At 67.9% G+C, this 41,956-nt stretch carries 41 protein-coding genes and 2 tRNA genes; 10 read left to right on the top strand and 33 right to left on the bottom strand.

Annotated features, from left to right (window positions below; all coding sequences use genetic code 11):
* Nucleotides 1–281: 281 nt before the first annotated feature.
* The 5 genes from murA to ACFXHE_RS41820 all read right to left on the bottom strand — a co-directional run bounded on the left by murA (nucleotide 282) and on the right by ACFXHE_RS41820 (nucleotide 3,090).
* Nucleotides 282–1,544 (bottom strand): UDP-N-acetylglucosamine 1-carboxyvinyltransferase, encoded by a 1,263-nt coding sequence (murA, locus tag ACFXHE_RS41840; protein ID WP_364623179.1) that lies wholly within the window; start codon nucleotides 1,542–1,544, stop codon nucleotides 282–284.
* 10 nt (nucleotides 1,545–1,554) lie between these two features.
* On the bottom strand, nucleotides 1,555–2,148 hold the full coding sequence (locus ACFXHE_RS41835) for a cob(I)yrinic acid a,c-diamide adenosyltransferase (RefSeq protein WP_354849562.1): 594 nt from the start codon (nucleotides 2,146–2,148) through the stop codon (nucleotides 1,555–1,557).
* Between the two features lie 9 nt (nucleotides 2,149–2,157).
* Nucleotides 2,158–2,580, bottom strand: coding sequence for a DUF2550 domain-containing protein (locus tag ACFXHE_RS41830; protein WP_354849582.1), 423 nt, complete (start codon nucleotides 2,578–2,580; stop codon nucleotides 2,158–2,160).
* A gap of 187 nt (nucleotides 2,581–2,767) precedes the next feature.
* Nucleotides 2,768–2,932, bottom strand: a complete 165-nt coding sequence (locus ACFXHE_RS41825; RefSeq protein ID WP_379390921.1) for an MspA family porin — start codon at nucleotides 2,930–2,932, stop codon at nucleotides 2,768–2,770.
* Complete coding sequence (locus tag ACFXHE_RS41820; protein ID WP_379390919.1) at nucleotides 2,860–3,090, bottom strand: MspA family porin; 231 nt, start codon at nucleotides 3,088–3,090, stop codon at nucleotides 2,860–2,862. Before ACFXHE_RS41820 ends, ACFXHE_RS41825 begins: the two co-directional genes overlap by 73 nt.
* A gap of 263 nt (nucleotides 3,091–3,353) precedes the next feature.
* On the opposite strand from ACFXHE_RS41820, the gene ACFXHE_RS41815 reads away from it, so the two are divergent.
* Entirely contained in the window at nucleotides 3,354–4,445 is a 1,092-nt protein-coding gene (locus ACFXHE_RS41815; protein ID WP_379390914.1) for an NAD(P)-dependent alcohol dehydrogenase, read from the top strand.
* A 120-nt stretch (nucleotides 4,446–4,565) separates the two neighbouring features.
* Here ACFXHE_RS41815 and ACFXHE_RS41810 read toward each other — a convergent pair whose 3' ends face one another.
* The 11 genes from ACFXHE_RS41810 to ACFXHE_RS41760 all read right to left on the bottom strand — a co-directional run bounded on the left by ACFXHE_RS41810 (nucleotide 4,566) and on the right by ACFXHE_RS41760 (nucleotide 14,338).
* Nucleotides 4,566–4,943: a F0F1 ATP synthase subunit epsilon gene (locus ACFXHE_RS41810; protein WP_379390912.1), complete on the bottom strand. Its 378-nt coding sequence runs from the start codon at nucleotides 4,941–4,943 to the stop codon at nucleotides 4,566–4,568.
* 6 nt (nucleotides 4,944–4,949) lie between these two features.
* A complete protein-coding gene (gene atpD / locus ACFXHE_RS41805) occupies nucleotides 4,950–6,380 on the bottom strand; it encodes a F0F1 ATP synthase subunit beta (protein WP_157388301.1) in 1,431 nt (476 codons plus the stop codon).
* Nucleotides 6,381–6,398: 18 nt separating this feature from the next.
* Nucleotides 6,399–7,367 (bottom strand): F0F1 ATP synthase subunit gamma, encoded by a 969-nt coding sequence (locus ACFXHE_RS41800; protein WP_379390910.1) that lies wholly within the window; start codon nucleotides 7,365–7,367, stop codon nucleotides 6,399–6,401.
* Between the two features lie 57 nt (nucleotides 7,368–7,424).
* The gene (atpA, locus tag ACFXHE_RS41795; protein ID WP_379390908.1) at nucleotides 7,425–9,062 is read right to left on the bottom strand and encodes a F0F1 ATP synthase subunit alpha; all 1,638 of its coding nucleotides are present in this window, start codon (nucleotides 9,060–9,062) and stop codon (nucleotides 7,425–7,427) included.
* Between the two features lie 89 nt (nucleotides 9,063–9,151).
* Nucleotides 9,152–9,961: a F0F1 ATP synthase subunit delta gene (locus ACFXHE_RS41790; RefSeq protein ID WP_379390906.1), complete on the bottom strand. Its 810-nt coding sequence runs from the start codon at nucleotides 9,959–9,961 to the stop codon at nucleotides 9,152–9,154.
* Nucleotides 9,962–9,980: 19 nt separating this feature from the next.
* Nucleotides 9,981–10,535, bottom strand: coding sequence for a F0F1 ATP synthase subunit B (locus ACFXHE_RS41785; protein WP_379390904.1), 555 nt, complete (start codon nucleotides 10,533–10,535; stop codon nucleotides 9,981–9,983).
* Nucleotides 10,536–10,561: 26 nt separating this feature from the next.
* Nucleotides 10,562–10,807, bottom strand: coding sequence for an ATP synthase F0 subunit C (locus ACFXHE_RS41780; RefSeq protein ID WP_357289659.1), 246 nt, complete (start codon nucleotides 10,805–10,807; stop codon nucleotides 10,562–10,564).
* A gap of 75 nt (nucleotides 10,808–10,882) precedes the next feature.
* Nucleotides 10,883–11,608 (bottom strand): F0F1 ATP synthase subunit A, encoded by a 726-nt coding sequence (atpB, locus tag ACFXHE_RS41775; protein WP_379390917.1) that lies wholly within the window; start codon nucleotides 11,606–11,608, stop codon nucleotides 10,883–10,885.
* 416 nt (nucleotides 11,609–12,024) lie between these two features.
* Nucleotides 12,025–12,453 carry a hypothetical protein gene (locus tag ACFXHE_RS41770; protein WP_379390902.1) on the bottom strand — a complete coding sequence of 143 codons (429 nt, stop codon included), beginning with the start codon at nucleotides 12,451–12,453 and terminating at the stop codon, nucleotides 12,025–12,027.
* 11 nt (nucleotides 12,454–12,464) lie between these two features.
* A complete protein-coding gene (locus ACFXHE_RS41765) occupies nucleotides 12,465–13,661 on the bottom strand; it encodes an MraY family glycosyltransferase (RefSeq protein ID WP_354849539.1) in 1,197 nt (398 codons plus the stop codon).
* 11 nt (nucleotides 13,662–13,672) lie between these two features.
* Entirely contained in the window at nucleotides 13,673–14,338 is a 666-nt protein-coding gene (locus ACFXHE_RS41760; RefSeq protein ID WP_379390899.1) for an L-threonylcarbamoyladenylate synthase, read from the bottom strand.
* Nucleotides 14,339–14,624: 286 nt separating this feature from the next.
* On the opposite strand from ACFXHE_RS41760, the gene ACFXHE_RS41755 reads away from it, so the two are divergent.
* The gene (locus ACFXHE_RS41755; RefSeq protein WP_379390897.1) at nucleotides 14,625–14,918 is read left to right on the top strand and encodes a DUF427 domain-containing protein; all 294 of its coding nucleotides are present in this window, start codon (nucleotides 14,625–14,627) and stop codon (nucleotides 14,916–14,918) included.
* 3 nt (nucleotides 14,919–14,921) lie between these two features.
* Here ACFXHE_RS41755 and prmC read toward each other — a convergent pair whose 3' ends face one another.
* From prmC to argS, 9 genes are all read right to left on the bottom strand, one after another.
* Nucleotides 14,922–15,800 (bottom strand): peptide chain release factor N(5)-glutamine methyltransferase, encoded by an 879-nt coding sequence (gene prmC, locus ACFXHE_RS41750; RefSeq protein ID WP_379390895.1) that lies wholly within the window; start codon nucleotides 15,798–15,800, stop codon nucleotides 14,922–14,924.
* Between the two features lie 210 nt (nucleotides 15,801–16,010).
* Entirely contained in the window at nucleotides 16,011–17,090 is a 1,080-nt protein-coding gene (gene prfA, locus ACFXHE_RS41745; RefSeq protein ID WP_379390893.1) for a peptide chain release factor 1, read from the bottom strand.
* A 134-nt stretch (nucleotides 17,091–17,224) separates the two neighbouring features.
* Complete coding sequence (rpmE, locus tag ACFXHE_RS41740) at nucleotides 17,225–17,446, bottom strand: 50S ribosomal protein L31 (protein ID WP_040856062.1); 222 nt, start codon at nucleotides 17,444–17,446, stop codon at nucleotides 17,225–17,227.
* 818 nt (nucleotides 17,447–18,264) lie between these two features.
* Complete coding sequence (gene rho / locus ACFXHE_RS41735; RefSeq protein WP_379390890.1) at nucleotides 18,265–20,346, bottom strand: transcription termination factor Rho; 2,082 nt, start codon at nucleotides 20,344–20,346, stop codon at nucleotides 18,265–18,267.
* Between the two features lie 343 nt (nucleotides 20,347–20,689).
* Nucleotides 20,690–21,646: a homoserine kinase gene (thrB, locus tag ACFXHE_RS41730; RefSeq protein WP_379390888.1), complete on the bottom strand. Its 957-nt coding sequence runs from the start codon at nucleotides 21,644–21,646 to the stop codon at nucleotides 20,690–20,692.
* A 25-nt stretch (nucleotides 21,647–21,671) separates the two neighbouring features.
* The gene (gene thrC / locus ACFXHE_RS41725) at nucleotides 21,672–22,760 is read right to left on the bottom strand and encodes a threonine synthase (RefSeq protein WP_379390886.1); all 1,089 of its coding nucleotides are present in this window, start codon (nucleotides 22,758–22,760) and stop codon (nucleotides 21,672–21,674) included.
* Nucleotides 22,757–24,088, bottom strand: coding sequence for a homoserine dehydrogenase (locus ACFXHE_RS41720; protein ID WP_379390884.1), 1,332 nt, complete (start codon nucleotides 24,086–24,088; stop codon nucleotides 22,757–22,759). Before ACFXHE_RS41720 ends, thrC begins: the two co-directional genes overlap by 4 nt.
* A complete protein-coding gene (gene lysA, locus ACFXHE_RS41715; protein WP_379390882.1) occupies nucleotides 24,085–25,506 on the bottom strand; it encodes a diaminopimelate decarboxylase in 1,422 nt (473 codons plus the stop codon). Before lysA ends, ACFXHE_RS41720 begins: the two co-directional genes overlap by 4 nt.
* Nucleotides 25,507–27,165, bottom strand: a complete 1,659-nt coding sequence (gene argS, locus ACFXHE_RS41710; protein WP_379390880.1) for an arginine--tRNA ligase — start codon at nucleotides 27,163–27,165, stop codon at nucleotides 25,507–25,509.
* A gap of 122 nt (nucleotides 27,166–27,287) precedes the next feature.
* On the opposite strand from argS, the gene ACFXHE_RS41705 reads away from it, so the two are divergent.
* The 3 genes from ACFXHE_RS41705 (at nucleotide 27,288) to ACFXHE_RS41695 (ending at nucleotide 29,172) form a co-directional block, all read left to right on the top strand.
* On the top strand, nucleotides 27,288–28,247 hold the full coding sequence (locus ACFXHE_RS41705; protein ID WP_379390878.1) for a DUF3105 domain-containing protein: 960 nt from the start codon (nucleotides 27,288–27,290) through the stop codon (nucleotides 28,245–28,247).
* Between the two features lie 11 nt (nucleotides 28,248–28,258).
* Entirely contained in the window at nucleotides 28,259–28,972 is a 714-nt protein-coding gene (locus ACFXHE_RS41700; RefSeq protein WP_379390876.1) for a DUF305 domain-containing protein, read from the top strand.
* A gap of 124 nt (nucleotides 28,973–29,096) precedes the next feature.
* Nucleotides 29,097–29,172: transfer RNA gene (locus ACFXHE_RS41695), tRNA-Arg, on the top strand.
* A gap of 403 nt (nucleotides 29,173–29,575) precedes the next feature.
* Here ACFXHE_RS41695 and ACFXHE_RS41690 read toward each other — a convergent pair.
* The gene (locus ACFXHE_RS41690; protein ID WP_379390874.1) at nucleotides 29,576–29,923 is read right to left on the bottom strand and encodes a DoxX family protein; all 348 of its coding nucleotides are present in this window, start codon (nucleotides 29,921–29,923) and stop codon (nucleotides 29,576–29,578) included.
* Nucleotides 29,924–30,134: 211 nt separating this feature from the next.
* Here ACFXHE_RS41690 and ACFXHE_RS41685 point away from each other — a divergent pair, with 211 nt between their 5' ends.
* Nucleotides 30,135–31,412: an alpha/beta hydrolase family protein gene (locus tag ACFXHE_RS41685; RefSeq protein WP_379390872.1), complete on the top strand. Its 1,278-nt coding sequence runs from the start codon at nucleotides 30,135–30,137 to the stop codon at nucleotides 31,410–31,412.
* A 4-nt stretch (nucleotides 31,413–31,416) separates the two neighbouring features.
* Here ACFXHE_RS41685 and ACFXHE_RS41680 read toward each other — a convergent pair whose 3' ends face one another.
* The 6 genes from ACFXHE_RS41680 to ACFXHE_RS41655 all read right to left on the bottom strand — a co-directional run bounded on the left by ACFXHE_RS41680 (nucleotide 31,417) and on the right by ACFXHE_RS41655 (nucleotide 37,816).
* Nucleotides 31,417–32,016 carry a TIGR03086 family metal-binding protein gene (locus ACFXHE_RS41680; RefSeq protein WP_379390870.1) on the bottom strand — a complete coding sequence of 200 codons (600 nt, stop codon included), beginning with the start codon at nucleotides 32,014–32,016 and terminating at the stop codon, nucleotides 31,417–31,419.
* Nucleotides 32,017–32,025: 9 nt separating this feature from the next.
* A complete protein-coding gene (locus tag ACFXHE_RS41675) occupies nucleotides 32,026–33,429 on the bottom strand; it encodes a hypothetical protein (RefSeq protein WP_379390868.1) in 1,404 nt (467 codons plus the stop codon).
* Nucleotides 33,430–33,585: 156 nt separating this feature from the next.
* Complete coding sequence (locus tag ACFXHE_RS41670) at nucleotides 33,586–33,939, bottom strand: hypothetical protein (RefSeq protein ID WP_379390866.1); 354 nt, start codon at nucleotides 33,937–33,939, stop codon at nucleotides 33,586–33,588.
* Between the two features lie 123 nt (nucleotides 33,940–34,062).
* Complete coding sequence (locus ACFXHE_RS41665) at nucleotides 34,063–35,181, bottom strand: ABC transporter ATP-binding protein (protein ID WP_379390864.1); 1,119 nt, start codon at nucleotides 35,179–35,181, stop codon at nucleotides 34,063–34,065.
* A complete protein-coding gene (locus tag ACFXHE_RS41660; protein ID WP_379390862.1) occupies nucleotides 35,178–36,716 on the bottom strand; it encodes an ABC transporter permease in 1,539 nt (512 codons plus the stop codon). The genes ACFXHE_RS41665 and ACFXHE_RS41660 overlap by 4 nt, the downstream gene beginning before the upstream one ends.
* Before the next feature lie 77 nt (nucleotides 36,717–36,793).
* Nucleotides 36,794–37,816 carry an iron ABC transporter substrate-binding protein gene (locus ACFXHE_RS41655; protein ID WP_379390860.1) on the bottom strand — a complete coding sequence of 341 codons (1,023 nt, stop codon included), beginning with the start codon at nucleotides 37,814–37,816 and terminating at the stop codon, nucleotides 36,794–36,796.
* A gap of 179 nt (nucleotides 37,817–37,995) precedes the next feature.
* On the opposite strand from ACFXHE_RS41655, the gene ACFXHE_RS41650 reads away from it, so the two are divergent.
* Together ACFXHE_RS41650 and ACFXHE_RS41645 are read left to right on the top strand one after the other, a co-directional pair.
* The gene (locus tag ACFXHE_RS41650; RefSeq protein ID WP_379390858.1) at nucleotides 37,996–38,439 is read left to right on the top strand and encodes a hypothetical protein; all 444 of its coding nucleotides are present in this window, start codon (nucleotides 37,996–37,998) and stop codon (nucleotides 38,437–38,439) included.
* A gap of 7 nt (nucleotides 38,440–38,446) precedes the next feature.
* Nucleotides 38,447–39,853 (top strand): metallophosphoesterase, encoded by a 1,407-nt coding sequence (locus ACFXHE_RS41645; RefSeq protein WP_379390856.1) that lies wholly within the window; start codon nucleotides 38,447–38,449, stop codon nucleotides 39,851–39,853.
* A gap of 43 nt (nucleotides 39,854–39,896) precedes the next feature.
* Here the strand turns inward: ACFXHE_RS41645 and ACFXHE_RS41640 are convergent.
* A tRNA-Cys gene (locus ACFXHE_RS41640) sits at nucleotides 39,897–39,971 on the bottom strand.
* A gap of 127 nt (nucleotides 39,972–40,098) precedes the next feature.
* Between ACFXHE_RS41640 and ACFXHE_RS41635 the strand changes: the two genes are divergently transcribed.
* The gene (locus ACFXHE_RS41635; protein WP_354849479.1) at nucleotides 40,099–40,641 is read left to right on the top strand and encodes a MarR family transcriptional regulator; all 543 of its coding nucleotides are present in this window, start codon (nucleotides 40,099–40,101) and stop codon (nucleotides 40,639–40,641) included.
* 76 nt (nucleotides 40,642–40,717) lie between these two features.
* On the top strand, nucleotides 40,718–41,773 hold the full coding sequence (locus tag ACFXHE_RS41630) for a hypothetical protein (RefSeq protein WP_379390854.1): 1,056 nt from the start codon (nucleotides 40,718–40,720) through the stop codon (nucleotides 41,771–41,773).
* Nucleotides 41,774–41,956: the final 183 nt, after the last annotated feature.

The following is a 41,956-nucleotide window of genomic DNA, read 5'->3' as shown; positions in this document are numbered from 1 at the left end:
ATCGACACACTATTGAGTTCTCAAAGAACACACGCACAAACGATCTCCCGGGCTCTTAGTCCCGCTCGATCGTGAGGCAACTTTTACAGCTTAGCCCCGTCCGCACAGCAGAACCAAATCCGCTGGTTGGCTGGGAGCTAGTGTGATCATCAGGCGAAGCTCGTCTCACCGGAGTCGGTGTCCGTGTCGCTCTGACCTGGAATAAGTTACGTGTTGGTTGTTCGCATGTCAAATCGCCTGTTCAGGACGGGTTTTCGCGAACCCGTCCCGACACCGGCTGTTCAGTCCGCGGTTCCGACCCGTTCGATCCGGGCTCCGAGCGAGCGCAGGTTCTCCACGAAATCCGGGTAGCCACGGTCGATGTGGAAGACATCGTGGACCTCGGTGACACCGTCGGCGACCAGACCCGCGAGCACCAGACCCGCGCCGGCGCGAATGTCCGACGACCACACCGGCGCCGAGGACAGTCGCGGAATCCCCCGCACCACAGCGTGATGCCCGTCGGTGCGGGCATCCGCGCCCAGGCGAATCATCTCTTCGACGAAGCGGAAGCGCGCCTCGAAAATGTTCTCGGTGATCATCGAGGTGCCGTCGGCGATCGCGGCCAGGCCGATTGCCATCGGCTGCAGATCGGTGGGGAACCCGGGGAACGGCAGGGTCGAGAAGTTCACGGCGCGAGGGCGATCCGCCTGCACCACGCGAAAACCATCCGGTTCGAACGAGATTCGCGCGCCCGCGGAGCGCAGCTTGTCCAGCACCAGGGACAGGTGCTTGGGGTTGATGCCGGTCACCCGCACGTCGCCGGTGGTCATGGCGGCGGCGATACCCCAGGTCGCTGCGACGATGCGATCACCGATCACCCGGTGGGTGGTCGGCGAGAGCTTGTCCACGCCCTCGATGGTCAGCACCGAGGTGCCCGCGCCGGAGATCTTCGCGCCCATCCGCGCCAGCATGTTGCAGAGATCCACGATCTCCGGTTCACGCGCGGCATTGTCGATGACCGTCTCCCCCTCGGCCAGCACCGCGGCCATCAGGATGTTCTCGGTCGCGCCGACCGACGGGAAGTCCAGACGGATCCGAGCGCCCTGCAGCTCCTCCGCGCGCGCCACCAGGCAGCCGTGCTCGATCTCGGAGGTCGCGCCCAGCAGTCGCAGACCGGCCTGATGCATATCCAGCGGGCGCGAACCGATGGCGTCACCGCCCGGGAGCGCCACCACGGCCCGCTTGCAGCGCGCCATCAGCGGACCCAGCACACACACCGAGGCACGGAACTGAGTGACGGCCGGGAAGTCCGCGTGGTATTTCGGTTCCGGCGGCGTCGCGATGGTCACGGTCTCGTGGTCGACGGTGACGTCACATCCGAGACCACGCAGCACCTCGGCCATGAGCGGCACGTCGAGGATGTCCGGGCAGTTCGTGATGGTGGTCGTCCCCTCGGCCAGCAACGCGGCGGCCATCAGCTTGAGGACGCTGTTCTTCGCGCCGCCTACCGCGACCTCACCGACGAGCCTGCTGCCCCCGGTCACCAGAAACCGTTCACTCACGGGGGTCAGCCTAGTGGTCCTCTCTCGCGCTCGCGGCGTCTCCGCCCGGCCGCCAGAGTATGTCGCCGTCGGGATTGGCGACCCGGCCGAGGATGAACAGCAGGTCGGACAGCCGGTTGAGATATTTGGCGGGCAGCGCGTTCGTGTCGTCCGGGTGCGCCGCGACTGCGGCCCACGCCGAACGCTCGGCGCGTCGCGCCACGGTGCGGGCGGTGTGCAGCAGTGCCGCCAGCGGTGTGCCGCCGGGCAGGATGAACGAATTCAACGGCGCCAGAGGCTCATTGAACTCGTCGCACCACTTCTCGAGGCGGTCGATGTAGACCTGGGTGATGCGCAGCGGCGGGTACTTGGGCTCCGCGACAACGGGCGTGGACAGGTCCGCGCCGGCGTCGAACAAATCGTTCTGTATCGAACGCAGCACACCGAGCATCCGCTCGTCCGGCTGCCCGAGCGCGATGGCGACACCCAGTGCGGCATTGGTTTCGTCACAGTCGGCGTAGGCGATCAGCCGCGGGTCGGTCTTGGCCACCCGCGAGAAATCGCTCAGCCCCGTGGTGCCGTCGTCGCCGGTCCGCGTGTAGATCCGCGTCAAGTGAACGCTCACAGGGTCACACTATCCGGCGCGGCGGCGGCGAATTCGCTCGGAGGGCCGGGATTCCACCCAGGAGAGGAAGGCGGCCATGGCGCCGCGGTCGAGTGCCAGCTCGTAGCTGCCGTCACCGTCGGAGACCTGGACGATGACCTCGTCGGTCATGATGTCGTACTCGTCGTCCTGCGGGGACCGCCGCGGGCCCACCTCGATGGCGAGCCGGCGCATGGTGGAATCGGGGCCGAGCTTGAGGCTGGAGAGTTTGTAGAAGAGGAGCGTGTCCTCGTCGTAACGGATCAGGCCGTGCCGCCAGCCCCCGCCGTGGCCGCGCGCGGGCAGCACGCGCAGCAGGGCGGCGGTTCCGCCGCGGCGCAGCATCACCAGGCGATACGTCGAGGCCAGGGCCAGGCCGACAAGCAGCAACACCAGAATGATCAGAAGCCACATCCCGGTTTGCAATGCCGCTCCGTCCCTTCACATCCGCGTTGCTGTCGATCTCTGACCGGCCGACGGCCGGGCCCCGCTTTCGGTCGATAGTAGCGACCGCGGAAACGCGAAGTCCGGCCATCCACCGAATGTGACGTATGCGCTGATCAGCAGGGTGCAGAAGATATATCAACCCATGGTGAACGGCTCACGGTAAAAGCACCAGGTTGCCGATGTAGATCAAGCTGTCGACCTCGACCGCCACGAACGAGCGCACCTGGGCGTAACCGCCGCACCCGTTCACCGCGAAGGTCTCGTCCGTCCAGCTGACCCCGGCGTGTGGGCCGGGACCCTGTTGTAGCCCCTCGGGCAGCCCCGAGGTCGGGGCAATGTCGCCGGGCAGATTGTGGCAGTGGTGCCGAGCAGATTGTTCTGAGTCGCCTGCGTCATGTCGGCCGTCTCCCCGCCGCTGACGCCGCTGTTCATTCCACCGATATCCACCTGACAGCCGACCGCATAGCCGGTACGCATCGTGGCGGGAGAGCCGAAGGCTTTTGAATAGCCGGTACTTTGCCGAACGCTTCAGATCACATCCGGGGACCGGCGAATGCATTTAGCCACGTTGGGTAACCAAGGTCTCAATTACGGCACAAAGCATCCGAAAACCTCGGCCGCTTACCAGCTCCCGGCGGCAAGAGCCGAACGCGCGACCCGCTGAGCGGGATCGGCGATGGCCGTAAACTGGAACACGTTCTTATGCTCCGGACAATTGGGATGTCTTGGAAGGAGATTCCGTGGAAATTACCGCTGCGGTGGCCCGGGGAGCGGACGTGCCGTTCTCGATGGAGACCCTCACCCTGGAGGAACCGCGACCGGGCGAGGTGCTGGTGCGCCTCGTCGCGTCCGGGGTCTGCCACACCGACCTGGTCACCAAGGGCGTGTTTCCCGCCGATTTGCCGATCGTGCTCGGACACGAGGGCGCCGGGATCGTCGAGCAGATTGGCTCGGAGGTAACCGGAATCGAAGTCGGTGACCATGTGCTGCTCACCTATGCCAGTTGTGGAACCTGTTCGCGATGCGCCAACGGGCTTCCGCCCTATTGCGAGAATTTCGTCATTCTGAACACCTCGGGCGGACGCGCGGATTTCACCTCGCCGCTGAGCAGCAATGGCGAACGCGTGATGGGCGCGTTCTTCGGGCAATCGAGTTTCGCCACCCACGCACTGGTGCCGGCGCGCAGTGTCGTGGTGGTCGACAAGGACGTGGACCTGGTGGCCACCTCCCCGTTCGGGTGCGGTGTGCAGACCGGTGCGGGCGCGGTCGCCAATGTCATGAAGCCGGGGCCGAACGACTCGCTGGCCATCTTCGGCGTCGGCGGCGTCGGGATGGCGGCCCTCATGGCGGCCCGTGCCATCGGCGTGGGAACCATTGTCGCCATTGACCTTTCCACCGATCGGCTGGCCGTGGCCAAGGAGCTCGGCGCGGACGTCACCATCGACGGCACGGCCGAGGACGTGGTGGCGCAAATCGTCGCGGCGACCAATGGTGGCGCGAACTTCGCGCTCGACACGACCGCCCTCAATGCCGTCATCGCCAAGGGCCTGGAGGCGTTGGCCCCCATGGGCACGCTCGTGCTCGTCGGGCTGGGAGAGGCCAGCATGGACCTCGAAATCGGCCACCTCACCGGCAACGGCAAGGCCGTCCGGGGCTGCATCGAGGGCAGTGGCGATCCACAGCAATTCATTCCGCAACTGCTGCAATGGCATGCCGAAGGCAAGTTCCCGATCGAGAAGATCAGTAAGACCTACGCCTTCACCGATATCGACGCCGCGGTAGCGGACGCCCACCACGGCACCACGATCAAGCCCATTCTCACCTTCCAGTGAGAACGACACACTCGCGCGCGGCTGGTGCCGGGCGCGAGTGCGGGTCGGTCTGAACGCGAAAAAGCGGCGGCCCCAGGGTTTTTCCCTGGGACCGCCGCTCTCGGTTTCAGCGCCGGAAGGCTAGGCAGACGCCGCCTTCTCGACCGCCCGCAGCTGGCCCTGTGCCTTGGTCAGCGCGGCCGGGCTCGCATCCGGGTCGGCGACAACGGCCTTGGCGGCCGCCTCGTCGATATCGAAGGCGAAATCGGCGGATTCGGCCAGCACGCGCACCGAAGTGGCGGTGACCGAGAAGAACCCGCCGTGCACGGCCACGACCACACGCTCGTCGTCGTCGGACACGATGGTCACGGTGCCGGCCTCGACCAGCTGCCCGAGCAGCGGTTCGTGGCCGGCCAGGATGCCGATCTCACCCTCCGTGGTCTGAGCCGAGACGAACTTCGCCCGGCCCGACCAGAGCAGCCGCTCGACGGCGACCAGATCAACTGACATATCCGCCATGGTGGACTACTTCCCGGCGATCTTCTTCGCAGCAGCCTCGACGTCGTCCAGGCCACCGCAGGAGTTGAACGCCTGCTCCGGCAGGTGGTCGAACTCGCCCTTGCAGACCCGATCGAAGTCGTCGATGGTCTGCTCCAGCGGCACGACGGAACCCTCCTGGCCGGTGAACTTCTCGGCCACGATGAAGTTCTGGCCCAGGAACTTCTCCAGGCGACGGGCGCGACCGACGAGGACCTTGTCCTCTTCGGAGAGCTCGTCCATGCCCAGAATCGCGATGATGTCCTGGAGTTCCTTGTACTTCTGCAGGATTCGCTTGACCTCGTTGGCCACCCGGAAGTGACGCTCGCCGACGATCGAGGCCTCGAGGATTCGCGAGGTCGACGACAGCGGGTCGACGGCCGGGTAGATGCCCTTCTGCGAAATCGGACGCGACAGCTCGGTGGTGGCGTCCAGGTGCGCGAAGGTGGTGGCCGGCGCGGGGTCGGTGTAGTCGTCCGCGGGCACGTAGATCGCCTGCATCGAGGTGATCGAGCGGCCACGGGTCGAGGTGATGCGCTCCTGCAGCTGACCCATCTCGTCCGCCAGGGTCGGCTGGTAACCGACGGCCGAAGGCATACGACCCAGCAGGGTCGAGACCTCGGAACCGGCCTGGGTGAAACGGAAGATGTTGTCGATGAACAGCAGAACGTCCTGGTTCTGCACGTCGCGGAAGTACTCGGCCATGGTCAGGGCCGAGAGGGCGACGCGCATACGCGTCCCCGGCGGCTCGTCCATCTGGCCGAAGACGAGGGCGGTGTCCTGGAGGACGCCCATCTCTTCCATTTCCAGGTGCAGGTCGGTGCCCTCACGGGTGCGCTCACCGACGCCCGCGAACACGGACGTACCGGAGAACTCACGCGCGATACGGGTGATCATCTCCTGGATCAGCACGGTCTTGCCGACACCGGCACCACCGAACAGACCGATCTTGCCACCCTTCACGTACGGGGTGAGCAGGTCGATGACCTTGATACCCGTCTCCAGGATCTCGGTCTTGCCCTCGAGCTGGTCGAAGGCGGGCGGCTGGCGGTGGATGCCCCACTGCTCGCCGTCGCGGCCCAGGCCGGGGGTGTCGAGGCAGTCGCCGAGCGCGTTGAACACGTGACCCTTGACGACGTCACCGACGGGCACCGAGATCGGCTTGCCGGTGTCGCGCACCTCGGCGCCACGGATCAGACCGTCGGTCGGCTGCATCGAGATGGTGCGAACGATGTTGTCGCCCAGGTGCTGCGCGACCTCGAGGGTCAGGGTCTTGGCCACGGACGCGAGCGCGATGTCCACGTTCAGGGCGTTGTACAGGTCGGGAATGGAACCGCGCGGGAACTCGACGTCCACGACGGGTCCGATGACGCGGGCGACACGGCCTGTGCCGACCCGGGTTTCAGTAGCTGCGGTCATTGGTTCTCTTCCTGGGCCTTAGTCGCGGTCCGAGCTCGACGCCAGCGCGTTGGCGCCACCGACGATTTCCGTGATTTCCTGCGTAATCTGTGCCTGGCGCAACGAGTTCGCGGTCCGGGTCAGCGAGTTGACCAGATCCGTGGCGTTGTCCGTCGCGGCCTTCATGGCGGTGCGGCGCGCAGCCGACTCCGATGCCGCCGCCTCGAGCAGCGACGAGTAGATCCGAGTGTTGACATACTTCGGCAGCAGCGCGCCCAGCAGGCGATCCGCGTCCGGCTCGAACTCGTACTGGGCGACCGGCTCCGAGATTCCGTCGGTGAAGCTGTCCGGACCCATCTCGAAGTTCTCGTCCACGAACGTCACCTGGATCGGCGCCAGGCGACGCACCTCCGGCTGCTGCGACAGCATCGACACGAAACGCGTGTAGACGATGTGCAGTTCGTCGACGCCGGCCATGGTGCCGGCCCCGTTCGAGGACGCCACCTCACCGTCGGATCCGGCCATGAACGCCTCGACCAGGTGGTTGCACGCGGCGGACGCGTCCACGTAGTTCGGCTGCTGGGAGAAGCCCAGCCAGGAACCGTTCACGGTGCGACGGCGGAAGGTGTAGTACGTCAGGCCCTTCGCGCCCATCACGTACAGCACCGGCTCCTTGCCCTCGGTGCGCAGCGTGGTCATGAGCTCCTCGGCGCGCTTGAGCACGTTGGAGTTGTAACCACCGCACATACCGCGGTCGGAGGTGATGACCAGAACCGCTGCGCGGCGCGGGTTCTCACGCTCGGTGAGCAGCGGGTGGTTGAGATTCCCACTGGCGCTCGCCAGTTCGGCGAGCACCTTGGTGATCTCCTCCGCGTACGGCTTGGCGGCGGCAACGCGGGCCTGCGCCTTGCTGATTCGCGAGGTCGCGATCAGTTCCTGCGCCTTGGTGATCTTCTTGATCGAGCTCACGGAACGAATACGGGAGCGAAGTTCACGCACGCTTGGCATTAGCGGTTCACACTCCCTTCATTCGTCGATTCGGTCATTCGCATGTGCTCGTCTCGATTACTTCTCGACGTGCTTGCGGGTGACGGAAAGAGACTCGACCTCTTCGTGGTCCAGCTGGCCGGCCTCGGCCTCGACGACGCGAGTGCCGTCGGACGCCAGGAAGCCCTGCTTGAACTTGTCGGTCGCGGCCTTGATGGCGTCGGCGGCCTCGCCCTCGAGCACCTTGGCGCCGCCCTGCAGGGCGTCGAAGGAGGACTGCACGGTGGCGTGCAGGCTCTCCAGCAGCTCGGCGTTGAAGCGGCGGATGTCGCCGACCGGGACGGAGTCGTAGTAGCCGCCGTCCACCAGGAACAGCGAAACGACCTGGTCCTCAACCGAAACCGGGGCGTACTGGTCCTGCTTGAGCAGCTCGACCCAGCGCGCGCCACGCTCCAGCTGGGCCAGCGAGGCGGCATCCAGGTCGGAGGCGAAGGCGGAGAACGCCTCGAGCTCACGGTAGGAGGCCAGCTCCAGACGCAGCGAACCGGAGACCTTCTTCATGGCCTTGGTCTGCGCGGCACCACCGACTCGGGACACCGAGATACCGACGTTGATGGCCGGGCGGACACCCTTGTTGAAGAGGTCCGACTCCAGGAACACCTGGCCGTCGGTGATGGAGATGACGTTGGTCGGGATGAACGCCGAGACGTCGTTGGCCTTGGTCTCGATGATCGGCAGACCGGTCATCGAGCCCGCGCCCAGCGCGTCGGACAGCTTCGCGCAACGCTCCAGCAGACGCGAGTGCAGGTAGAAGACGTCACCCGGGTACGCCTCGCGGCCCGGCGGGCGACGCAGCAGCAGCGAGATGGCGCGGTAGGCCTCGGCCTGCTTGGACAGGTCGTCGAACACGATCAGGACGTGCTTGCCCTGGTACATCCAGTGCTGGCCGAGGGCCGAACCGGTGTAGGGGGCCAGCCACTTGAAGCCGGCGGAGTCCGACGCGGGCGCCGCGACGATGGTGGTGTACTCCATCGCGCCGTGCGCCTCGAGCGCGGACTTCACACCCGCGATGGTGGAGCCCTTCTGGCCGATCGCGACGTAGATGCAGCGCACCTGCTTCGACGGATCGCCGGTGGCCCAGTTGGCCTTCTGGTTGATGATGGCGTCGATGCAGACCGCGGTCTTACCGGTCTTGCGGTCGCCGATGACCAGCTGACGCTGGCCGCGGCCGATGGCGGTCAGGGCGTCGATGGCGGTGATGCCGGTGGCCATGGGCTCACCGACCGGCTGACGCTCCAGCACGGTCGCGGCCTGCAGCTCGAGCACGCGGCGCTCGTCGGCCTCGATCTCGCCCAGGCCGTCGATCGGCGCGCCCAGCGGGTCGATGACGCGGCCGAGGAACTTGTCGCCCACGGGAACCGAGAGCACGTCGCCGGTGCGGCGGACCTGCTGGCCCTCTTCGATGGTGTCGAACTCACCCAGGATGACGGCACCGATCGCGGTGTCCTCCAGGTTCAGCGCCACGCCGAGGACGCCGCCCGGGAACTCCAGCAGCTCGTTGGCCATCGCGGACGGCAGGCCGCTGATGTGGGCGATACCGTCGCCGGTGTCGGTGACGACACCGACCTCTTCGATGGAGGTCTCGGGGGTGTAGCTCTGGGTGTAGCTCTCGATCGCGCTACGGATCTCATCGGGGGAGATCGTCAGCTCCGCCATGTTCTTCCTGCTCTCGCTGTGGTCTCGAATGTCGGTGTGTTGGTGCCTCGCCGGCGAGCCGGCAATGCTGCGCAGTTCGGCGTTCGTCTCTAAGCGAGAGACTGACGCAAGCGCTGGAGGCGGCCGACGGCGCTGCCGTCGATCAGGTCGTCGCCCACGCGCACGACGACGCCGGCCAGCAGGCTCGGGTCCTCCTGCACGTGCACCGTGACGGGCTTGTCGTAGATGCGCTGCAGCGAAGCCGCCAGGTGCTCACGCTGCTGCGGCGTCAGGGCCACCGCGGCACGGACGTGCGCCACGATCTGCTCCCGGAGCGAGGCCGCCAGGTCGGACAGCTCGTCGATGGCCGCGCCGGCATCGCCCGTGTGGCGCAGCACGGCCTGCTCGGCCAGCTGCAGGGTGATGCCCTCGACCTTGCCCGCGAGCAGACGCTGCACCAGGGCGAGCTTGGCTTCCGCCGGCTTGCCGTGGTCCTGCAGCGCCTGCTCCAGGTCCGGGTTGTCGTCGATGATCCGGGCCAGCCGGAACAGCTCGTCCTCGACGGCGTCCAGGCGGCCACGCTCGTCCGCGGCGCGCAGCAGCGCTTCGCGGCCGAGCAGGACCAGCGTGTCGACCAGATCGCGGGCCCGCGACCAGTCCTGGGCCACCGCCGTGGTCAGCACGGCCAGGGTGGTGCCGCTGATCTTGCCGCCGAAGACGCGTTCGGCCAGCTCGGCGCGCGCCGAACTCGACACCGACTTATCCGCGAGCGCCACACGCAGCGAACGCTGGTCGTCGAGGACGGCGACAACGGCGAACAGTTCCGACCCCGTAGTAGCCGCGACGGTGTCGCTACCGGTCAGAGCGGCCCGAAGAGCTTCCCGCGCACGGGAACTCGCCTCGCGGCTCGCTGCGTACATGCTTCCCACTTTCGCGTCGTTACCTTCCGACCCCGATGCCGGCGTTCGCGTCCAGTTCCGCCAGGAACCGGTCGATCGACGCCGCCTGCTTGGCCTCGTCGGCCACCGACTGACCGATGATCTTCTCGGCCAGGTCGACCGCGGTACGGCCCAGCTCGGACCGCAGCTCGGTCACGATCTGCTGGCGCTGTGCCTCCAGCTGCGAGTGACCGGCGGCCACGATGCGGTCGGCCTCGGCCTGCGCATCGGTACGCATCTGCGACAGGATGGCCGCACCCTGGGTGCGAGCTTCCTCACGGATACGGGCAGCCTCGAGGCGAGCCTCGGCCAGCTGCTCCTGGTACTGCTGCAGGGTGGCCTGCGCCTCGGCCTGCACGGCCTCGGCCTTGGCGATACCGCCCTCGATCTTCTCGGAACGCTCGTCGAGCACCTTGGTCAGGCGCGGGACGACGTACTTGGCGAAGACAAAGGCGATAACGATGAAGACGATCGCAGACCAGACAATGTCATAGGTCTTGGGGACGAGGGGATTGATATCCTCCCCGGCCGCCGCGGCCAAATACATGCTGTTCATCGTTGATTCCTAGTCTTTGGCCGGAATCAGAAAATGAAGCCGGCGACGAGACCGATCAGCGCCAGGGCCTCGGTGAACGCGATACCCAGGAACATGTTGGTCCGGATGGTGCCCATCAGCTCGGGCTGGCGGGCGATGCCCTCGATGGCCTTACCAACGACGATGCCAACACCGATGCCGGGGCCGATCGCAGCGAGGCCGTAACCGATGGCGCCGAAGCCCTTGGACTTGGACTCGGCAACTTCAGCAGCCAGGTACGAGAGGGTGCTCATGTGTGTTTCATTCCCTTTCTGTCGCCCACCCGCCGGGCGGCGTGGAAGGCAGGTTTGTGATGTTGGTGCGGTCGGTCAGTGAGAGTCGGCGTGCTGCGCCAGACCGATGTAGACAGCGGTCAGCAGCGCGAACACGTACGCCTGCAGGAAAACCACCAGCAGCTCGAAGAGGGTGAAGCCGAAGCCCGCGAGCAGCGAGAACGGCGAGAACACCTTCATCCAGGAGACGGCATCGAACAGGAAGAACTGGGTGGCACTGAAGAACAGCACCAACATGATGTGGCCTGCCAGCATGTTCGCCATGAGACGGACTGTCAGCGTGAACGGGCGCAGCACGAAGGTCGAGATGAACTCGATCGGGATCAGCAGCACGTGCAGCGCGGGCGGCACATTCGGCACCACGATGGACGAGCGCATGTATTTCACGAAGCCGTACTTCTTGATGCCCACGTAGTTGAAGGTGATGTAGGCGACGACCGCCAGCACCAGGGGCATGCCGATTCGCGCGTTCGACGAGATGTTCAGGCCCGGGATAACACCCGAGATGTTCAGGAACAGCACCGTGAAGAAGATCGACGCGATCAGCGGGAAGAACTTCTTGCCGGATTCCTTGCCGAGCACCTCGTCGCAGATCTGCTCCTTGACGAACACCAGACCGGATTCGGCGACATTCTGGAGTCCGCGCGGAACCAGCTGCGGCCGACGGAAAGCGGCGAACATCACAGCCAGGAGAACGACCGACATGAGGATGCGAATCAGCATCAAACGGTCGAGCTCGAAAGGCGTCCCCTCGAACAGCACTGCTGGAGGGAAGAAGTCGTTGAGTGACGGCGCGTGGAACTCGCCCGCCAAAATGGTGACGCTCAGCGTTCTCTCCCGTGGTCGGCCGCAGGAGATAGTTTTCTCCTGCGGTTCGATCGGACATTGACGATCTGGTGGGTCGACTCAGGTCGGCTCGAAGTTCGTCAGCAGCTGTGGCATCACGCCCTGGCGTCTGTACGCGCGTCGGCGACATCGTCGACGGTGCAGAACCGTGACCCTATGGGTCCGGTACGGCTGTAAGCATAACCTGCTCTCAGGCGGGTCTAAGGTGACCCCCCCTGTTGATTCGGTTGGCTACAGGTAAAGAGTTTATCAAGTTATCTACGACAATGCGTAGGGGGTCGCGGAAACGCGTGATGAACGCTGTTCCGCCAGGTCGCCGCGGGGGTACCGGACTACAGGTCGCGGTCCACCTGCACGGTCGGAACCCGTTGGCGCAGAAGACCGTACGTCTCCGCGCCCAGCACGATGAGCAGGGCACCGACCACCGTGCAGAACAGGGCGCCGCGGCTGTAGAAGTCGTACTGCTGGAGCACTGCGACGACAATCACTGTCAGCAGCAGCTTTCCGACCCAGCTGCCGAGCAGCACGATGCCCTGCAGGCCGGATTCGATCTTGGCGCTGAACAACACCGACGCCGCGGTGGTGAGGATGAAGGCGCCACCCAGGGCGGCGCCGATCAACGCGCCCCACAGGCCGGGCAGGCCCGCGAAGACGGTCGAGAGGATGGCCGAAACCACAACCAGCACAGCCAAACCGGCGATGCCATAGCGCAGTGCCGCGCGCAGCGGGGCGTCGGGACCGGGATCGGAAGGCGTGCTCACGTTCAGCAACTCTACCCGGCGGCGTGATCGCGATCGCGGGGCGGTTTGCGGACGGAGTTGATCTTCAGTTCCCGCCAGGACGGCACCGCGGTGACGATCAGCGCGAAAACCAGTCCGGCCGCGAACAGCAGCACCACCATGCGCCGATCCGAGATCAGCGAGGTCCCGACCGCGCCGAATGCGAGCACACTCACCCACAGATAGATCACCAGCACCACGCGGCGCTGCGAATGCCCGATCTGCAGCAAACGGTGATGCAGATGCATTTTGTCCGGAGTGGAAAAACTCACACCTGCGCGAACACGACGGACCACCGCCAAAACAAGATCGAGTACCGGAATGAACATCACCGCACCCACCAGCAACAACGGCGACAGCAGACCCACGATGTCGCGCGGGCCGTAACCCTGCAGCGGAATTCGACCGGAAGCGCCGGTGGAGACCGCGGCCAGCATCAATCCGATGAGCATGGATCCGGTATCACCCATGAAAATGCGGGCCGGAGAGAAATTGTGCGGCAGGAATCCCAGGCACGCACCGGCCAGCGCCGCGGCCAGCAGTGCGGGCGGATAGGTGTCGGTGGAACCGCCCACCTCGTAGAGCAAACCCACGGTGAACACGAAAACCGCGACCGCCGCGATGAAACCGAGGCCCGCGGCCAAACCGTCCAGGCCGTCCACGAAATTCATGGCATTCACGACCGTCACCGTGATGCCCACCGTCACCAGACCACCCTGGAGCGGATCGAGCACCACGGTCTCGTTCGTGAAGGGGTTGTAGATGGCCACCCAGCTCAGGCCCATCACCGCCATCACGCCCGCCGCGGTGATCTGGCCGACCAGCTTGGTCAGCCAGTCCAGGCCCCAGCGGTCGTCGATGATGCCGACCAGCACGATGAGCGTGGCCGCGGCCAGCACCGCCGGAATGTCCTTGGGATAGTCGAATCCGCGGCGCAGGGCGGGCAGCTGGTGGGCGAACAGCACGGCCGCCAGCAGGCCCAGATAGATGCCCAGCCCGCCCATTCGCGGAATCGGCTTCACGTGCACATCGCGCTCACGCGGAATGGCGACCGCGCCGAAGGCGATGGCCAGCACCCGGATTCCACCGGTGGTCAGGTAGGCGATGACCGTGGCGACGAGCAGCACCAGCAGCAGCTCCCGCAGCGGGACGACCGCGCCCTGGCTGAATACGCCCTGACTCAGCAGCATTTAACGGGCCGTCACCGCGCGCCCGCCTGACGGAGCTCCTCGGGCGACATGCCGAGCACCTCCGCGACCTTGTCGACCGGCACCGCGCCCTCGCGCAGAATGCGCGGGGTGTCGGCGGTGAGATCGACGATGGTGGACGCCACCGCGTGATCGGCCGGTCCGCCGTCGAGGTACACCCCGACCAGATCGCCCAGCTGCGCCTGCGCCTGCGCCACCGTGGTGGCGGGCGGCTGCCCGGAGACGTTCGCGCTCGACACCGCCAGCGGACCCACCTCGCGCAGCAGCTCCAGCGCGACCGGGTGCAGCGGCATGCGCAGCATCACCGTGCCGCGCGCGTCACCCAGATCCCAGGCCAGCGAAGGAGCCTGCTGCACAACGAGACTCAGCCCGCCCGGCCAGAAGGCGCGGATCAGCTCGCGGGCCTGCGGGCGCACCGAGAAGACCAGTCCGTCGATGGTGTTCCACGACCCGACCAGCACCGGCACCGGCATGTCCCGCCCGCGCCGCTTGGCGGCCAGCAGCGCGCTCACCGCCTGACTGTCGAACGCGTCGGCAGCGAGTCCGTAGAGCGTGTCGGTCGGAATGACGGCCAATCGCCCGGACTTCAGCGTGCTGCGCGCGGCACTCAGGCCGACGGCGCGGGAGTCGGGATCGGCACAGTCGTAGACGGTACTCACGGCTGACATCTTGGCACGGATCAACTCTCGACAGCTCTCAGGGGCAAGCCCCTGAAACCCCGGGAATCCCGGGGGCTCCGCCCCCGAACCCCCGACGAGCCGTTGGAGCCCGAGCCTTGAACCCCCGGCCGAGCGGTGGAGCCCCGACCCCGAACCCTCGACGAAGCGTCGGAGCCCCGGCTGCCCCGAACGCCGACCGGGTAAGTGCGACGGCCGGCAAGCGCTGGAAAGGGCCCTTGCGGCTCCGGGCGAACGTAGGCTCGGGGCAACGAAGGAGGCACGACTCATGATGCGTGCGATCTGGAACGGGACGGTTATCGCCGAGGCTCCGCGGACCGTGGAGGTCGAGGGGAATCAGTACTTTCCGGTGGAGTCGTTGAAGCGGGAGTTCTTCAGCGAGAGCTCTCACCACACCGTGTGCCCATGGAAGGGCATTGCGAGCTACTACTCGGTCACGGTGGATGGGAAGGAGAATCCCGACGCGGCCTGGTACTACCCGAAGCCGAGCCCGCTGGCGCGCAAGATCAAGGATCATGTCGCGTTCTGGCACGGCGTGGAGATCGAGGGCAGCCCCGAGTAACCGTCAGTCAGCGGTGCGGCGGGCCACGACGAAGCGGGGCTTTCCGGCGAGGTCGGGGTGTTCGACGATGTCGGTGAAGTCGCCGTGGGCGGCGAAGAGGGCGGCGACGCCGGAGCCGTTGGTGTCGTCGTGTTCGACTGCCACCGTGCCGTCTTCGCGCAGCAGGCGGGCGATGGTGGCGGTCATGGGGCGGATGACGGACAGGCCGTCGGGGCCGCCGAAGAGGGCGCGGTGCGGGTCGTGGTCGATCACCTCGGGATCGAGTTCGGCGTCCTCGGGGATGTAGGGCGGGTTGCAGACGACCACGTCCACTCGGCCGTTGAGCTGCTCGAGGATGGCGGGGTCGGTGACGTCGCCGGCGTGCAGGTCGATCGGGGTGTCGCCCTCGTCGGCCAGTTGCAGCGCATTGCGGCGGGCCCAGGCCAGGGCCTCGGTGTCGAGTTCGACGGCATGCACCTGGGCGTCGGGGCGGGCGTGGGCGATGGCCAGGGCCAGGGCGCCGGAACCGGTGCACAGGTCCACCACGATCGGCTGATGCTCGTGGCCGAGGGCTTCGAGCTGAGCGAGCGCCCAGGCGAACAGCAATTCCGTCTCCGGGCGTGGGACGAAGACGCCGGGGCCGACCGCGAGGTCGATCTCCCCCATCGCCGCGGTGCCCGTAAGGTGCTGCAGCGGAACGCGTTCCGCCCGTCGGGCGACCAGCTTGCGATACTCCTCCAGCTGGTCGGGAGTGAGCATGGGCATGAGGGCGAGGCGCCCGCGATCGACGCCCAGCACATGTGCCGCAAGGTATTCCGCGTCGGCCTGGGGGCTGTGGACCCCGGCCGCGGCCAGGATCTCGACGGCCTCCCGGACGGCGGGGCGCAACGGTACACGACTCACGGTTCGCAGCCTTTCACTCCCCCGCCTCTCCGAGCCTTCAGCGGACGGCCAAGAGCCGTCGACCGCCATGCATCCGTGCCGACGGTCACGTGCCGAACCGATTCTGGACGTACCCGAGGAGTTAATTCGAGCGCGACGAAATCAGTTGTCACGTTGGGAGACGATACTGGCCGCCGAACGCTGACTGTGATGGTATGCCGGTTATTCCGCTTATTCCGCGGCGAGGCGGGCGGCGCGGTCGGCTTCGCCCAGGGCGTTGAACAGGTCATCGAGGTTGCCGTCCAGCACCGAGTCCAGGTTGTGCGCCTTGAAGCCGATGCGGTGATCGGCGATGCGGTTCTCCGGGAAGTTGTAGGTGCGGATGCGCTCGGAGCGGTCCACCGTGCGGATCTGCGAGGCGCGGCCCGCGGCCGCGTCGGCATCGGCCTGTTCCTCGGCGAGGGCCTGCAGGCGCGCCGCCAGCACCTGCTTGGCGCGAATCTTGTTCTGCAGCTGCGAGCGTTCGTTCTGGCAGGTCACCACCAGGCCGGTGGGCAGGTGGGTGATGCGCACGGCCGAGTCGGTGGTGTTGACGCCCTGGCCGCCCTTGCCGGAGGACCGGTAGACGTCGATCCGTAGGTCCTTCTCGTCGATCTCGACTTCCTCGACCTCGTCCGGCTCCGGGTACACCAGTACGCCCGCGGCCGAAGTGTGAATGCGCCCTTGGGATTCGGTGACCGGCACACGCTGCACGCGGTGCACGCCGCCCTCGAACTTGAGCTTGGACCACACGCCGTCGCGGGTCGCTTCCTTGCTCTTGATGGAGAAGCTGGCGTCCTTGTACCCGTCCAGATCGGAGTAGGTGACCCCGAGCACCTCGACCTTCCAGCCGTGCCGTTCCGCGTAGCGCAGGTACATACGGGCCAGATCGGAGGCGAACAGCGCCGATTCCTCGCCGCCCTCACCGGATTTCACCTCGAGGATGACATCGTCGGAGTCGTGCGGGTCACGCGGCGCGAGCAGATCGGTGAGCTGCTTGTCCAGCTCCTCCACCTGCTCCTGCAGGCCCGGGACCTCGGCGGCGAAGGACGAATCGTCGGCCGCGAGCTCCTCGGCGGCCGCGAGATCCTCGCGCGCGGTCTTCAGCCTGTTGTAGGTGGCCATGATCGGGCCGAGCTCGGCGAAACGCTTGCCGACGCGACGGGCCGCGCCCGGGTCATTGTGCAGCGAAGGGTCGGCGAGCTGGGTTTCCAGCCCCTGGTATTCGGCCAGGATGTCGTCGATCGCGTTGGGGGCCGTCTTGTCGGCCATCGCGGTTCCTCCAGTCGGGGTGTCGGGCTGGCACACCCGGAAAGTATGTGTGAGCTGTCTCAGCTCCTGCGAGCAGGTCCACAAACGCACCGACGCCCGGCCCGCGGGGTGCGGGACGGGCGTCGGCGGGACAGCTACTTGGCAGCCTTGTCGCGCTTGCCGTAGCGGGCCTCGAAGCGAGCCACGCGGCCACCGGTGTCCAGAATCTTCTGCTTGCCCGTGTAGAACGGGTGGCACTGGGAGCAGACCTCGACCGTGATCTGGCCCGACTCCTTGGTGCTCTTGGTCTGGAAGGTGTTGCCGCAGCCACACACGACCGTGGTGTCCACGTACGTGGGGTGAATTCCTGCCTTCATGGGTGTCCTTTCGAAAGGCTCCGGGTCGCCTGGCGATGCGAGACGTGAACCGGAACCGACTAGGCATGGTTGCCGACGGAACAGTATATGTGCCGCTGGCGAGTGGTCGTCACGAGGGGTGACACCGTCCTGAACAGGTGGTTGGACCGGTTTGTTCCCGGCCGCTCCCCCATAAAACTACGGGCACGCATATTCCGGGTATTCCAGTGAGGCTGGAAGTCGAGTAGCTCGCTACTCAGGACTACGAACACTCATGTTCATAGAGTTTGTCCAGGTGAGAGTCCCGCGACCATCGGAAGGACGGCAGTGACCAGGAAGGACGCGACGATCGGGGGTCCGTCCCCCGTCACCGTGCACGCCGAGGCCGGGAGAGCAGACCGGCGGCGCGCGGAGCTCGCCGCGGGGGCGATCCTGATCACACTGACGCTGCTGGCGGTAGCGGGCTGGTGGATGGCTCCCGGAGAGTCCGGCAATGCGGTGGGTCCGCTGAACCCGACCCCCATCCCGCCGCGGGGGGACGCCACCCTCACCTACACAGCGGTCACGGCAGCGGACGTGTCCGGTGCCGTGACCGCGCTCATTCTCGGCTTCATGATCGCCGGCGGCGCGCTGATCGGACTGTTCTTCTACTCCCCCGCCTCCCCGAAACTTCAGCGGACGGCCGAGTGCCGCGAGAGTCCCGACCCGTGCCGCCGGTCCGTAGCCCCTCGAGTTTCGGGCGTACCCGGCGAGTTACCCTCATCGGCACGAAATCAGTTGTCGCGCTTTCGAAACGAAAACGGGGGCTCCGCCGGTGCGGAGCCCCCGTTTCGTTTTCGTCATTCGTCGAGTGCGCCCGGGGCGGTCTTGGAGACCGTCATCAGGAATTCGACATTGCTCTTGGTCTTCTTCAACCGGTCGACCAGCAGGTCGATGGCCTGATGTGAATCCAGGCCGGAGAGCACGCGGCGCAGCTTGTGCAGGACCGCGGCCTCGTCGGGCGACATCAGCAGATCGTCGCGGCGGGTGCCGGACGGGTTGACGTCGACCGCCGGGAACACGCGGCGCTCGGCGATCTTGCGGTCGAGCTTGAGCTCGGCGTTACCCGTGCCCTTGAACTCCTCGAAGATGACCGTGTCACCGGTGGAACCGGTCTCCACCATCGCGGTGGCGATGATGGTGAGCGAACCGCCGTTCTCGATATTGCGGGCCGCGCCGAGGAACCGCTTGGGCGGGTACAGCGCGGTGGAATCCACACCACCGGAAAGGATTCGGCCCGAGGCCGGGGACGAGTTGTTGTACGCACGGCCCAATCGGGTGATCGAGTCGAGCAGCACGACGACGTCCTGCCCCTGCTCCACCAGGCGCTTGGCGCGCTCGATGGCGAGCTCGGCGACCGAGGTGTGGTCGCTCGGCGGCCGGTCGAACGTGGAGGCGATGACCTCGCCGCGCACCGAGCGCTGCATATCGGTCACTTCCTCGGGACGCTCGTCCACCAGCACCACCATCAGGTAGCACTCCGGGTTGTTCACCGAGATCGCGTTCGCGATGTCCTGCATGATCGTGGTCTTACCCGCCTTGGGCGGGGACACGATCAGCGCGCGCTGGCCCTTACCGATCGGCATGATCAGATCGATGATGCGCGTGGTCAGCTTGTTCGGCTGGGTCTCCAGCCGCAGTCGCTGGTTCGGGTACAGCGGGGTCAGCTTGTTGAATTCCGGTCGGCGCTTGGCACTTTCGATGTCCGCGCCATTGACCGTGTCCAACCGCACCAGCGGATCGAACTTCTGCCGCTGGTTGCTCTGATCGCCGTCGCGCGGGGCGCGGACCGCACCGGTGATGGCGTCACCGCGGCGCAGGCCGTTCTTGCGGACCAGGTTCATCGAGACGTACACGTCGTTCGGGCCGGCCAGGTAGCCGGAGGTGCGGACGAACGCGTAGTTGTCGAGCACGTCGAGGATGCCGGCGACCGGCTGCAGGACGTCGTCCTCGCGGATCTCCATCTCGCGGGCCTCGCCACCGGTGGCGCCGCCCTCGCGGTCCCGCCCGCGACGACGCTCACGGAAGCGACGACCCCGGCGGCCGCGGCCGCCTTCCTCGTCGTCACCGCCGCGATCATCGCGCTGGTTGCCGCGGCCGGCACCGTTCTGGCTCTGCTGGTTGCGCTCACCCTGGTCGCCGCGCTGACTGCTGCGCTCACCCTGGTCGCGACGCTCGCCCTGGCGATCGCCCTGGTTGCCACGCTCGCGACGGCGCTCGCCGCCCTCCTGCTCGCCCTTGTCGGCGGCAGGAGCCTCGGCGGTGGTCTCGGCGGTGGCGGCGCCACGCTGCTCGCGGCCCCGGCGCTGGCGACCGCGGCCGCGCTGGCCGCCGTCCCGGCTGTCGTCGCCGCCTTCGGCGCGGGCGTTCTCGCCCTCCTCGCGCTTGGATTCGCGAGTCTCCGAAGCGTTTTGGCGCGACTCGGTGTCGGCCTTGCGCGCTTCGACCTTGTCCGCGTGGCCGGCCTTCGCCTCCGCCTTCACCTCGGCAGTGGCCGGAGCGGAGTCGGCAACAGCAGCGGCCTTCTTCACCTCGCGCGCGGGGGCCGACACGGACTCTCCGCCGTTCGACGCGTCCTCGGCCTTGGCCTTCGCGTTCCGCGTGGGCTTGCCGCCGGTGGCGGCAACAGGCTTGGCGCCCCCGGCCTGGTTCTCCTTGATAGCGGCGATGAGATCACCCTTACGCATCCCGGAAGTGCCTCGGATACCGAGCTCTCCCGCAAGCGCACGCAACTGCGGCAACAACATTCCAGTCAGCCCCGATCGTGCGACGTCAGTTTGTTCGCTCATCTTCGAAATCTGTCCGGAGTCACTTTCGCGGCTACCCGAGGACGCTGAATCACTATCCGTCCCGGGTGTCGCGAGCAGGTCCGTATCTGTCACGGAAATCCTTTCCTTCCCTCGACCGCCGTGTGCCTGTTCGAGGGTTCCTCCTGCAGTCCGGTCACGTGCCGGACTCGGATGCCGTATCGCCTGTCTCGCCGGGCCGGTGGGGTTGCCACCACGTGGGCTTCGCCACCGAGTGCTGGTGCTCATCCAACTGACAAGGTGGGAGAGATCATTCCAGTTGACTGGCTACCCCCAAGTTTCGAGCCTCAAGCCTCGAGCCTGAGCAAGGAGCCTCTGGAGCGATTTGCCCTGATGAAGCACCGGCGTCTGACGCGCACGATGTACGGACTCGCTCAGGATAGCTCCCACCTTTTGCATCGGCAAGGCAGGCGCGCTGTCAATCCACCGAGACGCCGCCGGCGATGCCCGGCTCGAGAACGCGCATGCCGTCCGCGATGGCGAGTTCACGCAGTTCTTCGGGGAATTCGCTGGTCGCGAAGGCGAGCACGGTCGGGCCCGCGCCCGACACGGTGGCCGCGATGCCCGCGGCACGCAACCGCTCCACCCATTTGGTGGTGAGCGGCAGCGCCGAGGCGCGGTAGCCCTGGTGTAGCCGGTCGGCCGTGGCGGGAAGCAGCAGGTCGGGCCGCTGCGTCAAGGCAACTACCGCGAGCGCGGACCGGCTGGCATTGAAGGCCGCGTCCACGTGCGGAACCGTCTCCGGGAGCAGGCCGCGGGTGTGCGCGGTGGCGGAACGCTCCTCGGGAATGAGCACCACGGGCCGCAGCGAGGGATGCGGCTCCAGCCGCACCGCACGGTACAGGCGGGCGTGATGCGCGTCGGCACTGCCGTTTTCGTCCGCCGAACGGTCGGTTTCCGTCCAGCACACCACGAATCCGCCCAGGATGCTGGCGGACGAATTATCCGGGTGGCCTTCAAATTCTCCGGCCAGCTGGACCAGCACGTCATCGCCGTAGGCCAGCTCCGGATCGAACTTCGCGGCCAGCCCGCGCCCGGCCGCCAGGCCGCCCACCGCGGCCGACGCCGACGAGCCCATGCCCCGCGAGTGCGGAATCACGTTGCGGCACACCACGTCCAGGCCGTCGGCCCAGACACCCGCGGCCTGCAGGCCGCGCTCGACGGCGCGCACCACCAGATGCGAAGGGCCCCAGGGCACATCGTCGGCGCCCTCGCCCTCCACCCTGATGGTCAGCCCGGAGTCGGTGGTGGACACCGTGATCTCGTCGTACAGCCCCAAAGCGATTCCGAGGGAATCGAAACCCGGGCCCAGGTTGGCGCTCGACGCCGGAACCCGCACGGTGACGGAGATTCCGGCGGGCAGCGTCCGCGTCATGAGCTGAGCGTCACGAGAATTCAACTCAGGCCAGCTCGAGTTCGTGGGCGACGGCGACCGGGTCGACCGCGATCGGCGTCACCTCGGGCATGCCCTTGAGCGCGTTGTCCGGATCCTTGAGGCCGTTGCCGGTCACCGTGCAGACCACGGTGAGGCCGGAATCCAGCCAGCCCTCGGCGCGCGCGGCCAGCAGACCGGCCACCGAAGCGGCGGAAGCGGGCTCCACGAACACGCCCTCCTTGGCCGCGACCAGGTGATACGCGGCCAGGATCTCCTCGTCGGTGGCCGCGCGGAACGCGCCGCCCGATTCCGTCTTGGCGTTCATGGCGCCGTTCCACGACGCGGGCGCGCCGATCCGGATGGCGGTGGCCACGGTCTCCGGGTTCGCGACCGGAGCGCCGTTGACCAGCGGCGCGGCGCCGGCGGCCTGCACACCCAGCATGCGCGGGCGCGAGCCGGTGATGCCGTCGGCGTGGTACTCGCTGTAGCCCTTCCAGTACGCGGTGATATTGCCCGCATTGCCGACCGGCAGCACGTGCACATCGGGCGCCTTGCCCAGCGCGTCCACGATTTCGAAGGCCGCGGTCTTCTGGCCCTCGATGCGGGCCGGGTTGACCGAGTTCACCAGGCCGACCTCGGGGAAGTCCGCGGTGACCTTGCGGGCCAGCTCGAGACAGTCGTCGAAGTTGCCGTCCACCTGAATGATCTTCGCGCCCAGCATGACCGCCTGGGCCAGCTTGCCCATGGCGATCTTGCCCGACGGGATCAGCACCGCGCAGTGCAGACCGGCGCGGGTGGCGTACGCCGCGGCCGAGGCCGAGGTGTTGCCGGTGGAGGCGCACAGCACGGCGGTCTTGCCGTTGTACTTCGCATCCGTCATGGCCATGGTCATGCCGCGGTCCTTGAAGGAACCGGTCGGGTTCGCGCCCTCGACCTTGAGATACACCTCACAGCCGGTCAGCTCGGAGAGGTGATGCGCGGGCACCAGCGGGGTGCCGCCCTCGAAGAGAGTGACGGCTTCCCAGTCAGCGGGAATCGCGAGCCGATCGCGGTAGGCGTCGATCAGACCCGGCCACGGCGTATGCACGGCTGTCGCGCGTGCGGTTGCACTCATTCCTCGGTGCCTTCCAATCTCAGAACACTGGTCACGGACGTGACGGAGTCCAGTTCGGCCAATGCGGCAACGGTATCCGCAAGCGCGGATTCCTGCGCATGGTGGGTCACCACGACCAGGCGAGCGCCGACGTCGTGGCCTTCCTGACGGACCGTCGAGATGCTCACACTGTGCTTGGCGAATTCCCCGGCGACCGCTTCCAGGACACCGGTGCGGTCGGCCACCTGCAGGTTCACGTGGTAGCGGGTCGGGGTGTCGCCGATCGAAGCGATCGGCAGCTCAGCATAGACCGATTCGCCCGGAGCGCGGCCACCGTAGAACTTGTTGCGCGCCGCCATCACCAGATCGCCCATGACGGCCGAGGCCGTCGGCGCGCCGCCGGCGCCCTGACCGTAGAACATCAGCCGGCCGGCGTTCTCGGCCTCCACGACCACGGCGTTGAACGCGCCGTTGACCGCGGCCAGCGGGTGCTTGCGCGGGATGAGGGCGGGGTAGACGCGCACGGAGATCTTCTCCTTGCCGCCGTCGTCGGTGACGCGCTCGGCCATGGCCAGCAGCTTCACGGTGCAGCCCACGGCCGCCGCGGTCTCCAGATCCTCGGAGGTGATCTTGGAGATGCCCTCGCGGTACACATCACCGGAGGTGACGCGGGTGTGGAAGGCCACGGAGGCGAGGATGGCGGCCTTGGCGGCGGCGTCGTAGCCCTCGACATCGGCGGTCGGGTCGGCCTCCGCGTAGCCCAGGCGGGTGGCCTCGGCCAGCACGTCGCCGTAGTCCGCGCCGGTCTCGGCCATGGCCGAGAGGATGAAGTTGGTGGTGCCGTTGACGATGCCGACCACGCGGTTGACCCGGTCGCCGGACAGCGACTGGATGAGCGGGCGGATCACCGGGATGGCCCCGGCGACGGCGGCCTCGAAGTACAGGTCGGCACGGTTGGATTCGGCCGCGGCGGCCAGCTCGCCGGTGTAATCGGCGAGCAGCGCCTTGTTCGCGGTGATCACCGACTTGCCCTTGGTGAGCGCGGACTTGATCAGGTCGCGGGCCGGGTCGATGCCGCCCATGACCTCGACCACGATGTCCACGTCGTCGCGGGTGACGAGGGCCTCGGCATCGGTGGTGACCAGCTCGGCGGGCAGGCCGCGGTCCTTGCTCAGGTCGCGCACCGCGACACCGCGCAGCACGACCGGAGCGCCGACCCGGTTGCACAGGTCGTCGGCGTGGTCACGAATGATGCGGACCACCTCGGTGCCGACCGTGCCCATGCCGAGGACGGCCACGCCAATGGGATGATCCTGTCCCCACACGCCGCCGTTTCTGTTCTCGGTCATGCCTTCACCTCCAAGCTGAGTAGGTCCTCCACCGTTTCACGGCGAAGGATCAAGCGCGCCTTGCCATCTCGCACCGCGACCACCGCGGGCCGGGTGAGCATGTTGTAGCGGCTCGACATCGAGTAGCAGTACGCGCCGGTCGCGGCCACCGCCACCAGGTCGCCCGGGCCCACATCGGCCGGGAGCCAGGTGTCGCGGATGACGATATCCCCACTCTCGCAATGCTTTCCGACCACTCGCGCGACCACCGGACCGGCCTCGCTGGAGCGCGAGACCAGGCGGCAGTCGTACTCGGCCTGGTACAGGGCGGGACGGATGTTGTCGCTCATGCCGCCGTCGACGCTCACATAGCGTCGGCGATTACCACCGTCGAGCACAACATCTTTGATGGTGCCGACCTCGTAGAGGGTGACGGTGCCGGGGCCGGCGATGGCGCGGCCCGGCTCGACCGCGATGGTCGGCACCGGCAGCCCGGCCCGCTCGGCCTCCTCGGCCACGATGCGGCGCAGGTTGGCGGCGAAGCCGTCCAGGGCCGGCGGATCCTCGTGCGGCAGGTACGAAATGCCCAGGCCGCCACCGAGATCCAGCACGCGCATCTGTTCGGCGCGTTCCATGCCGAACTTGTCGGCGACCTCGCGCAGCAGGCCCAGCATGCGGCGGGTGGAGATCTCGAAGCCGTCGATCTCGAAGATCTGCGAGCCGATGTGCGAGTGCAGGCCGACCAGGCGCAGATTGTCGGACTCGAAGACCCGGGCGATGGCCTGCATGGCGTCGCCGCCGGCGATGGAGAAGCCGAACTTCTGGTCCTCGTGCGCGGTCGAAATGTACTCGTGGGTGTGGGCCTCCACGCCGACGGTGACGCGGATCAGCACGTCCACCACCTTGCCGGCGCGCTTGGCCACCGCCTCCAGGCGCTCGATCTCGATCAGCGAGTCGACGACCACGTCGCCGACGCCCGCCCCGACCGCCATTTCCAGCTCGGGCACCGATTTGTTGTTGCCGTGCAGGGCGATCCGCTCGGCCGGAAAGCCGGCGTGCAGCGCCACCGACAGCTCGCCGCCGGAGCACACGTCCAGGTGCAGGCCCTCGTCACGGATCCAGCGGGCGACCTCGCCGCACAGGAATGCCTTGGAGGCGTAGTGGACTCGCGCGCCGTCACCGAAGGCGCGGACCATGTCCCGGCAGCGGGAGCGGAAGTCGTCCTCGTCGATCACGAACAGCGGGGTGCCGTACTCGGCGGCCAGCTCGTGCACCGGCACGCCCGCCAGCCGCACCACGCCGTCGGCGTCGCGAGCGGCATTGCGCGGCCACACATTCGCGGGCAGTTCGATCATCTGCGCCGGTGCGCTGGGACGCTCGGCGAGCGTGGGCGCGTGCGGGATGTCCGCATGGCGGGGTCCTGCGGGGTGGGCACTCATCTACATACGCTCCGGTGCACTGACGCCTAGGAGGCCGAGGCCGTTGGCGAGAACCTGACGGGTGGCTTTGACCAGCTCGAGGCGAGCGGCATTGAGCGGGGTGACCACGTCGTCGCCCTGCGGGATGACGCGCAGCGTCTTGTCGGACTGGAAGGGGTGGTAGGCCCCGGCGAGTTCCTCGAGGTAGCGCACGACCCGGTGCGGCTCCCGCATCTCGGCGGCGGTCGCCACCACGCGCGGGTACTCGCCCAGCGTGCGGATGAGCGCGCCCTCGCGGTCATCGGTCAGCAGCGCGAAATCCGGTGTGACCGAGGCGTAGTCGAACGCTGCCGCGTTGCCGAGGATCTGGTTGGTGCGCGCGTGCGCGTACTGCACGTAGTAGACCGGGTTCTCACTGTCCTGCCGGGTCCACAGGTCCAGGTCGATGTCGATGCTGGAGTTCACCGAGGAGCGCACCAGCGAGTACCGCGCCGCGTCCACTCCGATCTGCTCGACCAGGTCGTCGAGGGTGACGACGGTGCCCGCGCGCTTCGACATGCGAACGGCGGCACCATCTTTCACCAGGTTCACCATCTGGCCGATGAGCACCTCGACGGTGTCCGGGTTGTCGCCGAACGCGGCCGCGGCGGCCTTGAGACGGCCGATGTAGCCGTGGTGGTCCGCACCGAGCATGTAGATGCACAGATCGAAACCGCGCGAGCGCTTGTTCTGGAAGTAGGCGATGTCACCGCCGATGTAGGCGGACTTGCCGTCGCTCTTGATGACGACGCGGTCCTTGTCGTCGCCGTATTCGGTGGAGGCGATCCACCAGGCGCCGTCCTTCTCGTACAGCTTGCCGGACGCCTTCAGCGTCTCGATGGCCTGCTCGACCGCGCCGGAGGCGAACAGCGAACTCTCGTTGAAGTACACGTCGAAGTCGGTGCCGAAGTCGTGCAGCGTCTGCTTGATGTGCGCGAACATGAGCTCGACACCCTCGCGGCGGAACAGCTCGTGCCGCTCGGCCTCCGGGAGTTCCAGCACACCCGGGTTGGCCTTCACGACGGTGTCGGCGATCTCGTTGATATACGCGCCCGCGTAACCGTCCTCGGGGGTCGGCTGTCCCAGCGCGGCGGCCACCAGCGAGTTGGCGAAGCGGTCGATCTGCGCGCCGTGATCGTTGAAGTAGTACTCGCGGGTCACGTCCGCGCCCTGGGCCGCCAGGATCCGGCCGAGCGCGTCGCCGACCGAGGCCCAGCGGGTTCCACCCAGGTGGATCGGGCCCGTCGGGTTGGCGGAGACGAATTCGAGGTTGATCTTCGTGCCCCCGAGAGCGTCCGCGGTGCCGAACTTCGCACCGGCCTCGAGGATCTTCTCGACGATCGCGCCCTGCGCGGCCTTGGCCAGGCGAATATTCAGGAAGCCGGGTCCCGCGACCTCGGCGGCCTCGACGCCCTCGGCGGCCGACAGCGCCTCTGCCAGCAACGTCGCGAAATCGCGGGGGTTCATTCCCGCCTTCTTGCCTACCTGCATGGCCACATTCGTGGCATAGTCACCGTGCTCGGGGTTGCGGGGACGCTCCACCTTGACCTCGTCGGGCAGGATCGCAGGGTCTGATCCGCGTTCGACAAGTACCTTCGCCGCGGTAGCACGAAGGAGATCTGCAAGGTCAGCTGGAGTCACGAGTCACTATCCTATGGTCTGAGCAGGTGAACGCCGCGAGCGGGCACCACCGGGCAGGTGCCCAGCAAACGATGCGGCCGCGTCGTTTGATTGTCCGACACGTCGAAAAGAGCACAACAAGCATGCCGAGCAAGACCAGTGCCAAGTCGGCCAAGGCCATCAAGGCCGCGGGCAAGTCGGCCGGATCGTCCAGGAAGGGCGGTCGCGGGGGCAGCCTGGGCGGCAAGCGTCAGATTCCGTGGCTCATGATCGGGGCCGTGGTCTGCATCCTCGCCCTCATCGGCGGCATCGCCTGGGTGCTGGTGCCCAAGATCCAGGACAAGCAGGAGCAGGACAAGTACACGCCGTCCGCCCAGAAGAAGGATCCCTCGGATCAGATTCCGGGCGTGGTGAAGAAGGACTACGCGGCGGGCATGCACGTCGCGGCCACCCAGCGCGTGAACTACGACCAGTCCCCGCCCTTCGGCGGTCCGCACGACGGCTCGTGGGCGGCCTGCACCGGCGTGGTGTACGCCAAGGCGATCCGCACCGAGAACGCGGTGCACTCGCTCGAGCACGGCGCGATCTGGATCGCCTACAACCCGGACAAGGTCGATCAGGCCGGCATCGACACTCTGAAGTCGAAGGTGAAGGGCAAGCCCTACAGCCTGATGTCGCCCTACCCCGGCCTGGACACCCCGATCTCCCTGCAGTCGTGGGGTCACCAGCTGAAGCTGAACAGCGCCGACGACAAGCGCGTCGGCGAGTTCATCACCGCGCTGCGCCTGAACCAGTACGCCTACCCGGAGGTCGGCGCGGACTGCGCGAACCCGACCTTCAACACCGACAACCCGCCGGCCTTCGACCCGACCCCGCCCGGCCCCGACGCGGTGCCGATGGACGGCAAGGGCCTGCAGCAGGATGCGAGCGAGCTGGGTGGCGGCAGCGGTATTCCGGGCATGCCAGCCGGCGGTATCCCGGGTCTCCCCAACGGCGTGCCGGGTCTGCCCACCGATGGCACGAGCCTGCCCGGCGGCATCCCGACCATCCCGGCCCCGACCGACGGCCCGACCCAGCCGGATCAGCCGGCTCCGACCCAGTAGTGCCGCCGTTCATGTCCGACATCCCAGATCGCAGCTCCGAGCCCGATCCCGCCGCCGAACCGGTGCCGCAAACACGCCGCAATCAGCAGCCCGCCCTGCTGGCGATCGGGGTGGTCGCGGTGCTGCTCATCGGTTTCATGGCCGGACTGCTTGTGGGCAATGCCATGCACCACGGCCCGGAGACGCCGGGCGCGGTGGATGTCGGCTTCTCCCAGGACATGTCGGTGCATCACGCGCAGGCGGTGCAGATGTCGGGCGTCGCACTGTCGGGGACCACGGACCCGGCGGTGAAGCGGCTCGCCTACGACATCCTGACCACGCAGGCCAATCAGGCCGGCCGCATGCAGGGCTGGCTGCAGCAGTGGAACAAATCGCTCATCTCCCCCGACGGCTACATGGGCTGGATGACGGACATGTCCACGCATGAGCATTCCGGCACCGCCATGCACTCCGGCGCGGTGCAGACCATGCCCGGTATGGCCTCTGACCAGGAGATGGCCGCCCTGGGCCAGGCCACCGGTCCGGCCCTGGATGCGCTGTACCTGCAGCTCATGCTGCGTCACCACCAGGGCGGCATGCCGATGATCGAGTACGCCGCTCAGCGCGCCGACACCGACGCGGTGCGCTCGCTGGCCGAGAGCATGGCCAAGACCCAGAAGAGCGAGGCCGATCTGATGACCCAGATGCTGGCCGAGCGCAAGGTCGCACCCCTGCCGATGAACTGAACCAGCACCTCCGACGAACACGGGCCGGGCACAGAAACGCCCGGTCCGTGTTCGTTTTTGGCGCAGCGCGAGCGATGCGATACGCTGTCCCAGCCCGACCGGGAGACCGGACGGGACCATCCCCGCCCTCGTAGCTCAGGGGATAGAGCGTCTGCCTCCGGAGCAGAAGGCCGCAGGTTCGAATCCTGCCGAGGGCACCACAGTAAGGCCCCGACCGTGGATCACGGTCGGGGCCTTACTCGTTCGTGGAGGCGGCGGGCCGTTTCAGCACCGAATGACTGACTTATCGTGCCATCGTGACCGATTGGGATTCCGATTCGAGGACTCGGGAGCAAAGGTAGTAGCTGTGCATCGCGGTGTCCGGTTGCGCAGGAGGCAGCCGGACACCGCGAGCGCGTTTTCGGGCTACTGCCAGAGTTTCAGGCCACGGCCAGGGCCGCGGCGAAGGTGCCGCCGCCGACCGACTCCAGGATGATGTCGAATTCCCCTGCGCTGGAATTGATCTCGGTAATAACCCTGGGGCCTGGGCGTATGGGCACATCGGAGAAATCGAGTCGGCGCGTATGGAATACGACCGGCGCGACGCCGCGACGCACTAGGCGGTCAGGCCGCGTATTCCAGGGCCATGGCCGCGATCACCGGGACCATGTAGAGCGTGGGGAACGGGACGTGGCCGTAGGACTTGGCGCGGACGATGGTGATGATGGCGCCGGTGAAGTACAGCACGATGCCGATGGCGGCCGCGACGCCGAGCGGCGGGTAGAACAGCCCGGCGATCAGGCCGATGGCGCCGGCCGCCTTGGCCAGGCCCAGCCACGGCCACCAGGATTCGGGGACGCCGTACTCGACGAGGGGCTCGGCCACGAACTTGGCCTTGCGCAGCAGGGAGACGGCCGAGAAGCCCACCCAGAGGGCGGCCAGGACGGTGACGATGTGGTACGCGGTGGACATGGGCGGGGCTCGCATTCTGCTGGATCCGGTTGGGCTTCTGCCGATCGGAATGGTGCGGGGGCGAATTCATAGATCCGCGATCCGTTTTCGATCGATCCCCGATACGCCCGCTGTAGCCGTCTGTGCGCACCGCCCACACAGCCGACTCATTCGCAGTGCGAACGGCCCTGCTTTCCATGTGAAACACGAACGCGCCGGTATGTTCTGAGAGGTGTCGGACAACGAGAGCGCCCGTGCAGAACAGCCGCAGCGTCGCGTCTCACGCCCGCTCGCCGGGGGATTCACCACGGCCCTGGCGGCCGCGATCGCGGCCCTGAGCCTGGCCGCGCCGGCCGCCGCCACCCCGGTGGCGCCGGAGGAGGCGACCGAGGCGTCGTTCTACTTCCCGGCCGCGGACCGGGTCCCGGGCACCCCCGGATCGGTCATCCAATTGCGGCCTCTCACAGGCGATCCCGCTCTCGCGGGCGCGCGCAACTACCTGGTGCTGTACCGCTCGGTCGACATGCAGGGCAATCCGGTCGCGGTGTCGGGCACCCTCGCGGTCCCGGACAGCACCCCGCCGCCGGGCGGCTGGCCGCTGATCTCCTGGGCGCACGGCACCACCGGCGTCGCCGATGTCTGCGCGCCCTCCCAGGACACCTCCCCCGGCTTCCCCGCCCACGACTACACCTCGCTGGTGCGCCGCCTGCAGGAGCGCTGGATCGCGGCCGGGTACGCGGTGGCCCAGACCGACTATCAGGGGCTGGGCACGCCCGGTCCGCACGGCTATCTGATCGGCACCGCCGAACAGCGTGCCGTCACCGATATGGCCAGGGCCGCACGGGAAGTCGACCCGGATATCGGGGTCCGCTGGGTGGCCATGGGCCACTCCCAGGGCGGGCAGGCCGCCATCTTCACCGATGCCCAGGCCCAGCAGTGGGCCCCGGAGCTGCAGCTGCTGGGTTCGGTGGCGCTCGCGCCCGCCTCCCATCAGGGCATCGGACTGCAGGTGTCGCAGCTGGCCACCACCGCGGGCGTAGCGGGCGCCCTGCCCCCACTCACCGGCAGCGCGATATCGTTCCTGCCCTTGATCATTCGCGGCGCACAGACGGTCACACCGCTGGATCCGGCCCGATTCCTCACGCCTCGTGCGCAATCCATGCTCGCTCGAGCCGACGCCGGATGCATCGGCCAGCTGCGGCAACAGGATTCGTGGGGCGGCCTCACCGCCGACGACGTCTTCAACCGTGACGGGGACATCTCCGCACTGATCGGGGTGTTGAACGAAAACGACCCCAGCGCACTGACTTTCACGCAGCCGCTGCTGGTATTGCAGGGTCGCGCCGACACCACGGTGCCGGCGCTCGCCACCGACGCCATGGTGGTGCAGCAGCGCGCGGGCGGTCAGCCGGTGCAGTACCACAGCTATCCGGACGCAGACCACCGCGGCGTGCTCGACGCGTCGTTCAATGACGCACTGGCCTGGGTGGATACCCGGTTCGGCCGGTAGGCGGTCAGGCCGCGGGCGTCCAGCCCGGATCGCGGCCGAACCAGGCGGCCAGCCGGTCGTAGGCGGGCGCGTCGGCGGCGATCGGCACCTCGTGCCCGAAAGCCTTTCCGGGACCGCGGAATTCGGGCTTCAGCAGCTGCTTGGACCAGGCCAGGCCATGCTCGGCGAGCTCCGGATCCAGGGTGCGGCCCTGACCGGTGGCCCGGGTGAGATCCCAAGCGTGCATGGCGAATTCGGTGATCTGCTGATCGGCGCGACCGCGCAGCGGGGCCTCCCCGCCCATGCCGGGCACCAGCCGCTCCGGATCGGCGGCGCGCCACGTCTCGAGCAGCGGCTGCGCGCGGGTGCGGAACTCGGCGGCCCAGTCCGCGCCGACCTGGTCGGGCGGTGCGCCCCAGTCGGGCATCTCGCCGCGCGCGGCGATGGTGAAGTCGCGCAGGATCTGGCCCACGATGTGGTCCAGCAGCCCGCGTACGTGCCAGTCCTCGCACGGAGTCGGCAGGGCTGCCTGGTCCGGGGTGACGGCGGCGATGACATCGCCGATCTGGGCGACGGCCCGTTCCAGGAGATCGATCGTCGGGTCCACCGGTGACTTGTCGGCCATGCGGCCAGACTAGCCCTGCGGCAAGACGTTCCGCGCCCCATCGGGCATGACGATCACCCGTGGCGGGAGAGCGGGTTCCGGCGCGGCCACGGCCCGCGGGGATCGGATCCGCCACAGCAGGTACAGCCCGGCCGCGCAGCCCAGGGTGATCACCAGGGCCACCGTGCCGGGCACCGCGGAGACCGCCCCGTGCGGATCCCGATACCAGCGCGGCGAGTAGGCGACCCGGCCGAAGCTGCTGCCCCGCAGCGCCACCACCAGGCACGGCACCACCAGTACGGCGAGCGCCACCACGGCGCTGCCGGCGGTCTTCGGGACCGCCGCGCCGAAGCAGAAGCCGATGGCCAGCGCGGTGAGGATCACACCGAGCACCGGGATCACCGCGTACTGGTGCGCGATGCCCGCGGTGCCGGCCGCGAAGACCGCCAGCCCGGCGGTCGCGGCCAGCGCGATCCAGGGCGCACGCCATCGGCGTCCCACCACCAGCCCGGCCACCACGGCCAGGACCGGGAACGGCGCGGTCCAATCCGGCCGGGGCACCGCGATGATCGCGCTGCCCGCATTGGCCACCGCCACCGCCAGCAGCACCAGGGTGCCCTCGCGCCCGGGCAGCAGCAGCGCCGCGACCAGCGCCGCGCCGATGGTGATGGCCGCGGCCACCCCGGCCTGCGCGACGGTGCCGGCGTGCTGCACGAACCACTGCGTCGACAGTGTGGTCGCGGTGACCAGGATCAGCGCGGACAGGATCGGGCCCATCGCCAGATCGGTGTTCTCGTGTTCGCCCGCCGGTTCCGGCTGCTGGACGGCGATACCCGCGACCAGCAGCGCACCGGCCAGCACGACCAGCCACACCGGTGGCGTTCCGCTCGACGCCCATTCGGTGAGCGGATTGCCCCGGCCGCCCCCGGGCGGCAGCGAGGTCTGGTCGGCGATCAGGATCGCGGACAGGGCGCCGATCAGGTACGCGCCCGTCGCGATGGGTTTGCCGAATACCGCGACCGCGAGCGCCCCGAGCAGGATGCCACTGAAGATGGAGTCGATGTAGTTGGCGGTGGTCAGATTTCCCGGGATCGCCGCGTCCCGGTTCCACAGCTGGTCGATCACCAGCACCACCGCGCTGCCGCTCGAGGCGATCCAGGCCGTCTTGTGCCCGAGCGCGACCACCAGCGCCGCCGAGACCACCGCGAATGCCGCGCCGGCGGCGGCCGCGCGCGGCATGTTCAGCACCAGCAGGTCCAACTGCAGCACCGGGCCTTCGGAGGTCCAGCCCAGATCGAGGGGGGCCATGAGCAGCAGTCCGGCCACCGCCGCGCCCAGCAGGGCGGCCATCGCCTCGATCGGAACCGCGTAGCGTCGCAGCGCCAGGGGCGCGGTCCTGCCCGGCGGGTCTGCCAACGCGAACCTCGCGCCCATTTCGTCACCTACTCCCTCGGTGATGCGACGCCTTCCGCGTTACAGCAATAACGAGCAGCTATCTCTCGCGACATTAACAGCTGCGGTATGTGGGAACCCTGAGAAGTGGAGTCGGTCACAGTCCTTCGGCGGGCCGGGGAGCGGGCCCCAGAGACGTCAGGCGCAGCGGAAACGGAAGATCGCCGGCGGGGTGACGCCCGGCACCGAGGTGACCTGAACGGCCGGATCACTGTCCAGCGCACAGCCGATCGGGGTGCTGACCTGAACCCGGTAGCAGCCGAGCGCGCCGTTGTAGACGGCCGTGCCGTCGACGCCGGTGGTGAGAGTCGCCACATTCGCGCCGCCGCCGCAGGGCGCGATGTCGACGGCCACGCCCGCCATGGGGAACTGCTCGGGGCCGTAGACCGCCTGCACCTTCACCGCGGGATCGGCGGGCGGTTCCGCGGACGCGAGCGGGGCCAGGGCGCACGCGGCGGCGAGAGCGGATGTGACGAGCAGCGTGCGGCGCACCTTGTCTCCTTCGGGACGAGCTGAGGCAGTTCGCCTCTGCGGCCGACGATTCGGCCTCCGCGCCACTATAGGGACTCCCCGGTTCGATCGGTCATATTCCGACCGGCCGGACGGGCCGATTGCTCAGACCGCGGAGACCGCGCCGACCCGGCTCACGGCGGCCGCACCGGTTGCCCGGCCGGCGGCGGCGCACTGCTCGGCGGTGAAAGCGACTGCCGCGCCGAGGACTTCGAGCTCGACCCGGTCGCCGACCGTGGGCGCGTCCACGCTCACCCGGCGCACCTGGACAGGTTCGGGGCAGCCGTCGAGGTCGAGGGTGAGCAGGACATCCGCACCCCGGAACTCGAGGGCGCGCACGGTGGCGCAGCCGGCGTGACCGTCGGTGGCCGCCCGGGCCAGCAGCTGTTCGGGCCGCATCATCACCGCGCCCGCACCGGTCGGCGCATTCACCTGCACCGGGATGCGGCCGAGCACGGTCTGAGCGGTCTCCGTGCCGATGGTGGCGTCGAGAAGCACTGTGTCGCCGAGGAATCCGGCCGTGAACAGGTCCGCGGGGGCGGCGTACACCTGCTCCGGGGTGCCGACCTGGGTGAACCGCCCCGAGCACATGACCGCGACCTGATCGGCGAAGGACAGTGCCTCCTCCTGATCGTGGGTGACCAGGATGCTGGTCATGCCCGCGGCGCGCAGGGTCTCGGCGACGGCCTGCCGGGTGGCGGCGCGGAGTCCGGTGTCCAGGGCGCTGAAGGGCTCGTCCAGCAGCATGAGATCGGGCTTGCGGGCCAGGGCGCGGGCCAGGGCGACGCGCTGTTGCTGGCCGCCGGAGAGCTGATGCGGCCGCCGATCCGCGTAGGACGGGTCGAGCGAGACCATGTCGAGCAGTTCGGCGACATGCTGCCGGTGCTTGCGCCGCGCGCCCAGTCCCCCGCCGAGCCCGTAGGCGATGTTCTGCCCCACGGTCAGGTGCGGGAACAGCGCCCCGTCCTGTGCCACGTAGCCGATTCTGCGCCGGTGCGACGGCACCGAGAAGCCCTGGCGGGTAATGGTTTCCCCGCCGACGGACACCGATCCGGCGTCCGGGTTCTCGAATCCGGCGATCACCCGCAGCAGCGTGGTCTTGCCGCATCCGGAGGATCCGACCACCGCCGTGGCGCTGCCGTCGGCGACGTCGAGGCTGATGCCGTCGAGTACCGGCGCCTGTCCGAAGGTCTTGCGAACCTGGTCTACGACAAGACGACTCACAGTCCCGCCGCCTTCCTGGATTGGGTGAACAGCAGATAGGTGACCGGCACCGAGACGATGATCATGATCAGCGCGTACGGCGCGGCGGCCGCGTAGTCCAATTCGCCCGACAGCTGCCAGAACTGCATGGCGAGGGTGTTGGTGCCGTTGGGGGCCAGCAGCAGGGTGGCGGTGAGCTCGGTGGCCACGGCCACGAACGCCATGGCCGCCGCCGCGGCCGCCGCGGGTGCGGTGAGCCGCAGGGTGACGCGGAAGAAGGTGGCGGCCGGGGATTTTCCGAGCGCCTGCGAGGCCTCCTCCAGCCCCACCGGTACCTGCGCCAGCCCGGCACGCACGCTCACCAGCGCGCGCGGCAGGAACATGAGCGTGTAGGCGGCCAGGATGGTCGCGGCCGTCTGATAGAGCGCCGGCAGCCAGCGAATCGACACGGTCACCAGCGCCAGCGCGATCACGATGCCCGGCAGCGAACTGGTGATGTAGTTGGCCCCCTCGATGATCCGCGCGAACCGCGAGGTGGAGCGCACCGCGACCCAGGCCACCGGAAAGGCGCACAGGGTGGTGATCACCGCGGCGGTGGCGGCCAAACCGATGGTCTGACCGAGGGATTCGCCGATATCGGTGGTGTTCCACACCGCCGAGCCGCCGATCTTCAGCCACCGGCCGATGGTCCACAGCGGCACGCCCAGCGTGGCCGCCAGCGCGGCGGCCAGCAGCGCGATCATGGGAATCTTGGTCAGGCCCAGGCGAATCCGGTTCGCGCCCCGCTGCGCGCCGCCGCCGATCCGGGCGTAGCGGGCCCGGCCGCGCACGGTGGCCTCACCGGCCAGCAGCACCAGGCACAGCACCACCAGCACGCCCGAGAGCGTGCTGCCCGCCGCGCCCGCGAAGCTGGACTGGTACTGCTGGAAGATGGCGGTGGTGAAGGTGTCGAACCGGATCATGGCGAAGGCGCCGTACTCGGCCAGCAGGTGCAGCGAGATCAGCAGTCCGCCACCGAGAATCGCCAGCCGCAGCTGCGGCAGCACGATCCGTGCGAAGACGGTGACGGGCCCGGAGCCGAGAGCCCGGGCCGATTCCTCCACGGCGGGATCCAGCCGCCGCAGGGTGGCCGCCGCCGGGAGGTACACCAGCGGGAAGTACGAGACCGTCGAGACGAGCACCCCCGCCCAGAGCCCGTGCAGCGAGGGGATGGCGCTGACCCAGCCGTAGCTGTTGACGAAGGCCGGAACCGCGAGGGGGGCCGCGAAGATCGGGCCCCACCAGGCCGCGCCCGGCACGTCGGTGCGCTCCACGATCCAGGCCAGGCCGATGCCCAGCGCCACGCAGATCGGCACGGTCAGCACCACCAGTTCGGCCGTATTGCGCAGCAATTCGGCCACCCGCGGGCGGAACACCAGCTGCGCGGTCTCGTGCCATCCGGTCGAGACCAGGGTGGACACGATGTACCCCAGCGGCACGAAGGTGGCCGCCACCATGAGCAGTGCGGCGATCGTGACGATCGCCCCGGGCCGGATGGCCGATGCGCTCGAGACCATCCTGGTCAGTGCCCGAGAGACCCTGCTGGGCAGGTCCTTCGCCGCCCGGGTGGGTACAGCGGTCCGAACAGCCACGGTTAGAGCAGACCCGCCTCGGTCATGAGCTGCGTGACCTTCTTGGCGTCCAGCTTGCTCGGGTCGATCTTGGGCGCGTCGAGCGAGGCCAGCGGCGGCAGCGCCGGGTTGGCCGCGACGTCGGCGGCCACCGGGTACTCCATGGAGTCACCGTCGCGCAGCACCGCCTGCCCCTGCTCGGAGGTGATGAAGTTCAGGAACTTCTGGGCGTTGGCCTGCTTCTTGCTCGACTTCAGCACGCCGCCGCCGGAGGTGGAGACGAAGGCCCCCGGGTCCTGGTTCTTGAAGTAGAACAGCTGGGTGTTGCCGCTATTCTCCTTGGTCTTGGCCTGGTCGCGGTACCAGTAGTAGTGGTAGATGACGCCGCCGTCGAACTGACCGGTGTTGGCGCCCTTCATGACTGTCGTGTTGTTCTGCGAGATGACCGCGTTGTCCTTCAGGCCCTTCAGCCAGGCCCGGGTCACGTCCTCGCCCTTCTGGACCAGCAGCGCGGCCACGATGGCCTGGAAGTCCGCGCCCGCGGGGGCGGCGCTCCACTTGCCCTTCCACTGCGGCTGTTGCAGGTCGAGCAGCGACTTGGGCAGCTGGTCGGCGGGCAGTTTGGCGGTGTTGTAGACGAAAACGGTTGATCGGGCCGCGATTCCGGTCCATTTGCCGGTGGACGGGCGGAACTGCTCGGGCACCTGCGCGAGGGTGTCCTTGTCGACGTCGGAGAACAGGCCGGCGTTCTCGACCAGCGCCATGGCCGGGGAGTTCTCGGTGAGGAAGACGTCGGCGGGCGAGTTCTTGCCCTCGGCCACGATCTGGTTGCCCAGGTCGGTGTCACCGCCATTGCGGAGGGTCACCTTGATGCCGGTGTCCTTGGTGAACGCGTCCACCCACTCCTTGGTGAGGGATTCGTGCTGCGCGTTGTAGACCAGGATCTCGTTGTCGTTCTTCGACGAGCTGGAGCAGGCAGTGGTCGCGCCGAGCACCGCGATCGCCGCCAGTGCACCGGACATCAGTTTCCATCGAGCCGCCGTCATGACCGTCCTTTCGCTTGCCCAGCCTCGTCTATGAGGTTTGCCTAACCAACGTACCGTCCCATGTCACGGGTTCAAATGCCACCCCACCAATCGACACGGAATCGCTGTAGTCTGCGTGCGTTCCGGGGACGGCCCCGGACGGACAGCAACCGAAGATCGGCCGGAGTCGAAGGATCTCGATGAGCTTGCAGCGGCGTACCCCCTTGACCATCGGACTCGGCGTGGCCGCCGTGGTGCTCGTGGGAGGTGGCATCGCCACCGCGGTGACGTTGAACGGCAAGGACTCCGGACCGAGCGACGACAAGCGCGTCGAGACCGCGGTGCGCGATTTCTACGACGCGCTCTCCGCCGGCGGCGCGTCGCAGGCCGTCGGCAAGACCTGCGCCGGCGACCGCGCCCAGTACGACGCGCTGCCCGAGGCCCAGCGGAAGGCCATGGATCAGGGCAAGATCTCCATGAAGGTCGATTCGGTGCAAGGCATCACCATCACCGGCGACCACGCCACGGCCGTCACCCTGGGCACGCTCACCCTGCCCGGCACCGCCGACAGCAAGCGTTCCACCGATGAACACCTGCGCAAGGAAGACGGCGTATGGAAGGTCTGTTCCACCGACGCGAAGTAGGACGGTCATGAGCTGCTGCGGCCCGAACCGGCGGCAGCTACTGGGCCTGCTGGCGGCGGCCGCGGCCCTGCCGCTGGCGGCGGCGAGTCCGGCTCGGGCACAGCCGGGTTCGCTGGTGGCGACCGATCTCGAGGTCGTCACCATTACCGAGCAGTCGGCCGTCTTCACCTGGACGACGCTGGGCCCGGACGCCGCCGGCAACCCTGTTCCGGTGGAGACCGGTAGCGAGGTCTGGCTCGGTCCCGCGGACGGGACCGGGCTGCGGCAGGTCTTCGGCGACCCGCAGCCGACCCCCTATCACTACGCCGAGGTCACCGGGCTCGAGCCCGGTCGCGCCTATCGGTTCGAGGCGCGTTCCCAGGGCATCGCGGCCGCGCCCGCGCTGAATGTCGCCACCCGCCTGCCGAATACGCCGGAGGCGCAAGGGGTCTTCACCACGCTGGTGCCGCCGCCGGGCCGGCTACTGCGAACCCTCGCCCTGTCCAATGACATTCACTTCGGCGAGGAGGTCAGCGGGCTCATCACCGCGGGCCTGCCGCGCGGCGTGCGCCAGGAGCCCGGTCTCGCACCGTATCCCGAGGTCATGCTGACCGCGCTGCTCGACGATATGCACCGGCCCGACCGCGCCGTCGACCATCTGCTGCTCGCCGGTGACCTCACCGCCGAGGCCACCCCGGACCAGGTGCGCGGCGTCCACACCCACCTCGCGAACTGGGGTGCGCCGGGCCGGGACTGGTTCGCCGCCCGCGGCAATCACGACCGCCCGCACCTGGGCTCGGACTACGCGGACTGCAGCCCGTACCTCGACCACTACGACTGCTGGGGTGATTCCTTCACCGCCCGACAGCAATTGGCGGCCTACGAGGTCGGCGAGCTGCGCCTGATCGCCCTGGACACCACCCAGCTCGACGCCCCGGGCGGCACTGTGGACCGGTCCCAGCTCGACGAGCTGCGGGACCAGCTCACCGGCGACCCGGACCGTCCCACACTCGTTTTCGGTCATCACCCGGTCACCACCGAGTCCGGCTGGTCCAATCTGGCCGGACCGAGCTTCATTCTCGATGCCGCGAATGCCGCCGAGCTGCAATCGATCTACCGCTCCGCGCCAGGCGTCTTCCTGCACCATGCGGGGCACACCCATCGCAACCGCCGTACCCGGCCCGATCTGCCCATTCCGGTCGAATTCCTGGAAGTGGCGGCGGCCAAGGAATATCCGGGCGGCTACACGCTGCTGCGCCTCTACGAGGGCGGCTACATGCTGAATTTCTACAAGACCCGCACCGAGGCCGCGCGGCGCTGGAGCACGCGGTCGCGGGGCGAATACGTCGGTCTGCTGCCCGAATACACGCTGGGCACGACCGCCGACCGCAATTTCGTGGTGTCGCGCGATTTCTCCGGCGTGATCGCGAGCTGAATGCGAGAACGCCTCCCGCCGGGGTACGGGAGGCGTTCTCCGATGGAGCGACCGACGGGACTCGAACCCGTGTGACAGGCTTTGCAGGCCTGCTCCTAACCAACTCGGACACAGCCGCAGGGTGTACCCAATAGTGCGGCGAATCGGGCCTGCGGCCGAGGTTTTGAATCACCGTGATTCGTATACGCCCCGCGGATCGGCTCGGCGCTGCGACCCACCGGTTCGCGACGTGCGATGATCGGGTCATGTCTCGACCACGTCCACTGCCACTCGACCCGATCGAGGAGGCGCACCGTCAGTGGACCGAGCACGGCTGGGGGGACGTGGCCGACGGAATGGCGGCGGTGACGTCGCTGGTGCGGGCGCAGCAAATCGTGATGGCGCGGGTGGACGAAGCCCTGCGGCCGTCCGGTTTGACCTTCTCCCGGTACGAGTTACTGATGCTGCTGAGTTTCAGCAAAACCGGCGCGCTGCCGATGGCGGTGGCCAGCGCCCGCCTGCAGGTGCACCCCACCTCCGTCACCAACACGGTGGACCGGCTGGAGGCGGCGCACTTGGTGAAGCGTGTGCCACATCCCAGTGACCGGCGGGCGACGCTGATCGAAATCACGGATGCCGGAAGAGAATTGGTGGCCAGGGCCACCACCGAGCTGAACCGGCGAGTTTTCGCCGAGGCCGGACTGCCGCCGGAACGATTGCAATTGCTGCTGCAATTGCTGTCGGAGTTCCGGCAGAGCGCCGGCGACTTCGATCCGGGTAGTTCGCCGACACGATGGGCCGGTCAGTAACCGGTCAGCGACCCAGCAGCCAATTTCCTGCGTCATAGTCTTGGATTCGGCTCGCAAAAGGTTCACCATTGAGCGCATGGTGCTGGTCCTCGGGGTGTCGGCGGGCGCTGCTGGCGCACGTGCCATGCTCACCCACTCCGACCAGCCTCACCTGCCTCCCATCGACCGCTGCAAGGTCCTGCGCCGGACCGGTGATCGCGGCATGGAGGACCCCGTCTTCGAGGCCATCCAGCAGATGCGCAAGTCGGCCGCCGAGCGCGACGAATTCATTACCGGCATCGCCGTGACCTGTCGCTCGGCCACCCACGCCGAGGCGATTCGCACCGCCGCGGGCCGCAACCGCCTCACGGTCATCGATGAGCCGGTGGCCCAGCTCCGATATCTCCGATTCACCCGGAAGCTGCCCAGCGAGGGTTCGGTCCTGCTCTACGACCTGGGCGCGTCGGGACTGACCCTCACCCAGATCGACTGCCGCAACGATGCCGTCCTCGCCACCAAGCGCAGCACCGTCCTGGGTGGTGACGGCCACGACGCCCTGCTGCGCTGGCTGCTCACCCGCGCCGGGGTTACCGTGGATCTGGCCACCACCCGCCGCCAGAAGGAGGCGCTGGCCTCCGAGCGCGTCCTGGCCGTCTGCGACCCGATCACCGGGCAGCGCACCGTGGTCACCCGCAGTGATTTCGCCGAACTGGTCGAAGCGGGCATTCATCACTCGGCGTCCTTCGTCCGCCACATGATCGACGAGACCGGCATCCAGCCCGCCGGAATGGCGCTGCTGGGCGGCTGCACCCGCAACAAGAGCATCCGGGACGAGCTGAAACAGCAGCTGGGCTATCCGCTCATCTACGATCCCGAACCCGAATTCGTCTCCACCCGCGGCGCGGTCCTGCTGGCCGCCGAACGGCCATCGGCCCGCAGCATCCGCAGCGTTCGCCTGGCCCAGGCCGCCACCTCCCATGAGGCCCCCGCCACCTCCCCCGTCTCCCGCCGCAAACTCGTTGCGGCAGTGGCGGTCACCGCCACCCTGGGCGGCACCATCGTCGGCGCGCTGGCCATGAACCGCGACGGCGGCGAACACCCCGACGGCAAGCCCCCGACCGTCGAAGTGGTCGGCCCGCCGAAACACGGCTGACACCAACGCCCACATCGATGACCTCGAGCACGAGGCCAACCGAACATGCCTGACGCCAGCACCCGCGCCGATGACCTCGAGCACGAGGCCAACCGAACATGCCTGACGCCAGCACCCGCGCCGATGACCTCGAGCAGGAGGTCCGCCGGGCAATACCTGCCCCCTCTCGGAACTCTCGTGCCC

It is taken from the genome of Nocardia sp. NPDC059229 (assembly GCF_042754165.1).
GTDB lineage: Bacteria > Actinomycetota > Actinomycetes > Mycobacteriales > Mycobacteriaceae > Nocardia.
This window is presented reverse-complemented; position numbering and strand designations above follow the sequence as displayed.

Excerpts from the sequence above, each read along its gene's own strand:
- ACFXHE_RS41635 (WP_354849479.1), top strand. The coding sequence starts at position 40,099 with ATGTCTCGACCACGTCCACTGCCACTCGACCCGATCGAGGAGGCGCAC.
- ACFXHE_RS41790 (WP_379390906.1), bottom strand. The coding sequence starts at position 9,961 with ATGTACGCAGCGAGCCGCGAGGCGAGTTCCCGTGCGCGGGAAGCTCTT.
- atpA (WP_379390908.1), bottom strand. The coding sequence starts at position 9,062 with ATGGCGGAGCTGACGATCTCCCCCGATGAGATCCGTAGCGCGATCGAG.
- ACFXHE_RS41645 (WP_379390856.1), top strand. The coding sequence starts at position 38,447 with ATGAGCTGCTGCGGCCCGAACCGGCGGCAGCTACTGGGCCTGCTGGCG.
- prfA (WP_379390893.1), bottom strand. The coding sequence starts at position 17,090 with ATGGCCGACAAGACGGCCCCCAACGCGATCGACGACATCCTGGCCGAA.
- ACFXHE_RS41820 (WP_379390919.1), bottom strand. The coding sequence starts at position 3,090 with ATGCGTACCGGCTATGCGGTCGGCTGTCAGGTGGATATCGGTGGAATG.
- ACFXHE_RS41630 (WP_379390854.1), top strand. The coding sequence starts at position 40,718 with ATGGTGCTGGTCCTCGGGGTGTCGGCGGGCGCTGCTGGCGCACGTGCC.
- ACFXHE_RS41690 (WP_379390874.1), bottom strand. The coding sequence starts at position 29,923 with ATGTCCACCGCGTACCACATCGTCACCGTCCTGGCCGCCCTCTGGGTG.
- lysA (WP_379390882.1), bottom strand. The coding sequence starts at position 25,506 with ATGAGTGCCCACCCCGCAGGACCCCGCCATGCGGACATCCCGCACGCG.
- ACFXHE_RS41675 (WP_379390868.1), bottom strand. The coding sequence starts at position 33,429 with ATGGGCGCGAGGTTCGCGTTGGCAGACCCGCCGGGCAGGACCGCGCCC.
- ACFXHE_RS41800 (WP_379390910.1), bottom strand. The coding sequence starts at position 7,367 with ATGCCAAGCGTGCGTGAACTTCGCTCCCGTATTCGTTCCGTGAGCTCG.
- ACFXHE_RS41680 (WP_379390870.1), bottom strand. The coding sequence starts at position 32,016 with ATGGCCGACAAGTCACCGGTGGACCCGACGATCGATCTCCTGGAACGG.
- ACFXHE_RS41660 (WP_379390862.1), bottom strand. The coding sequence starts at position 36,716 with ATGGTCTCGAGCGCATCGGCCATCCGGCCCGGGGCGATCGTCACGATC.
- thrC (WP_379390886.1), bottom strand. The coding sequence starts at position 22,760 with ATGAGTGCAACCGCACGCGCGACAGCCGTGCATACGCCGTGGCCGGGT.
- ACFXHE_RS41650 (WP_379390858.1), top strand. The coding sequence starts at position 37,996 with ATGAGCTTGCAGCGGCGTACCCCCTTGACCATCGGACTCGGCGTGGCC.
- thrB (WP_379390888.1), bottom strand. The coding sequence starts at position 21,646 with ATGACGCGGACGCTGCCCGCCGGAATCTCCGTCACCGTGCGGGTTCCG.
- ACFXHE_RS41785 (WP_379390904.1), bottom strand. The coding sequence starts at position 10,535 with ATGAACAGCATGTATTTGGCCGCGGCGGCCGGGGAGGATATCAATCCC.
- ACFXHE_RS41700 (WP_379390876.1), top strand. The coding sequence starts at position 28,259 with ATGTCCGACATCCCAGATCGCAGCTCCGAGCCCGATCCCGCCGCCGAA.
- rpmE (WP_040856062.1), bottom strand. The coding sequence starts at position 17,446 with ATGAAGGCAGGAATTCACCCCACGTACGTGGACACCACGGTCGTGTGT.
- ACFXHE_RS41765 (WP_354849539.1), bottom strand. The coding sequence starts at position 13,661 with ATGCTGCTGAGTCAGGGCGTATTCAGCCAGGGCGCGGTCGTCCCGCTG.
- ACFXHE_RS41780 (WP_357289659.1), bottom strand. The coding sequence starts at position 10,807 with ATGAGCACCCTCTCGTACCTGGCTGCTGAAGTTGCCGAGTCCAAGTCC.
- ACFXHE_RS41720 (WP_379390884.1), bottom strand. The coding sequence starts at position 24,088 with ATGACCGAGAACAGAAACGGCGGCGTGTGGGGACAGGATCATCCCATT.
- atpD (WP_157388301.1), bottom strand. The coding sequence starts at position 6,380 with ATGACCGCAGCTACTGAAACCCGGGTCGGCACAGGCCGTGTCGCCCGC.
- ACFXHE_RS41755 (WP_379390897.1), top strand. The coding sequence starts at position 14,625 with ATGATGCGTGCGATCTGGAACGGGACGGTTATCGCCGAGGCTCCGCGG.
- ACFXHE_RS41705 (WP_379390878.1), top strand. The coding sequence starts at position 27,288 with ATGCCGAGCAAGACCAGTGCCAAGTCGGCCAAGGCCATCAAGGCCGCG.
- ACFXHE_RS41655 (WP_379390860.1), bottom strand. The coding sequence starts at position 37,816 with ATGACGGCGGCTCGATGGAAACTGATGTCCGGTGCACTGGCGGCGATC.
- ACFXHE_RS41830 (WP_354849582.1), bottom strand. The coding sequence starts at position 2,580 with ATGTGGCTTCTGATCATTCTGGTGTTGCTGCTTGTCGGCCTGGCCCTG.
- ACFXHE_RS41810 (WP_379390912.1), bottom strand. The coding sequence starts at position 4,943 with ATGGCGGATATGTCAGTTGATCTGGTCGCCGTCGAGCGGCTGCTCTGG.